Source organism: Novosphingobium profundi (assembly GCF_018491765.1).
In the GTDB taxonomy this organism is placed as follows: Bacteria; Pseudomonadota; Alphaproteobacteria; order Sphingomonadales; family Sphingomonadaceae; genus Novosphingobium; species Novosphingobium profundi.
In genome coordinates, this window is the sequence record NZ_JABWCU010000014.1 from 1 (window position 1) to 54,998 (window position 54,998).

Sequence of the window (54,998 nt, forward strand, 5' to 3'; positions counted from 1 at the left end):
GCCCCTCAAAAGGGCCCTTTTTGCGTCTCCATAAAGACGCCCATGGTGACGCGGGGTGGAGCAGCCCGGTAGCTCGTCAGGCTCATAACCTGAAGGTCGTAGGTTCAAATCCTACCCCCGCAACCAATTCCAAACGCGAAAGCCCCCCAAGCGGAACAACGCTGGGGGGCTTTGGCGTTTGGGCAAGCCAGATTTTCCGCGAGGCTTGGACGCGCTGGGGCATTGGCTGGCCGCACAGTGGCTTGCGGGCACATGCAAGGGCCAAGTTCCTTTTCAGGCGGGTCACTTTAGGCTATCCGCGATAGCTTCTCTGATCGATCAGGCGTTGATACCGAACCATCATGTCTTCTTGTGACCTATGTGTAGTCCGCAATCGGGCCATCTGCGCCTCGCTCGACGCCAACGAACTCGAGGCGCTCAACGCCATCGGCCGCACGCGCAAGATCACGCCCGGTGAATCGCTGATCTGGGAAGGCGAGGATTCGGTCCTGGTCGCCAACGTCATCGAGGGCGTGCTCAAGCTGTCCACCAACACCGAGGACGGACGCGAGCAGATCGTCGGCGTGGTCTACCCCTCCGATTTCATCGGACGCCCCTTCGGGGGCACCAGCGGGCACGGCGTGACCGCGCTGACCGAGGCCAAGGTCTGCGTCTTCTCGCGCCGCGATTTCGACGCCTTCGCCCGCGAGCACCCCTCGCTCGAGCACAAGCTGCTCGAGCGTACGCTCGGTGAACTCGACCGTACCCGCCGCTGGATGCTGCTGCTTGGCCGCAAGTCGGCCTCGGAGAAGATGGCCAGCTTCCTGCTCGAGATGACCGAGCGCCTGAGCGGCAATGGCTGCAAGGTGTCCTTCGAGAACCCGCTCCAGCGCCACCTGACGCTGCCGTTCTCGCGCCAGCAGATCGCTGACGTGCTTGGCCTGACCATCGAGACCGTCAGCCGCCAGTTCACGCGGCTCAAGAACGAGGGTATCATCGACCTGCCCTCGCGCCGCGACGTGGTCATTCTCGATATGGAGGCGTTGGCTGCCGAAGCGGGCTGACACGCCGGATCGCGCCCTCGTGGCGAGGCAATGGATAAAAAAAGGGGGAGCCGAGAGGCTCCCCCTTTTTTCGTGTTGCTGCCGCACGCGCGCCGCAGCCGAGTGCGGCGGCCTGGACGGGACCTTAGAAGCGGTAGCTGACGCCGGCGCTGAGGACCCAGGGATCGAGATTGTGCTTGGTCTCGAGCGCGAGGGTGCCGTCCTCGTAGAACTTGGCGGTCGGCTTCACGAAGTACTTCTTGGCATCGAGCGAGAGGCCCAGGCCATTGTCGCCCAGCGCGATGTCGACACCGCCCTGGATCACGCCACCGAACGAATTGGACATCTTCACCTTGTCGACGCCGAGCGCGGCGGCGGTGGCGCCGGGCTTTTCGTCGAGGACGAAGAACAGCGTGGGGCCCGCGCCGACATAGGGCTTGATCGGGGTGCCGGTATCGAGATGCGCCTTGAGCGTGAGCGTGGCGGGCAGGATCATGACGTGATCGACGAGATCGGCGCCGTCGAGTGCGCCGGTGCCGCTGACGTGGTGCTGGGTGAGGCAGCAGATCGTCTCGACCGAGAAGGTCTTGTTGAAGAAGTACTCGATCGCGACGGTCGGCACGACGTTGTTGTTCGCGTCGGTGTTGTAGCTGCCGGCATCGAGCGTGGCGAGCGTGGCGCCGAGCGTGGTGCCGGTATCGACGCTCTTGACCTTGTCAATGCTGCCGCTGGCGAGAACCGCCGTGCCGAGCACCTTGACCTGGATCTTCCCGTCGGGGCTGCCGGCCATCGCGGGCGTGCTGAGGGCAGTGGCCGCGGCCAGGGCGACGAACATCGTCATCTTGCGCATATCATTTCATCCAAGGCCGCCGGGGCCGCACCGTGCGATCCCCCCTCTTGAGCGGCTGCACGAATGCCTTTCGGCCAGTTGCGGCTAAGTTGAATTGATCATGCGCAAAATCCTGCAATTTCTCGGTTAATTCGATTGCAACGGCAATTTGATCGTTATCAATGCTATAGGAGGTGTTAGTCTCCAAGGCGTTCGTCAGGTTCAGCAAACAATCTCGAAAGAGAAAAGATATGGTAACGGTTCTCGCACGGGCTGGCCTTTGGCTCGTCGTGCTCTTCCTTGCCGTCATCGGGGTCGCGCTCGCGGCTGATGGGGGTTTCGCCATCCACATGACCATCGTCGCGCTGGCCGCGCTGCTGGCTGTGTGGTTCACCGTCCGCAGCGCCGACTACACGGCCATCGCGCGGGGCATCCTCAAGATGCCCGACCAGGGCAAGTACGACGACGACCCGATTCGCTGGGGCATCATCGCGACGGTGTTCTGGGGCGTGGTCGGCTTCGGCGCGGGGGTCTTCATCGCCGCCCAGCTCGCCTGGCCCGCTCTCAACCTCGAGCCCTACCTCAACTTCAGTCGCCTGCGCCCGCTGCACACCTCGGCGGTGATCTTCGCGTTCGGGGGGAACGCGCTGATCGCGACCAGCTTCTACGTCGTGCAGCGCACCTGCCGCGCGCGCCTGGCGCTGCCGGGCCTCGCGCGTTTCGTGTTCTGGGGCTACCAGCTGTTCATCGTGCTCGCCGCGACCGGCTATGTCCTGGGCATCAGCCAAGGCAAGGAATACGCCGAGCCCGAATGGTATGTCGACTGGTGGCTGACGATCGTGTGGGTGTGCTACCTCGCGGTCTTCGTGATGACGATCGTCAAGCGCAGCGAACCGCATATCTACGTCGCGAACTGGTTCTACCTCTCCTTCATCATCACCGTGGCCATGCTTCACGTGGTCAACAACCTCGACGTGCCCGTCAGCTTCGTGGGCTCGAAGAGCTACCCGCTGTTCGGCGGCGTGCAGGGCGCGCTGGTCCAGTGGTGGTACGGCCACAACGCGGTCGGCTTCTTCCTGACCGCCGGCTTCCTGGCGATGATGTACTACTTCGTGCCCAAGCAGGCCGAGCGTCCGGTCTATTCCTACCGGCTCTCGATCATCCACTTCTGGTCGCTGATCTTCCTCTACATCTGGGCCGGACCGCACCACCTGCACTACACCGCGCTGCCCGACTGGGCGCAGACGCTGGGCATGGTCTTCTCGATCATGCTGTGGATGCCGAGCTGGGGTGGCATGATCAACGGGCTGATGACGCTCAACGGCGCCTGGGACAAGATCCGCACCGACCCGATCATCCGCATGATGGTCATGGCGCTCGCCTTCTACGGCATGAGCACCTTCGAGGGGCCGATGATGTCGGTGAAGACCGTCAATTCGCTCTCGCACTATACCAACTGGACCATCGGGCACGTGCACTCGGGCGCGCTGGGCTGGAACGGCATGATCACCTTCGGTGCGGTCTACTACCTCGTGCCGCGCCTGTGGGGTCGTGAGCGCCTCTACTCGGTGCGGATGGTCAACTGGCACTTCTGGTGCGCCACCATCGGCATCGTGTTCTACGCGGCCAGCATGTGGGTGGCGGGTATCACGCAAGGCCTGATGTGGCGCGAATACGGCGCTGATGGCTACCTCGTGAACACCTTTGCCGACGCCGTCGCCGCGATCCACCCGATGTACATCGCCCGTACCTTCGGTGGCCTGCTCTACCTGCTCGGCGGCGCCTTCATGGTCGTCAACGTGTGGCAGACGATCGCCGGCAAGTTGCGCGCGGAAGCTCCGCTGCACAACGCCGCCTACGATCCCGAGGCCGACAAGCCGATCGTCGCTGCGGCGGCGGTGCACTGAGCGCGCTTGGGAAAGGATACAGAGCCATGACTTCCATGACCGAGCGCCACAAGAAGCTCGAAAAGAACATCACGCTGCTGGGCGTGTGCGCGTTCCTCGCGGTGATCGTCGGCGGCATCGTCGAGATCGCCCCGCTCTTCTGGATCGACAACACGATCGAGAAGGTCGAGGGTATGCGGCCCTACACCCCGCTCGAGCAGGCGGGCCGCGACATCTACGTGCGCGAGGGCTGCTACGTCTGCCACAGCCAGATGATCCGCCCCTTCCGCGACGAGGTCGAGCGCTATGGCCACTACAGCCTGGCCGCCGAATCGATGTACGACCACCCCTTCCAGTGGGGCTCGGAGCGTACCGGGCCCGACCTTGCACGCGTGGGCAACCGCTATTCGGACAGCTGGCACGTCCAGCACCTGACCAACCCGCAGTCGGTCGTGCCCGAGAGCATCATGCCCAAGTTCGGCTTCCTCGCGCAGAACGACCTCCAGGTGCACGACATCGCGGCCAACCTGACGGCGCTGCGCCATGTGGGCGTGCCCTATAGCGACAAGGACATCGAACTGGCCGCCGCCGACCTCAAGGCCCAGGCCGATCCCGATGCCGACGCGGGCGACTTCCTGAAGCGCTATCCCGAGGCTCAGATCCGCGACTTCGACGGCGATCCCAAGCGCCTGACCGAGATGGACGCGCTCGTCGCCTATCTCCAGATGCTGGGCACGCTGGTCGACGTCAACGGCGCGGCCGCGCAGGAGGAACTCGCCTCGGAGCACGGGCGATGAGCAGCCACTCCACCTATGACATGCTGCGGCACCTGGCCGACAGCTGGGGCCTCCTGGCCATGCTGGTGGTCTTCCTCGTGCTGGTTGCCTGGCCCTTCCGGCCGGGCAACCGCCACCGCAACGACGAAGCCGCCACGATGATCTTCAAGGACGAGAACGATGGCTGACACCACCAATTCGCCGGCATCCGCCGGCAGGCGATTTGACGAAGCCACGCAGACCGAGACCGTGGGCCACGAATGGGACGGGATCGAGGAACTCAACACGCCGCTGCCGCGCTGGTGGCTCTGGACCTTCTACGCCTGCATCGTCTTCGCGCTGGGCTATACGGTGGTCTATCCCGCCTGGCCCGGGATCCACTCGGCAACGCAGGGCGTGTTCGGATGGACCAGCCGCGGCCAGCTCGCGAGCGAGCTCGACGCGCAGGCCGCCACGCGGGCCAAGGCGGTCGCGGGTCTTGCCGACCTGCCGATCGAGCAACTGCCCCAGCATCCCGAACTGATGCGTGCGGCGGTGGCTGGCGGCGCGGCGGCCTTCAAGGTCAACTGCGTCCAGTGCCACGGCTCGGGCGCGGCGGGCTCGAAGGGCTATCCCAACCTCAACGACGACGACTGGCTGTGGGGCGGTGACCTCAAGACCATCGAGACCACTCTGATCCACGGCGTGCGCCAGCCGGGCGATGACATGACCCGTCAGTCGATGATGCCCAACTTCGGTACCGACGGTCTGCTCGACGCGGGCCAGATCAGCGCCGTCGCCAGCTACGTGCTCAGCCTCTCGGGCAAGGAGAAGCCGAGCGCGATGACGCAGGCCGGGGCCAAGGTCTTCGCCGAGAACTGCGCGGTCTGCCATGGCGACACCGCCAAGGGCAACCGCGAGCTGGGCGCGCCCAACCTCACCGATGCGATCTGGCTCGACGGCGGCGCCAAGGCCGACCTCGTCGCGCAGATCACCCACCCGCACCACGGCGTGATGCCGGCCTGGGGCACCCGCCTCGATCCGGTGACGATCAAGATGCTCGCCGCCTATGTCCATTCGTTGGGCGGCGGCGAGGAATTCCAGGCCCCGGCTGTGGCCACCGGCGCGGCTCCGGCCGAGGCGGCGACCCAGGCGGTTGAGTAAGACACAGGACTGACAGCGCCGGGGACGACGGAAGGTCAGCTTCCGCACCCCGGCCGACCCTCTAGGACACAGACGGCCCCCCGCGCCCCGGCGCCTCTGGCCGGACAAGACCTTCCGGGCCGCTCAGCCCCCCATTTCGATGACGGGCGGACAACGGACATGAACAGACCCGAACCGATCACACCCCAGGGCGAGCCACCGGTCTCGCTCTATGCCAGGCACGAGCCGGTCTTCAACCGGCGCATCGACGGCAAGTTCCGCCGCATCAAGTGGGCGATCATGGTCGTATGCCTTGCGATCTACTGGTTCACCCCGTGGATCCGCTGGAACCGTGGCCCCTATGCCCCCGACCAGGCGGTGCTGATCGACCTTGCGCATCGCCGCTTCTACATGTTCGGCATCGAGATCTGGCCCCAGGAGTTCTACTTCGTCGCGGGTCTCCTGATCATGGCGGGGATCGGCCTGTTCCTCGTCACCAGCGCGGTCGGGCGCGCCTGGTGCGGCTATGCCTGCCCGCAGACGGTGTGGACCGACTTGTTCCAGCACGTCGACCGCCTGATCGACGGCGACCGCAACGCGCGCTTTCGCCTCTACAAGGCGCCCTGGGGCCCGGCGAAGATCGCGCGGCGCGTGCTCAAGTGGGCGATCTACCTCGCGATCTCGTTCGCGACCGGGGGCGCCTGGATCTTCTATTTCGCCGACGCGCCCACGCTGCAGAGCCAGTTCTGGCACGGCACCGCGCCGATGGTCGCCTACGGCACCGTCTTCGTGCTCACGCTCACCACGTTCGTGCTCGGCGGTTTCATGCGCGAGCAGGTGTGCATCTACATGTGCCCCTGGCCGCGCATCCAGACCGCGATGCTCGACGAGAAGAGCCTGATCGTCACCTACAAGGACTGGCGCGGCGAAAAGCGCGGCAGCCTCAAGAAGGCGCAGAAGAACCCGGGCGAATACGGTGACTGCATCGACTGCAACCAGTGCGTCGCGGTTTGCCCGACCGGGATCGACATTCGCGAGGGACCGCAGATCGGCTGCATCACCTGTGGGCTGTGCATCGACGCCTGCGACCGCGTGATGGCCGAGACGGGCCGCCCGCGCGGCCTCATCGACTACGCGACGCTCGACGATGCCGAAAACGAGAAGAAGGGCAATCCGCCCACGCGGCACCTCAAGCTGATCTGGCGTCCGCGCACGCTCGTTTATTTCGCGGTCTGGGCGGGCATCGGCTTCGCGCTGCTGTTCATGCTCGGCACGCGCACCCATACCGGCCTCTCGGTGGCCAAGGACCGCAATCCGCCCTATATCCTGATGAGCGACGGTTCGGTGCGCAACGGCTATGCGCTGCGCCTGCACAACATGCAGAACCGCCCGCGCGCGATGGAGCTCGCGATCGAGGGCCTGCCCGGCGCGGTGATGTGGACCGAGGACATGGGCCGTGCGCAGGCCGCGCGCGTGCTCACCCGCACGGTCGCGGCCGACGCCACGCAAGGCGTGCGTGTTTACGTCGTGGCGCCTGCGGACAGCCACGGCCAGGCCTTTGCCTTTACCCTGACGGCGAGGGGCGATGCGCGGGAAAGCGACACCGCCAAGACTCAGTTCGATGCGCCCGGAGACGAATGATGGCACCTGACAAGCGAGCGGTGAAACGCTTCACCGGATGGCACATGACCTGGATCCTGCTTGCGGCCTTCGCGGTCGTGCTGGGGGTGAACGTGCTGATGGCGACGCTGGCGAACACCACTTTCGGCGGCATTGTCGTCGAGAATTCCTACGTCGCCAGCCAGAAGTTCAACACCTGGCTCGACGAGGCCCGTCGCGAGAAGGCGCTGGGCTGGCAGGTCAAGGTCTCGCGGCGCGGCGACGGGCGGCTCGACCTCGCGCTCACCGGCGCGCCCGAAGGCGCGCGCGTCGAGGCCGATGCCTGGCATCCGCTGGGCCGCCTGCCCGACGTGCCGATGACCTTCGCAAAGGCGCCGGGCGGCGACTATGTCGGCAGCGCGGTGCTGCCCGAAGGTCGCTGGACGCTGCGTATCCGGGTGAAGACTCCCGAGGGGCAGGTCTGGCGCATCGAACGGAGCGTGCTGTGAACGCGCCGGTCAGCGAACTGGCGCGGGTGACGCCGCAAGCCCCCGCGGCCGAGCCCCGCGACAGCCTCGTCGACAGCCGCTTCACCGTGCCCGGCATGCGCTGTGCCGGGTGCATCGCCAAGGTCGAGCGCGGGCTCGGCGCGGTGCCGGGTGTCTCGGCCGCGCGGGTCAATTTCTCGGCCAAGCGCGTGGCCGTCAGCCACGAAGCCGCGATCACCGACGAGGTGCTCATCGAGGAGCTGCGCAAGCTTGGCTTCGAGGCCGAGCGTGCCGCGGAAAATCCGCTCGGGCGCGACGATCGCGAACAGCGCAAGCTCGCCCGTTGCCTCGCGGTCGCGGGCTTCGGCATGATGAACATCATGCTGCTTTCGGTCTCGGTCTGGTCGGGGGCGGACGCCATCACCCGCGACATGTTCCACTGGATCAGCGCGATGATCGCGGTGCCGGTGATCGTCTATGCGGGGCGTCCGTTCTTTGCCTCGGCGGCGATGGCGCTGCGCTACCGGCGCACCAACATGGACGTGCCGATCTCGATCGGCGTCCTGCTCGCCACCGGCATGAGCCTCTACGAGACGCTGACCGGCGGGCCCCACGCCTATTTCGACGGCGCGGTCATGCTGCTGTTCTTCCTGCTTGCGGGCCGCGTGCTCGACGCGATGATGCGCAGCCGGGCGCGCTCGGGCATCGCCGCGCTGCTGGGACGCATGGGCAAGGGCGCGCAGGTCCTCAATCCCGACGGTTCGACCCGCTACGTGCCCGCCGAGGGCCTCGCGCCCAACATGGTCATGCTCGTCGCGGCGGGCGAATCGCTCGCCGCCGACGGGGTGATCGTCGAGGGGCGCACGCGCGTCGATTCCTCGATGCTGACCGGCGAGAGCGATCCGCGCCCCGCGCTCGTGGGCGACACCATCCACGCGGGCATGATCAACCTGGGCGATCCGGTCCGGGTCAAGGTCACCGCCGCCGCGCAGGACACCGCGCTGGCCGACATCGCGCGGCTGATGGACGAGGCGGGCCAGTCGCGCTCGCGCTACGTGCGCATCGCCGACCGCGCCTCGCGGCTTTACGCGCCCGCCGTGCACACGCTCGCCCTGCTCAGCTTCGCGGGCTGGATGCTGGCGGGTGCGGGGATCTACAAGGCGCTTCTGATCGCGGTCTCGGTGCTCATCATCACCTGCCCTTGCGCGCTCGGCCTTGCCGTCCCGGCGGCACAGGTCGTCGCCTCGGGCGCGCTCATGCGCCGGGGGCTGCTGATCAAGGACGGCTCCGCGCTCGAACGCCTCGCCGAAGTCGATCGCGTGCTGTTCGACAAGACCGGCACGCTGACGCTGGGCGAGCCGCGCCCCGACGATCTGGCGGCCTTGAGCGCGAACGAGCGCGCGGTGGCGCTGGCGCTGGCGCAGTCGAGCCGACATCCGCTGAGCCGTGGCCTGGCGCGTGCGCTGCGCGATGCGGGCGTCGAACCGGCTGCGCTCGAAGGGGTGAGCGAGGAAGCCGGCCAGGGCATGCAGGGGCGGCATGACGGGCGCGCGGTCGCGCTGCTGCGGCCCGAGTTCGAGGTGGGCGGGCTCGCCGTTGACCTCCTGATCGATGGCCAGCGCACCCGCATCACTTTCAGCGATCCCATGCGCGAGGATGCGCGCGCGGCGATCGTCGCGCTCGCCGACCAGGGCATCACCGCCTGCATCGTCTCGGGCGACCACGAGGCTTCGGTCGGGGCCATGGCGCGCCGGCTCGGCCTGTTCGCCACGCATTCGATGAAACCGGCCGACAAGCTCGCGCTGCTCGAGCGGCTGAAGGGCGCAGGCCACTTCCCGCTGATGGTCGGCGACGGGCTCAACGACGGCCCCGCGCTGGCCGGAGCGCACGTCTCGATCGCGCCGGGCGGGGCGAGCGATGTCAGCCAGCAGGCGGCCGATGCGGTCTTCGTGGGCGAGCGGCTGATGCCCGTCGCGCTGGCGATCCGGGTTGCGCGCCGCACCATGGCGATCGTGCGCGAGAACTTCGCGATGGCGGTGGTCTACAACATCTTCGCGGTGCCGCTCGCGATCTGCGGTTTCGTGACCCCGTTGGTGGCGGCGATCGCGATGTCGGTCAGTTCGCTGATCGTGGTGGGCAATTCGCTGCGCCTAGCGCGCGCGGCAGGGCCCAAGAGCCTGGCGAGCCCGGCGGGTGCGCGCGCGTGAACATTCTCGGTTTCCTGATCCCGCTCGCGCTGGTGCTGGGCATGGCCGGGCTCGGCGCCTTCTTCTGGGCGATGAAGAGCGGCCAGTTCGAGGATCTCGACGGCGCCGCCAATCGCATCCTGATCGAGGATGAGGGGCCTGCCGAGCCCCGGTCGGACGAAGGCGAGGGGGCCAGGCCGCGCGACTGATTGCGCGCCGTCGAAGCGTGCCTTGATCAAGCGCAATGAAGCGCGCGCGCGAATGGCCCAAAGTCTGCCCATGTGGACCTATCATCCTGATCTGCTGGCGGTTCCGGTACCGCGCTACACCAGCTTCCCGACCGCGGCCGAATTCGGCGAGACGGTGGGCGAAGCGGACTACGTGCACGCGCTCGAAACCATCGAGGGGGCGGTTTCGCTCTATGTCCACATCCCCTTCTGCGAGAAGATCTGCTGGTACTGCGGGTGCAACACCAGCGTCGCCAACCGCTCGGATCGCGTGGCGAGCTACCTCGACGCGCTTCACCACGAGATCGCGCTCGTCGCCGAACGCGTGCCCGAGGCGGCGCGGGTTGCGCGAATCGCGTTCGGCGGTGGCAGTCCCAACGGCATCTCGCCGATCGATTTCGTGCGCATCGTCGATACCCTGACGCTGCAATTCGGCGCCTCGCGGCCCGACATGTCGATCGAGCTCGACCCGCGCACGCTCGGCTCGGAATGGGCCTCGGTGATCGGGGCGATCGGCATTGGCCGGGCGAGCCTTGGCGTGCAGACCTTCGCGCCCCATCTGCAGGAAGCGATCGGGCGCGTGCAGCCGGTGCGGATGATCGAGAACTCCACCGCGATGCTGCGCACGGCGGGGGTGGGATCGCTCAACTTCGATCTCATGTACGGATTGCCCGGACAGACCATGGCCGATCTCGAGGATTCGCTCGAGCAGACGGTCGCGCTCGGCGCCGACCGCATCGCGCTTTTCGGCTATGCCCATGTTCCCCACCTCATCGCGCGCCAGCGCAAGATCGACGCGCAGGACCTGCCCGACGCCGCCTTGCGCTTCGCCATGGCCGACTACGGCTATGGTTACCTTCTTGACGCGGGCTACGTGCCGGTGGGATTCGACCACTTCGCGCGCCCCGGTGACAGTCTCGCCCAGGCCGCGCAGTCCGGCACGCTGCGCCGCAATTTCCAGGGTTTTACCGAGGACCAGGCCGATGTTCTGCTGGGCCTTGGCGCCTCGGCGATCAGTGGCTTTCCCGGGCTCCTCGCGCAGAATGAGAAGAACACCGGGCTCTACCGCAAGTCACTTGCCGAGGATCGCCTGCCCGCGAACCGGGGCATCGTGCGCAGCGCCGAGGACCAGCGCCGGGGCGCGGTGATCGAGGACCTCCTGTGCCGGGGCCGCGCGCGGATCGAGCCGGGCTTGCGCGGCGAGGCCCTGCCCTTGCTCGAGCCGTATCTCGCGATGGGCCTGTGCGAGAGAGATGGCGACGACCTCGTGATTCTGCCCGCGGGACTGCCCTATGCACGTTCGATCGCGGCGCGCTTCGATCCCTACCGCAAGGATTCGCTACGGCGCTTCAGCTCGGCGGTGTGAGGCTGCCCGGGCGGGTGTCGAATTCGACGCCGAACAGGTTGCCCCGGCTCCAGCGCACCAGCCCCCACAATTCCTGACCATCCTCGAGGCGCGCGCGCACGACGGTTTCGGCTGGTGGCGGCGTGCCGATCGCCGCAGCGCTGAGCCCGCGCGAGGAAATGTCGCGCACCATCACCTCGATCGGCTGGCCGTGGGCATCGGTGAGCGAGAAGCGCGCGCATTGGCGCAGCCGGCGCTCACGCGGAATCGGGGTCGGTCGAAAGCGTTTGTGTCCCATCCGGAACCAGAACGGCGAAGCAGGCCCCCGGTTTAAGCCCTCTTGTGTGGGATTCAGTCGAACGAACGGCTGACTTGCGACGCCGGGTGAAGATTTTGCGCAGAACGCAAGGGGGATTTGACCATGATCAAAGCGGATGGCGCGGGCATCTGCGAAACGGACTTTGCCGGTCGCGCACCGTTGCCATTCTGGCCCGGTGCGAACCGCTTCTCCCCACCTTCGGGCGGCCCTGCCTCGTGACGGGCCGCCTGTTTTTTTGTCCGCGTCACAGGGTGACCAGCGTCTCCACGCCGAGCGCACGGGAGGCGAGCGTGAGCGGGTGGGCGCGGTGCGAGACGAGCACGAGCCCCTTGCCGGTTTCGCGCAAATAGACATCCAAGCGCGCGACCAGTTCGCGTTCGGTCGCGGCGTCGAGCCCCTCGGTGGGTTCGTCGAGCAGCAGCCAGGGCCGCTCGGCAAGCAGCGCGCGGGCCAGCGCGAGGCGCTTGCGCTCACCGCCCGAAAGCGGCGCGCCGTCCTCGCCAAGCGGGGTGTCCAGCCCACGCGCGAGCCCGGCGATGCGCGTCTCGAGACAGGCCACGCGCAGCGCCGCGTGCATCGCGGGCTCCGCCACGGCGGGGCGGGCGAGTCGCAAGTTGTCGGCGATCGTGCCCGCCAGCAGCGGCGCGTCCTGCGCGGCGAGCGCGAACTGGGCCTGCAAGGTTGCCGCGGCGCAGGCGGCGAGCGGCTCGCCCGCAACGCGCATTGCCAAGGGATGGGCGCGCAGGCCGGCCAGCGTCTCGAGCACGATCGTCTTGCCCGAACCCGAGGGGCCGGTAAGCGCGAGCCTGTCGCCCGGCTGGAGCGTCAGCGTCGCCAATTCGAGCGTGGCCGGGGCGCGGGTTGCCGCGGGGGCCTCCTGCGGCGGCTCGGGCAGCGCGAGCAGGGCCTCGAGCCGGCGCAGGCCTGCATCGACGCTGGCCTGGCGAAACGCGGTGCGGGTGATCGCGGCAAGCCCCTCGATCGCGGCGGTGGCGGCGAGGATCGCCAGCGCGACGAGCGCGGGGCCGCGCGTCGCCGTTGCCAGGACGAGGATCGCGGCGAGCGCGCCATAGAGCAGTTGCACGCCCGCGACGGCGGCCTCGGCGCGAAACAGCGCGGCGCGGGCGCGGTCGAGACGCTCGACCAGGGGCGCGAGTTCGGCAAGGATCTCCTCGACGAGGCCATAGGCGGCGATCTCGGCGCGGGCCTGCGCCATGTCGACGTAGCGGCTGCGCAGATCGCCCAGCGCCTCGGCGGCCTCGCGCGCAGGGGCTTGCGTCCAGCGACGCGAGAGCGTGCCGATCAGTGGCACGAAGCCGAGGAACAGCAGCGCAAGCAGCAGCGCGGGCACGATCCCGGCAAAGGCGGCGAGCGCGACGCCCGCGAGCGCGGCGGCCACGCTGCCCGGCCGCGTTGCCTGGCGCACGATGAGGTCCTCGAGCGCGGCGATGTCGCCGATCAGCCGCGCGCTGGCCTCGCCCGCCGAGAGATTGGGGGCGGTGCGGCTGTCCTGCGCGGCAAGAACCCGGAACAGGCGCGCGCGCAGCTGCGCCATCGCGCCGAGCGCGGCCTTGTGTGAGAGCAGCCGCTCGCTGTAGCGCGCGACGGTGCGCAGGATCGCGAGCAGGCGGATCGCCGCGCTCGGGATCAGGTAGTTGAAGGCCTGCACCGCGAGGAGGCCGCCCGCGCCGGCGATCGCGGCCCCGGTCAGGAACCAGCCCGAGATACCGAGCAGCAGGAGCCCGGCCAGCGCCGCGGCCATCGCGGCGAGGCGGCCCCAGCGCAAGGCGCGCGCGGCGGCCCCGGTCGGCCGGGCGAGTTCGAGCGGGCTCGGGATCGTCGCGGAAGGCGTGAGGGGGGAGGTCTTCACAGCGCGATCTCCGCGTCGGCCACGGCGATTACCGCCGCATCGTGGGTGGCGACCACCAGCGCGTGGTCGCGGGCGAGGTCACGCAGCACTTGCGTGACCTGGCGCGCGCTTTGCGCGTCGAGGTCGGCGGTGGGCTCGTCGCAAAGCAGCAGCGGGCGCGCGGACAGGATCGCGCGGGCCAGCCCGATGCGCCGCCGTTCGCCGCCCGAGAGGCCTGACCCGCGATGGTCGATGGCAAGGTCGAGCCCGCGGCGCCGTGCGAGCAGGGGGCCCAGGCCCACGCGCTCGGCGACGGCGAGAATCGCCGCGTCGTCGGCGTCGGGTGCCGCGAGTGCGAGATTGCGGCGCAAGGTGCCGGGGAGCAGCAGCGGGCGCTGCGCGGCCCAGGCGATCGCAGCGGGATCGAGCGGGTGGCCCGAGGCGGTGGCAATGCGGCCGTCGAGCGCCTCGATCTGCCCGGCGATGGCGGCCAGCGTGCTGGTCTTGCCACTGCCGGTCGGGCCGCTCAGCGCGACCATGCCCGCCGCGCCAAGGCGCAAGGAGACCGGCCCGATCGCGCGGCCGGGCCAGGCGAGCGCGAGCGTCTCGACCACCAGCCCGTCGAACCCGGCGCGGGGGGCTTGCTGGGGGGCGGCCCCGGATTTGGGCTGGGGCACGGCCAAGGGCGCGGCGCCGGGCCCGTAGGCGGCCAGCGCGGTCTCGGCGGCCTCGCCCATCTGCTTCTCGTGGTAGGCGGCGGCAAGGCGGCGCATCGGCAGGTAGACCTCGGGCGCCATGGCCAGCGCGAAGAAGGCTCGGGCGAGTGTCAGCGACTCGGGCGCGCGAAAGGGAAGCAGCTTCAAGAGACTGAATCCGCAGTAGATTGCGACGAGAGCAACGGCAATTGCCGAGAAAAATTCCAAGACCGCGCTCGAGAGGAAGGCGGCTCTGAGCACCGCGACGGTGCGTTCGGCGACGTCGCGTGTCGCGGTCTCGACCTGCTGCGCGATGCGGCGCTCGGCCCCGAAATGCCGGATCAGCGGCAGATGCCGCACACGGTCGACGAAGAGCCCCGAAAGCGCGGCGAGGGCCTCGAGCTGGCGCTCGGAGGCACGCCGGGCCGAAGTGCCCGCGAAGATCATGCCCACCACGAAGGGGAGCAGCGTGGCAAGCAGGATCAGCGCCGAGACCCAGCTTGCGAGGGCAATGATGCCGAGCGCGATCAGCGGACCGAAAGTGGCGGAAATCCGGGCCGGCTGGAAGCGCGCGCCGTGCTCCTCGATGGCCTGGACATGGTCGATGGCGAGCGCCGCGCTGGCGCCCGCGGTAAGCGGGGCGGGCAAGCGTGCGCCAAGCAGGCGGCGCATGACCGCGCTGCGCCAAAGGTTTGCATGGTCTTGCGCGGCGGGCATGGCGAACCTGTTGACGAGCCAGATGGCACCCGCGCGGCAAGCGCCCCCGGCGGCGAGGCAGGCGATCCAGAGCCAGGTCCGGGAGCCTCCTGGGCTTGCCACGAGCGCGCTGACGCCTCCGGAAATCCCGATGCAAAACAAGGCCGCACCGGCCAGATCGAGAGCCCAGAAATGGCCCGCGCGTTTCATCTTCATAAATCTACAACTGTGTAAGTGATATTGACTCAGGAGACCGCGAGGCCTAGTTGCGGGGCTATTGAGTGCGAGCGCGTGACGCAAGTGCCACACGCCCGCAAATCGCTCTCAAAGGTGGCTTTCATGATCGACTTCGCCGTCGTCGAACTGTCGCGCCTGCAGTTCGCCCTCACCGCTCTCTACCACTTCCTGTTCGTGCCGCTCACGCTCGGCCTCTCCTTCATGCTGGTCATCATGGAGAGCGTCTACGTCCTTACCGGACGCGCGATCTGGCGCGACATCACGCGCTTCTGGTCCAAGCTCTTCGGGATCAACTTCGTGCTCGGCGTCGCGACCGGGCTCACCATGGAGTTCGAGTTCGGCACCAACTGGTCCTACTACTCGCATTACGTGGGCGACATCTTCGGCGCCCCGCTCGCGATCGAGGGCCTGATGGCCTTCTTCCTCGAGGCGACGTTCGTGGGTCTCATGTTCTTCGGCTGGGACCGCCTCTCGAAGCGCGGCCACCTGCTTACCACGATCATGGTCGCGCTCGGCTCGAACCTCTCGGCCTTGTGGATCCTCATCGCCAACGGCTGGATGCAGCACCCGGCGGGTGCCGCGTTCAACCCGGACACGATGCGCATGGAGGTGACGAGCTTCTTCGACGTGGTGTTCAACCCGGTTGCGCAAGCCAAGTTCGTCCACACCGTCAGCGCGGGCTACGTCTGCGCGAGCGTCTTCGTGATCGGCGTGTCCTCCTACTACCTGCTGCGCGGCCGCTTCGTCGAAATGGCGCGGCGCAGCTTCACCGTCGCCGCCGCCTTCGGCCTCGCCTCCTCGCTCTCGGTCGTCGTGCTGGGCGACGAGAGCGGCTACGCGCTTTCCGATAACCAGCAGATGAAACTCGCCGCGATCGAGGGCATGTGGCACACCGAGCCTGCGCCTGCGGGGCTCTCGGTCGTCGCCTTCCCCTCGATGGGCAAGCGCGAGACGCTTTATGCGATCAAGGTGCCCTATCTGATGGGCCTCATCGGCACGCGCAGCCTGACCGGGCAGATCGAGGGCATCTACCCGCTCGTCGCCAAGGCCCGCGTGCGCATCGAGCACGGCCTTGTCGCCTACGACGCGGTCGAAAAGCTGAAAGCCAATCCCAAGGACGCGGCCGCCCGCGCGCAGTGGGAAACGGCCAAGGGCGATCTCGGCTACGCGATGCTGCTCAAGCGCTACGTCGCCGATCCGCGCCAGGCCGACGCGGTCACGATCGACAAGGCGGCCTGGGACACCGTGCCGCAAGTGCCGGTGATCTTCTGGCTGTTTCGCGCCATGGCCGGCACCGGCTTCGCGCTGGTGACCTTCTTCGCCTTCGCCTTCGCGTTTTCCTCCACCCGCAGTTTCGAGAGGCGCTGGTTCCTGCGCACCGCGCTCCTCGTCATGCCGTTGCCGTGGATCGCGATCGAGATGGGCTGGATCGTCGCCGAAGTGGGGCGCCAGCCCTGGGCGGTCGACGGCGTGCTGCCGACCTTCCTCGCCAATTCGAGCCTGACCGTGCCCCAGTTGTGGACGACGATCGTCGGCTTCACGCTGCTCTACGGCGCGCTGGCGGTGATCGAGGTGCGCCTCATGCTCGCCGCGATCCGCAAGGGGCCCGAGCTCTACCGGCCGTGGCGTCCCGAGGCCGCCAACGAGGCGGCGCGCGCCGAAGAATCGCTGACGGCCTACACCGCCGTCCCGGCCGAATGATCCGGAAAGGACAGATCCCATGCCTTTCGTTCCCATCGACTACGAAACCCTGCGCGTCATCTGGTGGCTGCTCCTGGGCGTGCTGCTGATCGGCTTTGCGATCACCGACGGCTTTGACCTGGGGGTTGCCGCGCTCCTGCCCTTCGTGGGCAAGACCGACCTCGAGCGGCGCCAGGTGATCAACACCATCGGGGCGACCTGGGAGGGCAACCAGGTCTGGTTCATCCTCGCGGGCGGCGCGATCTTCGCGGCCTGGCCCTTCGTCTACGCGGTGAGCTTCTCGGGCTTCTACCTCGCGATGTTCCTCGTCCTGGCGGCCTTCATCCTGCGCCCGGTCGGCTTCAAGTACCGTTCCAAGAAGGCCGATCCCGCCTGGCGCCAGCGCTGGGACTGGGCGCTGTTCGTGGGCGGCTTCGTCCCCGCGCTGGTCTTCGGGGTGGCGGTCGGCAACGTGCTTCTGGGCGCGCCCTTCCGCCTCGATGGCGATCTTCGCACCTTCTACGAAGGCTCGCTACTTGGCCTGTTCAGTCCGTTCACGCTGCTGACCGGCCTGCTCTCGGTGACGATGCTGGTGCTCCACGGCGCGGGCTGGCTCAGCCTCAAGCTGGAAGACGGGCCGGTGCTCGACCGGGCGATGAAGGCCGGGCGAATTGCTGCGCCGCTCGCGCTCGTGCTTTTCGTCGCGGGCGGACTGGCGGTGGCTTATGGCGGCATGGGCTATCGCCTGGCCAGCGCAGCCGATCCGGCGGGTCCTTCCAACCCGCACCTGACCGGGGCCGTTGCCGCCGCCGGAGCCTGGCTCGACAACTACGCGGCGCATCCCTGGATGCTGCTCGCGCCCGCGCTCGGCCTGCTTGGCCCGGTTCTCGCCTTCCTGGGGATCAGCGCGCGCCGGCACGTTCTCGTCTTCGCCGGATCGAGCCTCGCGAACCTGGGCATCATCGCCACCGTGGGCCTGTCGATGTTCCCCTTCATCCTGCCCAGCTCGATCGATCCGGCCTCGAGCCTGACCGCGTGGAACGCCTCCTCGAGCCAGGGCACGCTGTTCATCATGCTGCTGGTGACGGTGGTCCTCCTGCCGATCGTGCTCGTCTACACCGCCTGGGCCTACAAGGTGATGTTCGGGCGCGTGGGGGAGGCGGAAGTGCGCCAGAACCCCGATTTCTACTGAGGAGCGGAAAACCATGTGGTATTTTGCCTGGATCCTGGGCGTTGGCCTGGCCGTCAGCTTCGGCGTCATCAATGGCGTGTGGCACGAGTTCCATTCCGACCCCGACGCGGGGCATACGGTTCTCGACTGAATGTGCGCGGGGCGTGAGACGACCTCGCGCCTCCACCTTCAAAAGGCCGCCGGCGTTCGCGCGACACCGGCGGCCTTTTTGCGGCTGTGTCCGGCAACTCTTTGCCAGCGCGTGATTTATAGGGCAGCATCACGAGGCTCCTGTTGAGGCCGCTGCCATGCCGACTACGCGTTTCGAAGTGACTGTCCCGGGGGGATGCTGGATCGAGCTGTGCGATCCCACGCGCGAGGAACGCGCCGAGGTCGAGCAGCGCTACGGCGTCGCCATCCCCGACCTTGACGCGCTCAGCGAAATCGAATCCTCGAGCCGCTTGCGGCGGGAGGACAAGGCGCTGGTGATGAGCGCGCCGTTGCTCGCGGGCGGCGGCGAGGAACCGTTCCGGCTGATCCCGACCGGATTCATTCTCTTGCCCGAAGCTCTCATCACGGTCCACTACGGCAAGGACCGGGCCTTGCGCGCGGTGGCCGAGACGGTGAAGCCGCACGAGGAAGCGACGCCCGCGGCGCTTTTTGCGCGGCTGCTCGAGCATGTCGTCGACCACGCGGCCGACCAGCTCGAGGCCGTCGCGGCCGAGGCGACCTCGGTTTCCCACGAGATCTTCTACACCGATCTCGAAAAGCGCGGGCTCAAGCGCGAGACCGCGCTGCTGGGGCGTTCGATCCTGCGGCTCGGCCGGGCGAGCGAGCGCGCCTCGCGGGTGCGCTACATGTTCCTCAGTATCGGGCGCATGGCCAAGTTCGTCGTCGACCACGCCGAGGAGGGGCTCGACGCCAAGGCGCGGCGCCGGCTCCAGTCGGTGGGGCACGACATCGCCTCGCTCGATGAATTCGAGATCAGCCTTTCGGGCCGCATCCAGTTCCTGCTCGACGCGGCGACGAGCCTGGTTGGGATCCGCCAGAACGACGTCGTGGGGCTTTTGACCGTGGCTTCGGTCATCGGCATCCCGCCGGTGCTGGTGGTGGGGGTCTACGGCATGAATTTCCACGTCATGCCCGAGCTGTCCTGGCCCTGGGGCTATCCTTTCGCGCTGGGGCTTTGCGTGCTTTCGGGGGCGCTGCCCTACCTCTGGTTCAAGTGGCGCAAGTGGGTATGAGGGGCCGCCTCAGAGCACGCCCCCCGACTTGAGCAGCATGTAGCCCGCCACGACGAAGATCAGAACGGCAAAGACCGTGGTGAGCTTGCCCTGGCCCGAGAGGCGCCGCGCGGTCCAGGTGCCGCCGAAGCCGCCGAGCACGCCGCCCGCGATCAGCACGCCCGCGAGAACCCAGTCGACGAGGCCCGAGACGGCGTAGTTGGCCGCCGTGGTGAGCCCGAAGGCGGTCACCGCGACGAGGCTCGTGCCCACCGCGTTGATCATCGGCATTGAGGTCGAGGCGATCAGGCCCGGTACGATGAGAAACCCCCCGCCGATTCCGAAGAAGCCCGAGAAAGCCCCGGTGCCCAGCCCGAAGCCGAGCACCTTGGGGGCGTTCTCGCGGTTGCACTGCGCGCCGGGAACGCCCAGGTTGCGCCGTCCGCGCAGCATCAGCGCGCCCACCACGATCATCACCAGCGCGAACAGGAACAGCAGGCTCTGCCCGTTGATCGCCTTGCCCAAGGTCGAGCCCAGGAAGGCCCCGAAGATGCCGGCAAAGGCGTACATCCCGCCGCAGCGCCACTTCACGTTGCCCGCGCGGGCGTGCTGGATGAGCCCGGTGGCCGCGTTGACCGCGACCGCGAAGGCGCTTGTGCCGATCGCGACGTGGGGGCTCGGCACGCCCACCAGATAGACCATCAGCGGCACCGCGAGGATCGAGCCCCCACCGCCGACGAGGCCGAGGGTGAAGCCCACCAGCACGCCCGAGAAGGCGCCGAGGACGAGGTAGGCAAAGTCGATATGGGAAGCGTCGATCATCGTGGGGGGGAAACCGGTTTCGTCAAAGGGGGGGGCTGGATCAGGAGCGGGAGGGCGGCGGCGGTTCAGAGCAGCGGGGCGGGCGGTACCAGCCATTCGCGGCCCTTGAGCATGCCCTTCCAGTAGATCGGCGGCAGTGCGTCGGCCTTGAGGTGCCAGGCGAGGCGCGAGGGCCGGGTGCCGTCGATCAGCCATGTCGGCAGGGTAGGAGCGAGTTTGCCGCCGTACGTGAATTCGGCCAGGACGATGTGCCCCCGGTCGACCGTCAGCGGGCACGAGCCATAGCCGTCGTAGCTGGCGACAGGCGCATTGCCGTCGAGCGCGGCGAGCACGTTGACCGCGACGACCGGCCCCTGCTTGCGCGCGGCGGCGGCGGTCTTGGCGTTGGGGGTGGAGCACCCGTCGCCAAGCGCGAAGACGTTGGGCCAGCGCGGCGCGCGCAGCGTGTGCGGGTCGACTTCGGCATAGCCCGCAGCGTCGGCAAGCGGGCTCGCGGCGATCACCGGGTTCGCCTCCTGCGGGGGGACGGCGTGGAGCATGTCGAAGCTGCGGGTGATGTCGCCCGCCTCGGTGCGGAAGGTCGCCTCGCGCGCCTTGCCGTCGACGGCGACGAGGCTGGAGTTGAACCTTAGGTCGATCCCGTAGCGCGCGACTGTCTCCATAAGTGCTGGCACGTATTCGGGCACGCCGAACAGCACGCCGCCGGCGTTGTGGAACTCCACTTCGATGCCGGAAAGCGCCTTGCGGTCCTCCCACTCGCTGCAGGCAAGGTACATCGCCTTTTGCGGCGCGCCCGCGCACTTGATCGGCATCGGCGGCTGGGTGAACAGCGCGCGCGTCGCGCCGGCCCCCTTGGCGAGTTGCTGGACGAGCTGCCAGGTGTAGGGGGCAAGGTCATGGCGATAGTTCGAGGTGACCCCGTTCTGGCCGAGCGCGGCCTCGAGGCCCTCGACCTTGTCCCAGGCCAGTCGGTTGCCCATCGCGACGACGAGCACCTCGTAGATCACGTCCTTGCCCGAGGCGAGGCGCACGGTGTTGCTCTCGGGCGCAAAGCCGGTCACGCGCTCGCGAATCCAGCTCGCGCCCCGGGGCAGGACCTCGCGGGTCTTGCGCAAGGTATCGGAAGGCTTGAACACGCCGCCGCCGACCATGGTGAAGCCGGGCTGGTAGAAGTGGTCCTCGCTCGGCTCGATCACCGCCACATCGAGGCCGGGCTTGCGCTTCAGGAGCGAGGCGGCGGTGGCGATCCCGGCCGAGCCGCCGCCCACGATCACCACGGCGTGGCGGATCGCGCCGTCGCTGGGGGCAGGTCCTGCCGCGGCGCGCGCGCGCGCTGCGCTCGCAACTTTCTCCGAACGGTTGCCGGTGCGGCAGAAGGCGAGCAGCGGGCGCGGCAGCGTGGCGAGGGCTTCGGCGAAGGCCGGGGCCTGGTCCTCGGCGCTCACCTCGCCGCCGATCGGCAGGTAGGCGGTGGCGATGCCCCGGGCGCGTGCGGCTTCTTCAAGCGTGGCGAAGTCCGGCTGGTCACCGGCCTCGCCGTCAGGACGGTTGCAGACGAGGGCGCGGATGCCCACCGAGGCGAGATGGTCGAGGTCCTCGGGCAGGATCTGGCCGCTCACGTAGAGGTCGGGTGCGATCGGGCGGATGTGCATGGGGGCTTCTCCTCAGGGAGGTTCTTTTTTTGGGGGGTGACGTGAAGGGGGGTGTTTCAGCCGCGCCAGGTGTCGACGACGCGCAAGGCGGCCATGCCGGTGAGCATGGCGGCTACGAAGACACCCGCCTGTGCGGGGTGGAAGGCGAGCGAGGCGATCGCCGGGCCCGGGCACAGTCCGCCCAGCCCCCAGCCTACGCCGAACAGCGCCGCGCCGCCGATCAGGCGCGCGTCGATCAGGCGCGTGCCGGGGAGGGAAAACTCTTCGCAGGCGAGCGGGCGGTGCATCGCGCGCTGGACGGTCCAGGCGAGCGCCATGACCACGACCGCGCCGCCCATCACGAAGGCGAGCGTCGGGTCCCAGTCGCCCGCCACGTCCAGGAAGCCGCGCACGCGCGCCGGGTCCATCATGCCCGAAAGGGCAAGCCCTGCGCCGAACAGGAGGCCGGAGAGAAGTCCGATCACGTTGCGCATGTCACTGTCCTCCCGCGACGGCGTTGAGAAGCGCCACGGTCAGCATGCCGGTGGCCATGAAGGTGAGCGTGGCGAGGATCGAGCGCGGCGAGAGGCGCGAGAGCCCGCAGACCCCGTGGCCGCTGGTGCAGCCGCTGCCCAGCCGCGTGCCGATCCCGGTCACCAGGCCCGCCAGCGCAAGCAGCGCGAGCGAGGAGGGAAAGCGCGCGGGAATGCCGCCAAGCGCCGCGGCGACGATCAGCGCACCCGCCGGCAGGCCGAGGATGAACAGCGCGGCCAGGCTCCAGGGCGCGCCCGCGCCGAGCCCGGTGACCCGCGCGGCCATCCCGCTGATGCCGGCAATGCGGCCCGCGCCCAGCAGCATAACCGCGCCGGCAAGGCCGATCAGCACGCCGCCGGCAAGGCCGTGGAGCGGCTGCGCCTGGGGGAAGGTCTGTAGGAACCAGTCGAACATGCTCGTCTCCTTTCGCGCACTCAGACCGCATTGACGGGGATCTTGATGTAGCTGACGCCGTTGTCCTCGGGGTCGGGCAGGCGCCCGCCGCGGATGTTCACCTGGACCGAGGGCAGGATCAGGTTGGGCATCGAAAGCGTCGCGTCGCGTGTGGTGCGCATGGCGACGAAGTCGTCCTCGCTGACGCCGTCGCGCACGTGGACATTGCCCTCGCGCTGCGCGCCCACGGTGGTCTCCCAGGCGAATTCGTTGCGGCCCGGCGCCTTGTAGTCGTGGCACAGGAACAGGCGGGTCTCGCGCGGCAGCGCGAGCAGGCGGCGGATCGAGCGGTAGAGCTGGCGCGCGTCGCCCCCCGGGAAATCGGCGCGGGCGGTGCCGAAGTCGGGCATGAAGATGGTGTCGCCTACGAAGGCGGCGTCACCGATGACATAGGCCATGTCGGCCGGGGTGTGGCCGGGGACGTGGATCGCGATGGCCTTCAGCGTGCCGATCGCGAAGCTTTCGCCATCGGTGAAGAGGTGGTCGAACTGCGAGCCGTCGCGCTCGAACTCGGTGCCTGCGTTGAAGAGCTTCCCGAAGACGTCCTGGACGCGCACGATCTCGCGGCCGATCGCCAGCTTGCCGCCGAGCTTCTGCTGGAGGAACGGCGCGGCCGAGAGGTGGTCGGCGTGGGCGTGGGTCTCAATGTGCCACATGACTTTCAAGTTCTTCGATGTGACATATTCGATGATCCGCTCGGCCGAGGCGTAGGAGGTGCGCCCCGAGGCGGCCTCGTAGTCGAGCACCGAATCGATGATCGCCGCCTCGCAGGTCGCCGGGTCGTGGACGACGTAGCTGACGGTAAACGTCGCTTCGTCGAAGAAACCGGCGATTGTCGGGCGCTGGCTGGCCTCGTCGCGTGCGGCCTGGATCTGTGCGGCGGCCCGGGTCAGGACCGCGTCGGTGGTGGGCGTGTCGGGCATGGGTGATCTCCAGATTTTGACTTAATGTAATTATGTAATTGTATTGCGTCAAGGCGCAAAGTGTCCTATCTAGGCAAGCATGATGGACGAAGTGACCCGCAGACATTGCTGCCCCTTGCGCATTGGCGACCAGGTGCCCGCGTTCACCGCGCGCAGCACGCAAGGTCCGATCGCAATGAAGGATTTCGAAGGGCGCTGGCTGGTGTTCTTTTCGCACCCAGCGGACTTCACGCCGGTGTGCACCTCCGAATTCGTCGCCTTCGCACGCGCCTCCGAACGGTTCGCCGCGCTCGGCTGCGATCTCATGGCGCTCTCGGTCGACAGTCTTTATGCGCATTTTGCCTGGGTGCGTGCGATCCGCGATCACTACGGCGTCATCGTGGACTTCCCGATCATCGAGGACCCCACGCTGGTGATCGGCCGTGCCTACGGCATGGTGGCGGACGATGCACAGGACGCAGGCGCGGTGCGTGCGGTCTTCATCATCGATCCCGAACAGACCGTGCGCGCGATCGTGACCTACCCGGTCGAGATCGGGCGTTCGGTGGAGGAGGTGCTGCGCATCGTCGCCGCGCTGCAGGTTGCCGATGGCGGCAAGGGCATGCCGCCTGAAGGCTGGCGGCCCGGCGCGCCGCTTTTCGCCCACCCCGAGCCGACGCTCGAGAGCGTGCTGGACGCCGCGGACCCGGTCGGCTGGTTCCTCAAGGAGTGCGAATGATGCCAGATGAGGCCACAAGGGCGCCTGAACTCGCGGGCGAACCCCCGATCGAACTGATCAAGGCGATCGCGCATCCCTTGCGTTACGCGATCCTCGCCTGCGTCGCGCGCGGCGAACGCAACGTGGGCGAGATCGAGGCGGCGACCGGGATCGGCCAGCCCACGCTCTCGCAGCAGCTTTCGGTCTTGCGCGGGGCGGGCCTGGTCTCGGCGCGGCGCGAGGCCAAGCTGGTGTTCTACGCGGTCGAACCCGAGGCGCTCGAACAGGTCTGCACCGCCTTTCAGGTGATCTGTCCGGCCGAGTTCCTGGGCCGTATCCGCGACAAGCTGGCGGGAGGCGCGCCATTGCCCGCGCCTGTCACCTCTGCCTCCGAAGCACCCGGCGGCAGTGGTGCGGGCCTGCCGCTCGCCCAGCGGCGGCGTGGCGGCGCGGCGGTCTTCGCCCGGCTCGACTGAGCGGCGCAGGGGCTGGCCGGGAAGGCATGAAAAAAGGCGGCTCCCGAGGGGCCGCCTTTTTTCATGCCTGTCGTGGGCAAGCGCTGTGCGAGGGGTCAACCGCCCTTGGCGTCGCCCTCGGTCGCGGCGATGCCCGACTGCATGTAGGGAACCGGGTTGACCGCGACACCGTCGACGCGGACTTCGTAGTGGAGGTGCGGGCCGGTCGAGCGGCCGGTGGTGCCCACGAAGCCGATCAGGTCGCCCTTGTGGACCATCTGCCCTTCGGCGACGTTGAGCCGCGAGAGGTGGCCGTAACGGGTTTCCAGCTCGCCGCCGTGCTCGATCGAGATGAACAGGCCGTAGGAGCTGAACATCGAGGCGCGGCTGACGAGGCCGTCGGCGGGCGCGTAGACCGGAGTTCCGGTGGGGGCAGCGAGGTCGATGCCCTTGTGGCCCATGCGGCGACCCAGGATCGGGTGTTCGCGCATGCCGAAGTCGCTGGTGGCGATCGAGTGGTTGAGCGGGTTGCGCGAGGGGATCGAAACCGGGGGGATGGCGCCGACCTGGGCCTTGGGCTTGGCGGCGGCGAGGCCGGTTTCCTCGTAGTTCTGCCAGGAGCTGAACAGGCTGCGGAACTGTTCGTCCTCGCTGCCCGAAGCCGACTGCCCCGATGACTGCGCGGCGCGCAGCGGCGCGGCGATGTCGGCCGAGGCGGCGCTGGAGTTGGCCATCGCGGGATGCGCCGCGACAAGCGTACCCGCGAAAACGGCGGCACCGGCCACTGCGCGGATGTTGGCGAAGACTTTCGTTACGACCACTCGCAATACCTTGTTATCCGCCGGAATCGTTGCCGATTCGGCGCTTGAACCTTCCGATCGCAAGTCCGTTGCCGGCCCTGCCTCGTGCGCATTTTTGGAGATGGTCGGAACCCCCCGCCGTCTCACGTGTTACTGTTATGGACGCGAATGTTAATCAAACAAGCGCGGGGTAGAATTCCCGCGACAAACCGGCAGCCGAGCGCGCCGAGTCGTTGAACGGTGGCTTAACGGCCCCTTTGAAGTGGCGGGAAACCAGCATTTTCCACAGAATCGCAGGCTCGCTTTGGCGACGTTTCGCCTCGTCGATGAAATGCGTTGCGCCGAACCGGACGTGCCGGATTTCATCGTCAAGGATTCGTTGGAGGATAACGGCCCCGCGCTCGTCCCCTAAGGATTTAACCCTAGTTAGCATGCCGGGCGTGACGTCGAGCCCGCGCGCCTCGAGGACCATCGGCACCACCGCGAGGCGCGCAGCGACGTCGTGGCGCGTGGCATTCGCGGCATCCCACAGTCCGCCGTGCGCGGGCAGAGCGCCATAGTGGCTGCCCATCGTGCGCAAGTGCCGCTCGATCAGCGCGAAATGCATTGCCTCGTCGGCCGCGACCCACAGGAAATCGCCGATGAAGTGGTCGTCCATTTCGCCGCCGAAGCGCCCGGCCATGTCGAGCGCGAGGTCGATCGCGACGAATTCGATGTGCGCGATCGAGTGCCACAGCGCGATGCGCGCGCGCTCCGAGCCTGCCTTGCGCCGCTTGGGCATCTGGCTGGGCGGCAGCAATTCGGGGTGCACGGGGCGGCCGGGCACATCGGGCATGGCGCAGTCGAAGCGCGGCGCAAGGCGCCCGAGGCGCCAGTCGCGCGCGACCTTGCGCGTCGCCATGGCCTTGGCGAAGGGGTCGCTCTCCTCGAGCGCGGCGCGGATCGCGCGCGCGAGCGAGGGGCGGGAATCCTGGGTCATGTCGGTTTGGCCGGGTTCAGAGCGCCCTGGCGGCTTCGAGCACGGCCTCGGCGTGGCCCTTGACCTTCACCTTGTCCCAGACCTGGGCGATCGTGCCGTCGGGGCCGATGAGGTAGGTCGTGCGCACCATGCCCATGTACGTGCGGCCGTAGTTCTGCTTCTCGGTCCAGATGCCGAGCGCGTCGGACAGGCCGTTCTCCTCGGCATCGGTCGCCAGCGGGGCCTTGAGGTCGTGCTTGGCGATGAAGTTCTGGTGCTTCTTGGCCGAATCCTTGCTGACGCCCAGCAGCGCGGTGCCGGCGGCCTCGAACTGGGGCATGAGCGCGGAGAAATCGATGTTCTCGGTGGTGCAGCCAGGCGTCGAGTCCTTGGGGTAGAAGAACACGACGAGCTTGCGGCCCGCGAAGTCGGACACCTTGACGCTGCCCCCTTCGGGCGTATCGAGCGCGATGTCGGGGAACGGGGTGCCGGGGCCGGGACGGTCGGTCATCTGTGTTACATCTCCAGTGTTTCGCCGAAGGCTTCGCGCCAGGCGCGTGCGACGGCGGTGCGCGCCGCGCCCAGCGCGGCTTCGAGTTCGTCCCAGTCCCCATAGCCACAAGCGCGCACGAGGGCCAGACGCGGCGCGGGGCCGGGCACGTCGCCGTCGGGGGCGAGCAGGCGCGCGGCGACGAGGAAGCGGGTGAGCGTATCGTGCGCGCCGGCGAGATCGGCGGGCAGGTGGCCGGTGCGAACCAGCGCGCCGATCGCCGCGGCGAGGTCGGGCTCGAGCCCCTCGCCGCTTGCGAGCTGGGCGTGGTGGACGAGGAATTCGAGGTCGACCAGTCCGCCGCGCGCGAGCTTGACGTCGAGCGGGCCCTTGGCTGGCTTGTGCTCGGCCATGCGGGTGCGCATCTCGCGCACGTCACTACGCAGCGTCTCGGGTTCGCGCTTGCGGGTGAGCACGCGGGCGATCTCCGCCTCGACCAGCTCGCGCGCGGGCCTGGAGCCGTAGAGCACGCGCGCGCGGCACAGCGCCATGTGCTCCCAGGTCCAGGCGTCCTCGCCCTGGTAGCGGCGGAAGCTCTCGATCGAGGCGGCGGGCGGGCCTTGTTCGCCCGAGGGGCGCAGGCGCGTGTCGACTTCGTAGAGCGCCCCCTCGGCGGTCGGCACCGAGAGCGCGGCGCTCGTGCGTTGCGACAGCCGATTGTAGTAGAGCGTCGCGCCGAGCGGGCGGGCGCCGTCGGACTCGGCGTGGAAGTCGCCGGTAAAGAGATAGATGAGGTCGAGGTCGGAGGCGTTCGTGAGCACGCCCCCGCCGAAGCGGCCGAGGCCGACCACCACCATCTCGCTGCCGGGGATCGTGCCGTGGCGCTGCGCGAATTCGGCGCTCGCCGCGCGGGTCAGCACGATCAGCGCGGCTTCGGCGATGCGCGCGAGGCCCTGGCCGATGGCAATCGGGTCGTTGGCCCCCTTGATCAGCTGCACGCCGAGGCGGAAGCGCGCCTCGCTCACCTTGCGGCGCACCGCGTCGAGCACGCGTTCGTAGTCGCTGCCCGGCTCGAAGCGCGAGAAGGCGGCGACGAGGGTGTCGACCTCGCCCGGCAGGTCGAAGGCGCTGGCGTCGATCAGCGGGTCGAGCAGGTCCGCCCGGCGCGCCAGCGCGTCGGCGAGCGGGGGCGCGAGGCTGAGGATGTCGACCAGCAGCGCGAGCAGCGCGGGGCGCGCCTCGAGCAGGCGGAACAGGTTGATGGCGCTGGGCAGGTTGTCGAGCATGCGCTCCCAGCGCGCGAGGGTGCGTTCGGGGTCCGAAGCCTTGGCGAAGGCGACGAGGAGGTCGGGGCGTACCGCCTCGAAGGCGGCGCGCGCGGCGTCCGAGCGCAGCGCGCGCACGCGGCCCGAAAGCCAGCCCTCGATCCGCTCGGCGAGCGCGGCGGGATCGGCAAAGCCCAGGTCCTCCAGCTCGTCGCGCAAGGTTTCCTGCGCGGGCATGGCCACCGCCTTGTCGGGGACGAGCGGGGTATTGGCCATGACCAGCGCGTCGTAGCGCGCGCCGACCGCCTCGGTGATCGCGGCCACTTCGGCGATGAGAGCCCCGCCATCGGGAAGCCCGTCGAGCCGGGCGACTTCGTCGAGCGCTTGCGCGTCGGTGGGCAGCGAATGGGTCTGATGGTCGCGCAGCATCTGCAGGCGGTGCTCGATCGTGCGCAGCCGGTCGTAGCTTTCGCCGAGCAGCTGCGCCTCTTCGGCGGGCATCAGGCCGGCATGGGCGAGGGCATCGAGCGTCTCGCGCGTGCCGCGCAGGCGCAGCGCCGGGTTGCGCCCGCCGTGGATGAGCTGGTGGGTCTGGGCTGCGAATTCGATCTCGCGGATGCCGCCGCGTCCCTTCTTGAGATCGAAGCCGGGGCCGACTTCGCTCGCCCCGCGCGCGCTGGCGCGGATCTGGCGGGTGAGCCGGCCGATCTCGGCGATCGCCCCGAAGTCGAGGCTCTTGCGCCACACGAAGGGGCGGATTGCGGCGAGGAACTGCTCGCCCGCCGCGATCTCGCCCGCGCAGGCGCGGGCGCGGATGAAGGCGGCGCGCTCCCAGGCGAGCGCCGAGCTTTCGTAATGGGTGAGCGCGGCGTCGATCGAGATCGCGAGAGGGCTGACCTCGGAAGCCGGGCGCAGGCGCAAGTCGACGCGAAAGACATAGCCCTCGGCATCGACCTTGGAGAGCGTTTCGACGACGTGGCGCGCCACGCGCTGCGCGGCCTCGCCCGGATCATCGCGTGTCCGCCGGGGCAGGCGTTCGGGGTCGAACAGCAGGATCGGGTCGATGTCCGAGCTGTAGTTCAACTCGCCCGCGCCGTGCTTGCCGAGTGCGAGCGCGAGGAAACCGGCAGGCTCGGCCTCGGGCGCGCGGCGGCGGATGCCGTCGGCGATGGCGGCGTCGAGCGCGCGGTCGGCGAAGGCGGAGAGCTCTCCGGTGACCCGGAGCAGGGGAAAGGCACCGGCCAGATCGCCGATGGCGAGAGTGAGCGCGAGCGCCTGGCGTTCACGGCGCAGCGCCGAGCCGACGCTCGGGGCGCCTTCGCCCGCCTGGCGCGCCAGCGCGAGTGCGGCCTCGCCTTCCCCGTCCGACAGCAGGGCGGCAAGGTCGGCCCGGCGCGTGAGCAGATTGGCGAGAAACGGGGCGTGGGCGCGGGCGCGGGCAAGCGCGCCGCGCCAGTCCCCTGCGGTGGTCCTGGTCATGCCCCTGTCCTGCCGCCTTGCGCGGGCCCGGGCAAGCGCCTTGTCGACGGGGTGCCAATCGGTCGTGCGCTGGTCGTGCGCCGGTCGTCGGCAGGGTTGTTCCGGAGGGCCGGCTCTGGCACCTGTGCGCCATTGGCGCTCGCAACCGCGTCGTCCCTTCCGAACATGGGGTCCTTCGTCTTGAAAAGCCGTCTCCTTCTCCTCGCCGCGCTCGCCCTGTCGACGAGCGTGCACGCCCACGCCGACACGAAGCTCCCCAAGGGCACCGCGCTGCCACCGCCCGAGATGCGCGACGAGGCGAAGCCGGCGATCTCGGTCCCGCTGATGAAAGAGGTGACCCGAACGCTCGCCTCCGACGCCTTCGAGGGCCGCGCGCCGAGCACCTCGGTCGAGCCCAAAGTGCTCGACTACATCGTTGCGCAGTTCAAGGCGGCCGGGCTCCAGCCGGGCAACAAGGGCCAGTGGCTCCAGCCGGTGCCCACGGTCGAGATCACCGCCGCGAACGAGACGCCGCTGACCATCGCGGGCAAGGGCGCGGCGCAGACATTCGCCTTCGGTAGCGACTACGTGGCGGCGAGCTACCGCGTGACGCCGCAAACGCGGATCAAGGACAGCGAGCTGGTCTTCGTGGGCTACGGTATCAACGCGCCCGAACTGGGCTGGAACGACTATGCAGGCGTCGACATGAAGGGCAAGACGGCGGTCATTCTCGTCAACGACCCCGACTACGCCGCCGAGACCGAGGAAGGCCCCTTCAAGGGCCGGCGCATGACGTATTACGGGCGCTGGACCTACAAGTTCGAGGAAGCCGCGCGCCAGGGCGCCACGGCCGCGCTGATCGTCCACGACACTTTCCCCGCCGCCTATGGCTGGAACGTCGTCAACTCGAGCTGGACCGGCGCGCAGTACTACGTGCAGACCCCCGATGACGGCGCGAGCCAGACCGCGGCCAACGGCTGGGTTCAGAAGCCGGTCGCCGAAGCGATCCTGAAGGCGGCCGGGCAGGATCTCGCCGCCCTGAGCGTGGCGGCGAAGCGCAAGGGCTTCAAGGCGGTCCCGCTCGGCCTTACCGCGAGCTTCGGCTTCGACAACCAGGTGCGCAAGTCGGTCTCGAACAACGTCGTCGGCATCCTGCCGGGCAAGGTCCACCCCGACCAGTACGTGCTCTATTCCGGGCACTGGGATCACCTGGGCCATTGCACGCCCGATGCGAGCGGCGATGGCATCTGCAACGGCGCGGTCGACAACGCGACGGGTATCGCTGCGCTGACCGCGCTCGCCAAGGCCAATTCGGAGGCTGGCCCCGCCGCGCGCAGCCAGGTGTTCCTGGCGGTCACGCTCGAGGAATCGGGCCTGCTGGGTTCGGAATATTATGCCGCCAACCCGGTCTACCCGCTCGACCACACCGTGGGCGGGGTGAACATGGACGCGCTGCTGCCCGCGCCGCGTTCGCGCAGCTACGCGATGGTGGGCGGCGACAAGTCGGACCTCACCTCGCTGTTCCGCGACGCGCTTGCCGACGAAGGCCTTCGCGAAGTGCCCGAGGACCATTCCGAGCGCGGCGGCTACTACCGTTCGGACCACTTCTCCTTCGCCAAGCGGGGCGTGCCGATGTTCAACATCGAGCGCAGCACCGATCTGTTCGAGGGCGGCACGGCGGCGGGCGATGCGCTTTCGGAAGAGTACACCGCCAAGCACTACCATGCCCCGTCCGACGAATATTCGGACAGCTGGAACTGGGACGGCATTGTCGAGGACGTGTCGCTCTTCTATCGGCTCGGCCGCGATCTGGCCGATTCGGACTTCTGGCCGAACTGGCACAAGGACGATGAATTCCGGGCGGTGCGCGACAAGGCCTGCGCCGCATCCCAAGGAGGCTGTTGAGTTGCATTTCGCCCTTCCCCCCGAATGGCACCCGCAGGACTGGATCTGGATCGGCTTTCCGCACGATCCGGTCGAGTGGCCGGGCTTCCTCGAGGCCGCGCAAGTCCAGATGGCGCAGTTCGCCAGCGTCGTCGCCGAAAGCGGGCAGGAGGTGCGCCTGATTGTGCGCGACGAGGCCAACCGTGCCCGCGCGGCCTCGCTCGTCTCGGACAAGGTGACCCTCGAGGTGCGCCGCTACGGCGACGTCTGGCTGCGCGACACGGGGCCGCTCGTCACCATGGACGATGAGGGCGCGCGCCGTGCGATGCGCTTCGGCTTCAACGGCTGGGGTGGCAAGTACCTGATGGAGGGCGACCAGGAGATCGGCGCCGAGCTCGCGCGCGATGCGGGCCTGTCGGTCGAAGTGGCCGACTGGGTCCTGGAGGGCGGCGCGCTCGACGGCGATGGCACCGGCCTCGTCGCCACCACCGAGCAGTGCCTCCTGAACCCCAACCGCAACCCGCACCTCGCGCGTTCCGATCTCGAGATGCGCCTGCGGCGTGACCTCGGTTATGACCGGGTGCTGTGGCTGGGCGATGGCCTGATCAACGACCACACCGACGGCCACGTCGACAACCTCGCGCGCTTCGTGGCGCCCAATGTCCTCGCCCTGCCGCGCGCGACGGGCAAGGACGATCCCAACGCGGCGATCTATGCCGATGCCAAGGCGCGCGCCGAGGCGATGGGGGTGACGGTGGCCGAAGTGCCCTCGCCGGGACGCGTGGAGAGCGAGGGGCGGATCGAGCCTGCGAGCTACATGAACTTCGCGATCACCTCGAACCTGGTGGTGGTGCCGATCTACGGCACCGCGCACGACGAGGACGGCATCTGCGCGATCGCCGAACTGTTTCCCGATCGCGACACCGTGGGCGTCATGGCCGACGCGGTGCTGGCGGGCGGCGGTTCGTTCCACTGTTCGAGCCAGCAGATGCCCTCGCTGCCTTCGGCGGGCTGATCGGGCCGGGCGCGGTTAACATTTTGGCAAGGGCTCGGGCGCATATCTCCGGGCATGGCCCGCGCCCTTGCTCCCATCCTCAAACTCGTCTCGGTGACCGACCCCGTACACCTTCGCGTGCGCGCCGTCACGGGCCCCGCGCTTGCCCCCGGACTCGACGCGCTGCGCTCGCTCAGCGTGGTCGCCTGCGCACTCGTCCTCGCGCTCGCCGGGATGCGCTTGGGGTTTTAAACGGGCGGTGCCCTCGTGCACACAAGTTCCCTCTTTCCGATAGCTTGAGACCCGGCCGACGCGCACATGCCTGCGGTTCGTCGCGCGCGATGCACCGCGGATCGGCAATATTGCGGTGCAGCAAAACTTCGTTGCAAAGCGATCATGCAGCGCTAACCAAGCCTCCCCAAACTGGGTGTTGTACCACCGTCCATGGCCTGTCTGAGGCCCCTTGAGGAGTGTGACCATGCGCCAGTTCAGCGAAGCCGAAAGCGCCACCGTGCGCGAGAATCTGCTTGGCAATCTCCTGCTGTTCCTGTTCGGATGCGGCGTGCTTGCCTTCTTCGTCACGGTCGACCGGGTCGACTGGCTCAAGATTCGTCCCGCCAGCGCGAGTTCGGCCGCGATGGCGCAGGCCGCAAGCGCGTCCGCAGCGGCCGACCCCCGCCTGGTGCCCAAGGAGCGACCCGAAGCCCGATGATCGTCACGTCCGCCCCCCGTCCCGCCCGCATCGTCCGCGAGGTCTGGAAACCGCTTGCGGTGCTCTTCGTGTGGGACGTCATCGTCACCATCACGTATTACGTGCTGCCTTTCGACGCGCCCGAGCTGCCGGTCACGCTGTTCGGTTCGGCGCTCGCGCTGTTCCTGGGTTTCCGCAGCAATTCGGCCTACAACCGCTGGTGGGAGGGGCGCCAGTTGTGGGGGCTGATGATCAACGCCAGCCGCAACATCGCGCGCGCCGCGCGCAACTTCCTGCCCGACCCCGAAGGTACGGATTACAAGCGCCGGATCGTCCTGCGCCAGATTGCCTACGTCAACGCGCTGCGCTGCCAGTTGCGCCGCCAGAAGCCCGACGAGGAAGTGATCCGCCTGCTTCCGCGCCACGAGGCCGACCTTGCGCTCCAGCGCACCAACGTTGCCAACGGCATTCTCGACGGTACCGGCCGGCGTATCGACGAAGCGCGCCGCAAGGGCTGGATCGACACCATCCAGCAGGCGCAGATGGAGGCCGTGCTGGTCGACATCGCCAACGCGCAAGGCGGCATGGAGCGGCTCAAGAACACCCCGCTGCCGCACCAGTACCGCTGGCTGCCGACCGTTTTCACCCACATGTTCTGCCTGCTGCTGCCGATCGGCCTTGTCGAGACGCTCCAGTTCGCGACCCCGCTCGGCTCGACCATTGCGGGGGTCATGTTCCTGGCCGTGCTCACCATCGGCGACGAATTGGTCGACCCGTTTGCCAACACCGTCCACGACCTGCCGCTCAACCAGATGTGCCGCACGATCGAGATCGACCTCCTGCAGTGCATCGGCGAGGACGCGCCCGAGCCGATGAAGCCCGACAAGGACGGCGTGCTCTGGTAAGCCTCGCGGCTTGACGCGCGCGCGGCCCGCTCTAAGGCGAAGGCCATGGCAAGAGCAGATCGTCTCGAACGCATGGACCGGCGCCGCGAGGAGGCCGAGGGTGAGTACCGTGAGGCGCTCATCGCCGCGCTCAAGGTGACCGCCGCGGGGCAATGGGGCCTCTTCGGTCACACCCGCGACAAGACCCATCTCGCCAGGGCCAAGCCGCTGCTGGCCGGGCTCGACGAGCTGGCCGAGGAGATCGACGACTTGCGCGACAAGCTCGACCTGACGCCGTTCGAACTCCACGCCGAGTTCCTTGCCGCGCGCGGCCCGACCCATTCGCATGCGGTGGGAGAACCCAAGCAGGCGCAGGCCTGGCTCGACCGGCTGGCCGGATAGCCCTTTCACGCCGGCTCGGGGGGGACTGTCGGCAGGCGGATAGGGGCGCGGCACAGGCGTGATCTTCGCGCGGCCGGGACCAAGGATCGCACGATGACACGCGAACGCATTCTCGTGGCCGGAGCCACAGGCCGGGTGGGATCGGATCTCGTCGCGCGGCTCTGCGCGCGCGGCCTTGGGGTGCGCGCGCTCGTGCGCGGGGACGCCGGCGCGCTTGATCCGCGCGCCGAACGCGTGGTCGGCGACTTGCGCTGCCAAGTGGACATCCAGCGGGCCGTAGAGGGCTGCACGCACGTGGCCTTCGTCGCCGGAGTCAATGCCATCGACGGACGCGGAACCTCGCGCGAGGTCGAATGCGAGGCGGTCGCCGCGATGGCGAAGGCGTGCCGTCAGCCCGATTTTGCGCGCTTCGTGCTGCTCTCTTCGGCGGGGGTGACCCAGCGCGAGCATCCGCACAACTGCACCTTCGGCAGCGTCCTGGCGTGGAAGCGGCTCGGCGAGGAGACCCTGCGCGCCTCGGGTGTGCCTTACGTCATCGTGCGCGCACTGGGCTTGCGCGATCGACCCGCGGGCGAGGCGGGCGTGCGGCTGGTACAGGGCGACCGGATCGCCTTTGGCGAGGACATCGCGCGCGGCGATGTCGCGGCTTTCCTCGCCGATGTACTGGTCCCCCGCTCGGCCGATGGCTTTCCCTGCTCGGTGACGCGCGGCAGCGTGGCGAACACGAGCTTCGAAATATTCAACGACGCAAGCCTCGCCGGCGGCACCTGGGAGTACGCCCCTTGCGTCCTCGCGCCCGATCCGCAAGGCCAGCCATGAGCGCGCTGGCCCCTTTGCGCGTGGTGCTGTTGCGCGAAGCCGACATGTGGCTGGCGCAAGGGCTCGAGCACGACGTGGGCGCGCAGGGCGAGCACCTCAAGGACGTGCTGGCACGCCTTGCGCTGGCGCTGGAAGCGCAGGATTGGCGTGCGCTTGGTCCCGCGCCAGCCTATTTTCACGTCCTGTGGGCGTGCCGCGCGGGCGACTACCAGCCACTCGAGCCTCTGACCTTGCCGTCGGGCGATGGCATCGCGCTGGGGATCGTGGCGTGAGCGCGCGCGCGTTCCCGCGCCTTCGCGACTATGTCGCGGTCGCCGCCGCGCAAGGTATCGTCGTTTCGACCTGCGAACAGGACCGTGCGGGCGAGCGCTTCCTCGTCGTCATGCTGCGCGCGCCGTCCGGCGCGCACGTCGTACAGGTCGCGCGCGAACTCGGCGAGGAGCTGGCCTCGACCAGCGTTGCGCGGCTCGATCGCGGGCTCGGCATCAAGACCGGGCTGTTCCGCTAATCAGCCCAGCTCGAATGTGGTGATGCCCCAGATGCGCTTCTCGGCAAGCTTGGGCGGAGGGCCGAGGTACATGCGCGCGCAGCCGAAGACTTCGCGCAATCCATGGCGCTTGACCAGCGCCATCGCGCCCAGGTGCGTCTCGGGAACGTCGAGCGTGACCACTTCGTCGCGGCCCCGGGCGGCGAGTGCGGCGAACAGCGTTTCGGCCACCGCTTCGTCGTCGGCGAAGAGCGGGCCGATCTTGAAGCCCTTGCGGCACCTGCGGATCACGCCGTAGCCCGCCAGTTCGCCCGCGCGCAGGCAGCCGAACGCGCTGGCGCCGTCCTGCGCGATCCAGTCGGCAAGGAAGCGCGGACGCGGGGCCGCGAAGCAGGTGCGATCGTAGGCGAGAACCGCCTCGAGGGGCAGCTCGGAAAGGGGGACGAGCGCGATCCCGTCGGCGGCTGGGGCCCGGTCGGGCCAGTCGCCCGGGACCAGGAACTCGTAGCGCAAGTTGCGGTGCGAGAAAACGAAGCCGCCCTTGGCGTAGTAGTCCTGCATGGTGAAGACGCCGTCCATGCCGATCGCGCTGCCGGGCTTCAGGCGCGCGAGCAGGCGCTCGCGCCGGTTCTGCCACAGGATGTCGCCCAGGCCCTGTCCACGCCAGTCGGGGCGCACGATGAAGAACCCCATGAAGCCGAAGTGCCCGCCGTAGGAGGCGATCGTGCCACCGCCGATCAGTTCGCCGTCGATCTCGGCGGCGATGAAGGCGTCGGGCTCGGCTTCCCAGAACAGCGCGGCGTCCGACAGGCCCGGGTTCCAGCCTTCGTTGGCGGCCCAGTCGACGAGGCGGTTGGCCTCCTGGCGGGTCATGGCCCGGATGGTGAGGTCTGGCAACATCATGGCGGGCAACCTAGTACCCTTGCCATGATTTGCCAGTGAACTTGCATTCGGCCCCGCCAAGCGGAGCTATCGCAATCGCCCGCGGCCTGCCCTGCGCCTACTCGCGGATCGTGGCGAACCAGATCACGTGCTTGGGGCCCTTGCCGTTCGAGCGCGCGGCGACCTTGCGCTCCTCCACCGCGAAGCCCGCGCGTTCGAGGCGGCGGGTGAAGTTCGGGTCGGGCGCGGCCGACCAGATCGCGAGCACGCCTTCCGGGGTCAGCGCACGGTAGGCGGCGCGCAGGCCGGCCTTGGAGTAGAGGACGTTGTTGTCCTCGCGCACGAGGCCGTCGGGGCCATTGTCGACGTCGAGCAGGATCGCGTCGTAGTCGCCATCGGCGGCCTCGATCTGCATCGCGACATCGCTCATCACCAGGTTGACGCGCGGATCGTCGAGGCACCCGGCCTCGAGTTCCTTCATCGGACCCCTGGCCCACTCGATGATCTCGGGGACGAGTTCGACGACGGTCGCCTGGCCGTTCTCGGGCAGGACCTTGAGCGCGGCGCGCAAGGTGAAGCCCATGCCGTAGCCGCCGATCAGCATGTGGGGGCGCTTGGCACCCTTGATGCGCTCGAAGCTCATCGTCGCGAGCGCCTCTTCCGAGCCCCACTTGCGGCTCGACATGAGCTCGTTGTGGCCCAGCACGATCATGAAGTCCTTGTCGTGCCGGAACAGCTCGAGCTTTTCGCCGCCCGGGACCCAGGCGGCGTCGAGGAGCTCGCGCGCGATCATGCCGCTGCGTCCACGGTCTTGAGGTCGGGCGGGGTGGACGCGTCCTTGAGCATCGCGATGGCCTCCTCGAGGCTCATCACCTTCTGGTGCTGCTCGCCCAGCGTGCGGATCGCGACGGTGCCTTCCTCCGCCTCGCGCGCGCCCACCACCAGGAGGTAGGGCACCTTGGCCAGGCTGTGCTCGCGCACCTTGTAGTTGATCTTTTCGTTGCGCAGGTCGCTCTCGACGCGGATGCCCGCGGCCTTGAGCTTGGCGACGGCCTCCTTGGCGTAGCCGTCGGCATCCGAGATGATCGTCGCGACGACCGCCTGGACGGGCGCCAGCCAGGCCGGAAGACGGCCCGCGAAGTGCTCGATCAGGATGCCGATGAAGCGCTCGTACGAGCCGAAGATCGCGCGGTGGAGCATGACCGGGCGGTGCTTGGCGCCGTCCTCGCCGATGTAGGTGGCATCAAGACGCTCGGGCAGAACGCGGTCCGACTGGATCGTGCCGACCTGCCAGGTACGCCCGATCGCGTCGGTGAGGTGCCATTCGAGCTTGGGTGCGTAGAAGGCGCCTTCGCCGGGAAGTTCCTCCCAGCCGTATTCCTCGGTGGCAAGGCCCGCCTCGATCACCGCGTTGCGCAGTTCCTCTTCGGCCTTGTCCCACATCTCCTCGGTGCCGAAGCGCTTTTCGGGGCGCAGCGCGAGCTTGATCGCGTAGGTAAAGCCGAAGTGCTTGTAGACGCGGTCGGCCAGCTCGCAGAAGGCGCGGGTCTCGGCGACGATCTGATCCTCGCGGCAGAAGATATGGCCGTCGTCCTGCGTGAACTGGCGCACGCGCATCAGGCCATGGAGCGCGCCGTGCGGCTCGTTGCGGTGGCAGCAGCCGTTCTCGACGATGCGCAGCGGCAAGTCGCGGTAGGACTTGATGCCCTGCTTGAAGATGAGAACGTGCGCGGGGCAGTTCATCGGCTTCAAGGCCATCCACTCGGCCTCGTCCGAGACGATCGGGCCTTCGTCCTCGGTGTTGGGCGTCTCGTCGGGGATGACGAACATGTTCTCGCGGTACTTGCCCCAATGGCCCGACTGCTCCCACTGGCGCGCGTCCATCACCTGCGGGGTCTTGACCTCCTTGCACTCGGCGCCCTCGACGGCGCGGCGCATGTAGTCCTCGAGCGCGCGGTAGATGGTGTAGCCGTTGGGGTGCCAGAACACCGATCCGTGGGCTTCCTGCTGGAGGTGGAACAGGTCCATCTCGGCGCCCAGCTTGCGGTGGTCGCGCTTGGCGGCCTCTTCCAGACGCGTCAGGTGAGCGTTGAGCTGCTTCTTGTTGAGCCAGCCGGTGCCGTAGATGCGGGTCAGCTGCGCGTTCTTCTGGTCGCCGCGCCAGTAGGCGCCCGCGACGCGCATCAGCTTGAAGGCCTGCGGATCGAGCTTGCCGGTGGAGGGCAGGTGGGGGCCGCGGCACATGTCGAGCCAGGCGCCCTGGCTGCCCGGCTGGCCCGACCAGTAGACGGTCAGTTCCTCGCCCTCGGGCAGTTCGCCGGCCCACTCGGCCTTGAAGGTTTCGCCTTCGGCGGTCCACTTGTCGATCAGCTGCTGGCGGCTCCAGACCTCGCGCACCAGCGGCTTGTCGGCTTCGATGATCTCGCGCATCTTGGCCTCGATCGCGGGCAGGTCGTCCATCGAGAAGGGCGCGCGGCTGGCCGGGGCCATCACGTCATAGTAGAACCCGTCGTCGGTCGAGGGGCCGAAGGTGATCTGCGTGCCGGGCCAGAGCGCCTGCACCGCCTCGGCCAGCACGTGGGCATAGTCGTGACGGGCAAGGTCGAGCGCTTCGGCCTCGTCCCTCGCGGTGACGAGCGCGAGCTGCGCGTCGCCCTTGAACGGGCGGGTCAGGTCGACCAGTTCGCCGTCGATCTTCGCGGCCAGTGCGGCCTTGGCGAGGCCCGGGCCGATGGCGGCGGCGACGTCGGCCGGAGTCGCGCCTTCGGGCATCTCGCGTACGGAACCGTCGGGAAGGCTGATCTTGAACATCTCGGACATCGAACTCGTCTTTCGCTCCTGGGCCGCAGCGCGAAGGGGGGCATCGCGCCTCGGGCACAAGGCCCTTTGGCACAAGCCCTTCCGCGGCGGAAGGTCCGGCGTCGGCAAATTGGGCCTGAATTCGGGAGAATGACGCCATTTCGCCCGAAGCCCGGGCAGCGGCGGCGCGTGGTTTCAGCCCACGACCGACCGTGCCCGGGCGCGCCGGGTGGTCGTGATCAGGGTGGTAGTCACACGCTTGGTCATCGTGGAACGGCGCTTAGCAGGAATGCGCGGGCAAGTCACCCGGCAGGTTAACCGCTGGGGCGTGAGGCAAGCTCGCTTACCATTATGACAACCTTCCTTGACAAGCATTCCGTAGGATGACAAATATCCTTTACACAAAAGCAAGGGAGCTTGTCTCATGAATCGCAATGTCAGCCTCGCCTGGGGTGCCGCCGTGATCGGTGTCGCGCTTCTCAACATTGCCGACATCCTGCCCGATGGGGCGACGATCCTCGCAATTCTGACACTGCCGGCCCTGGCAGTGCTGCGTTCGCGCAAGGGGCTGTGCTGATGTGGGGGCGCCTTGCGAAGGCCGGGCCTGTGCAGCGCCGCTACCTGCGGCGCATGGCGCTGTCCTCGGTGTTCTACGTTGCCGCGATTTTCGCCGCGAGTCGGTTGCTCGACCGTGAGGCGCCGGTCAGCGCCCTTGGCGTCGTCATCGCGCTTATGCCCGGAGTGGCGGTGCTCGGCATGATCGGCGCTCTCGCGCGGCTCTACCTCGAACTCGGGGATGAATATCTGCGCATGCTCGAAGTGCGCAAGGCGATGGTGGCGACCGGACTGACGCTGGCGGTGTGCAGCGTGTGGGGCATTCTCGAGCTGTTCACGCCGGTGCCGCGCCTGCCGCTGTTCTGGGTCTTCCCGATGTGGGCGATGGGGCTAGGTCTTGGCGCGCTGGTCAACAAGCTGACGCTTGGCGACGCGGGGTGTGCGTGAAGAACCGCCTCAGGGTCCTGCGCGCCGAACGGGGCTGGAGCCAGCAGGAACTCGCCACGCGTCTCGACGTCTCGCGCCAGAGCGTCAACGCCATCGAGACGGGGCGCTACGACCCGTCGCTCCCGCTTGCCTTTCGTATTGCCGACGTGTTCGAACTTGCGATAGAAGAGATATTTCAGAGAGAGGAGTGACCCGAACAGGGGTGCGACAATGTCCGGTTCGAAGAATCTCGGTAACACGGCTCGCCGCCGCGCGATCGCGCTGGCGCTGGGCGGGCTGTGTCTGACGCTGGGTGTGGCGTGCGCCGTCGCGCTCGAGCGCGACACGTCGGCGTTTGAGGTGTCCCTCTCGCCGGTCTACACCATCACCCAGGCTGGCAACCGCATCTTCGTCGAGATCTCCAGCCCCAGCCTCTACTGAGCGGAGTGCCCTCGGGTGTTCAGTGCAGCGTCGGGCGGTGCAGGCCGCGCCGTTCGGCCAGGGCCTGCCAGGCGACGCTGATCAGCCAGCCGGCACCGAGCCCGGCGACGGGCATCGTCGCGGCAAGGGGTGAGGCGATGCCGGCGAAGAGCAGCGCCCAGATCGGCGGGCACAGCGCGAGCCCGTAGGGAACGAGCCACCAGCCCGCCCAGCGCTGTCCGTCGCGCAGCCGCCGCACCACCATGACGACCAGCGCGAGCGCCAGCAGCGCAAGCAGCCCTGCGTTCCAGCCTTGTGCGACGCGCTCGAGCAGCGAGACCGGCGCGCGAGGGCTGCCGGTTTCCAGCCACAGCAGGCGCAGGCGCGACAGTGCACCCGGCAGCGAGCCGGCCGGATCGAGCGCGAACGGGGTGGGCGACGCGCGCAGCAGGTTCCACGCGCCCAGCGGCAGTGCGGCAAGCGTGAACACCAGCGCCAGCTCGCCCGGCAGGCGGAGCCGGTCCTTTCCGCGCAAGGGGCGGCGCAGGGCATCGATCGCGAAGAGCAGGGGCACCAGCAGCAATGTCATCGGCGCCATGAACGCCGCGAGGCCGAGCAGCAGTCCGGCGGTCGCGGTGTGGTAGAGCGTGGTGCGGGTGATGAGCGTCCAGCACGCGGCCTGGACCAACAGCGTCGCGAAGGTGTCGGGTAGCGCGAGCGGGACGGCGAGCAGCGCGCCGGGCAACAACGCGTGGAGCAGGAGGGCAAGTCGGGCACCGGCTTCGTTGCCGTAGATGCGACGGCCGAGCGCCAGCGTCATCGCGCCGCCGAGCAGCGCGCAGGCGAGATTGAACAGCCCGAGGGTGACCGTCCCACTTCCGAAACGGCCGTAGACGAGCGCGAGGACGAGCTGCCAGCCAGGCGCCGCGACGTGGCGCAGATCGACCTGGCCGCTGGCGACGAGCTGCGCCTCGAGGTCGAACCCGAGCGCGGAATTGACCCACCCGGGCGGGCTGTCGAGCAGCAGCATCGCGACGCGCAAGGCCAGGAACAGGGCCCAGATCGCCAGCAGCACCGAGCGGCTCTGCGCGAAGGCCTCGAGCCGCAGCGCCAGGCGCGAGGGGGGCACGGGAAATCGCAGGATGTCGGCGCTCACGTCGCCTCCTTTTCGGATCGCGCAGGAGAAGATAAAGTCGCGCGCAGCGGTGCGCAGGCGCGCCGCGATTGTCAAATGCGATTTGCACGCATCGCGATGCGATCAGCCGGTTGGTGCCTCCCCTCCTGCGCGCGTTCGGGAGGGAAGCCGCACGGGCCGCCTTGCCCTTCGCGCCTCCAGCCCCCACCTTGCGCGCCATGACCGAACTTCGCTTCCACGAAATGGCCGATGGCCGCCGCATCGCCCACCGCTTCGCGCCCGGACAGGGCCCCACGCTGGTCTTCCTGCCCGGCTACATGTCCGACATGTCGGGCAGCAAGGCGCAGGCGCTGTTCGAGATGGCCGTCCATACCGGGCGCGCCTGCCTGCTGCTCGACTATTCGGGTTGCGGGCAGAGTTCGGGCGATTTCGCGGATGGCACGCTTTCGCGCTGGCGCGACGAGGTGGTGGCGCTGATCGAGGCCGCCGCACTCGACAAGGTGCTGCTGATCGGCTCGTCGATGGGCGGCTGGCTGATGCTGATGGTGGCCGATGCGTTGCCCGACAAGGTCCACTCGATGATCGGCATCGCCGCCGCGCCCGACTTCACCGACTGGGGCATTGCCCAGATGGACAAGGGCCTGCTCGCCGACGGCGAGACGATCTACGAAGACAATCCCTACGGTCCCGAGCCCACGCCCACCCATCCCGGGTTCTGGGCCGATGGCCAGGCCAACCTCCAGCTCGAGGCGCCGATCGAATTCCACGGTCCGGTGCGCCTGCTCCAGGGCCAGCGCGACGAAGAGGTGCCTTACGACACCGCGCTGCGTCTGTGCGAGATGCTGCGTTCAGACGACGTGCAGGTGACCTTCATCAAGGACGGCGACCATCGCCTCTCGCGCGAGACCGACCTTGCCGTGCTGATGCGCACCGTGGCCGACCTGCTGCTCGCGCGCGACGGCGAAGGCTGACCGGCCCAGCGGCCCTTCCGGAGACTGTCCCAGATGCCTTTCCCGCTCGTGTTCCTGCCGCTCGTCGCCCAGCTCGACGGCACCATCGGTTCCGCCAATCCCTCCTCGCTGCCGATCGAGATCATCGAGAAGAAAGAGAACGAGGCGCGCAAGCGGGCGCAGGAGGAAGGGCAGGGCTATGCCCAGCCCATGGCGCCCATCAACCGCAAGGGCTGCATGGACCTCGTCCAGGACGATCCGCAAGGTTCGGCCGATGCCGCGCGCGACGCGCTGCAGCAGGCGATGGGGCGTGAGCGCGTGCGCGCGGGGCTGTGCCTGGGCGCCGCGTTGACCCAGCTCGAGCAGTTCGACGAGGCGCGCGAGGCCTTCGTCGGCGCGCGCGACGCGGCCGATCCCGAGGACCACGTCAGCCGCGCCCGGCTGGGCGATATGGCGGCCAACGCCGAATTGGCGCAGGGCAACGGTGCCAAGGCGCTGCTCCTGCTCGCCCCCGCGCTGACCGATGCCGGTGCGAGCGGCGACAAGAGCCTCGTCGCCGAAGTCCAGATCGACCGCGCACGGGGCCTGGTGGCGGTCGACCAGCCCGAGGAAGCCGCCACCGCACTCGTCGCCGCGCGCGAGGCCGACCCCGCGAACGCGCAGGCCTGGCTGCTCTCGGCCACGCTCTCGCGCCGCCAGAACCAGCTCGTTGCGGCCTCCTCGCAGATCCAGCAGGCCGCCAGGCTGGCGCCGCAGGACCCCGCGATCGGGCTCGAGGCGGGCGTGATCGCGATGCTTTCGAAGGACGAGGCCTCCGCACGGCGCAGCTGGCAGTCGGTGGTCGACGTCGCTCCTTCCAGCCCCGAGGCGGCGACCGCCAAGGACTATCTTGCCGAGACCGCGCCCGCGACGCCGGCCACGAGCGCTTCGGCGACCAAGCCGCAGGGCTGATTTCACCACCCCACCTCCTGACGACAGGGACATTCCCATGGTACCGCTTTCCGTTCTCGACCTCGTCACCGTCCGCGAAGGCGACACCATCGCCCGCTCGCTGGAGATCAGCGTGGAGACGGCGCAAGTGGCCGAACGCTGCGGTTTCAAGCGCTACTGGGTGGCCGAGCACCACGGCATGGCGGGGATCGCGGGGGGCGCGACCTCGGTCGTGCTCGCGCATATCGGCAACGCCACCTCGACCATTCGCATCGGCGCGGGCGGGATCATGCTGCCCAACCACACGCCTTACGTGATTGCCGAGCAGTTCGGCACGCTGGCCGCGCTGTTCCCCGGCCGCGTCGACCTTGGCCTGGGCCGGGCGGCGGGCGCTGACGGGCGGCTCGCCAACGCGCTGCGCAAGGACATCGTAGGCGCCTCGGAGCGCTTCCCGCAGGATGTCGTCGAACTGCGCGCGCGCTTTGCGGGCCAGGCCGTCGGCGGGGTCGAATCGCCGCAGGCGAGCGGCGCCGATCTCGAGATGTGGATCCTGGGCTCGAGCCTGTTCGGCGCGCAGCTCGCCGCGATGCTCGGGCTGCCCTATGCCTTCGCCTCGCACTTCGCACCCGGCCAGCTCGACGAGGCCGCGCGCATCTACCGCGAGCGTTTCGAGCCCTCCGAATTCCTCGCCGCGCCCCATTTCATGGCCGGCATCAACGTGCTCGCCGCCGAGACCGAGGAAGAAGCCTGGTTCCAGGCATCCTCGGCCGACCAGAGCTTCGTCGCGCTGCGCACCGGCAATCCCGGCCGCCTGCTGCCCCCGGTGCGTGACTACCGCGCGCAGATCCCGGCCCCGGCGCGCGCGATGCTCGAGCAGGTGCGCGCGGTGAATGCGATCGGTACGCCCGAACAGGTGCGCGAGGGGATCGAGGCGCTCGCCCTGCGTACCGGCGCCGATGAACTCATCATCAGCTGCTCGACGTACGATCCGGCCGCGCAGATGCGTTCGCTCGAACTCGTGGCAGAGGCCCTGGCACGCTGATCGGGCCCGCCGGGCGCTCGCAAATCGCCGGGGCGGGACAATCCGCATTGCGACGAGCCGAGCTAGCCTGCATAGAGGCGCTCGCTGACAGGGAGAGTGCATGAACCAGTCTGATGTCGTCATAGTCGGTGCCGGCCATGGTGGTGCGCAGTGCGCCATCGCGCTGCGCCAGAACGGTTTCGAAGGCACGATCACGGTGATCGGCCGCGAACCGGAATACCCCTACGAGCGCCCGCCGCTCTCAAAGGAATATTTCGCGCGCGAGAAGACTTTCGACCGTCTCTACATCCGCCCGCCCACGTTCTGGGCCGAGAAGGGCGTGACCTTCCGGCTCGGCTGCGAGGTGACCAAGGTCGATCCCGCGGCCCGTGAACTGACCCTTTCGGACGGCGAGACCTTCGCCTACGGCACGCTCGTCTGGGCCACCGGCGGCGATCCGCGCCGGCTCTCGTGCCAGGGCGCGGACCTTGCCGGGGTCCATGCCGTACGCACCCGTCAGGACTGCGATACGCTGATGGCCGAAGTCGATGCGGGTGTGCGCAAGGTGGTCGTCATCGGCGGGGGCTACATCGGGCTCGAGGCGGCGGCGGTGCTGTCCAAGCTCGGTCTCGAGGTGACCCTGCTTGAAGCGCTGCCCCGCGTGCTCGCGCGTGTGGCTGGCGAGGAGCTATCCGAGTTCTACCAGGCCGAGCACCGCGCCCATGGGGTGGACTTGCGCACCGGCGTCGCGGTCGATTGCCTCGAGGGCGACGGCGCCAAGGTGACCGGCGTCCGGCTCGCCGACGGCACGGTGCTGGCGGCCGAGGCGGTGATCGTGGGGATCGGCATCGTGCCCGCGATCGGACCGCTCATCGCAGCGGGTGCGGCGGGGGCCAACGGGGTCGACGTCGACGAGTTCTGCCGCACCTCGCTGCCCGACATCTACGCCATCGGCGACTGCGCGGCCTTCGCCTGCGGCTATGCCGGGGGCGATGTAATGCGCGTGGAATCGGTGCAGAACGCCAACGACATGGCGACGTGCGTCGCGAAGGCGATCTGCGGCGATGCCCAGCCCTACAAGGCCTTCCCGTGGTTCTGGTCGAACCAGTACGACCTGAAGTTGCAGACGGCCGGGATCAGCAAGGATTTCGACGCCACGGTGGTGCGCGGCGATCTGGCAAGCCGCAAGTTCTCGGTGGTCTACCTGCGTTCGGGCAAGGTCGTCGCGCTCGACTGCGTCAACATGATCAAGGACTACGTGCAGGGCCGCAAGCTGGTCGAGGCGGGAGCCAAAGTCGATCCCATCGCGCTCGCCGATGCGGCAACGCCGCTCAAGGAGCTCGCCTGACGGTCGACACCGTGGGGTGGACCTGCGCGAAAATGTCGCTAAAGCCCGGCCTTTCGTAATTTTCGAAGGGCCGGGCGCGGCGTGTCGCCCACGGCCCGTCAGAGGCGGTGAGCGGACATGGAAACGGTGCAGGGCCTAGCGGCCTATCGGCGCAACGCACGGGTGCTGGTGGCCAGCCTCGTGGGCACGGCCGTCGAGTTCTACGATTTCTACATCTACGCAACCGCCACCGCGCTGGTCTTCGGCCCGCTGTTCTTTCCCGCCGAATCCGCCTCGGCGCAGCAGCTCGCGGCCTATGCCAGCTTTGCCATCGCCTTCCTCGCGCGGCCGATCGGGGCCACATTCTTCGGCCATTTCGGCGACAGGGTGGGGCGCAAGTCGACGCTGGTCGCCTCGCTCATGCTGATGGGCGGGGCGACCGTCGCGATCGGCTTCCTGCCGACCTACCAGAGCGTGGGCTGGCTCGCTCCGCTGCTGCTGTGCGTGCTGCGCTTCGGGCAGGGCCTTGGCCTTGGCGGCGAATGGGGCGGTGCGGCGCTGCTCGCGGTGGAGAGCGCGCCGCCCGGCTGGCGCGCGCGCTTCGGGATGTTCCCGCAGCTCGGCGCCCCGCTCGGGTTCCTTGCCGCCAACGGCCTGTTCCTGATCCTGACCACGTGCCTCAGCGAGGCGCAGTTTGCGGCCTGGGGTTGGCGCCTGCCGTTCCTCTTGAGCTCGGTGCTGGTGGGCCTTGGCCTGTGGATCCGCTTCCGCCTTGCCGATAGCCACGCGCTCGATGCCAGCGCGCACGCCGCCGTTCCCAAGGCGATCCCGGTCCTCGAACTGTTCAAGGGCCATTTGCGCCAGACCGTCGCGGGGACCTTCGCGGTCGTCGCCTGCTTTGCGATCTACTACCTCACCACCGCCTTCGCGCTCGGGTATGGCACCAGCCAGCTCGGCTATGATCGCCAGGCGTTCCTTGGCGTCCAGCTCTTCGCGATCCTGTTCATGGCGGCGGGCATCGTCGTTGCGGGTTACGCTGCCGACCGCTGGTCGAGCCGGGCGGTGCTGGTCCTGGGCAGCGTGCTGGCGATCGGCGTCGGTTTCGTGATGGGGCCGATGCTGGGCGCGGGCTCGCTTGGCGTGATCGCGCTGTTTCTCGTGCTCGGCCTGTTCACGATGGGGCTCGTCTATGGGCCGCTTGCCGCGCTGCTGCCCCAGCTTTTCCCGGCGCGCGTGCGCTACACCGGCTCCTCGATCGCGTTCAACGTGGGCGGCATCCTGGGCGGCGGCTTCGCGCCCGCGCTGGCGCAGGGACTGGTCGACAAGGGGGGGCTGATCTACGTCGGCTTCTATATCTCGGGCGCGGCGGTGCTGACGCTTCTGGGTCTTCTCACCGTTCCGCGCAACACCGAGCGCGATTTCGTGGTCTAGAGCGGCTTTCGATCAGACTGCATCGGATCGGCCGCTCTGGACTCTTGTTTGGACGCATTTTCCGAACCGTCAGGTCATTCCGCCTGACTGGGAAATGCTCTGGTTTTGCATTGATTATTGTTTGATATAATTACTTCAAAACTCTTGATCGGGAGTTATTTTCTGACATCAATTTAAATAACGGTGGCGTAATATTGTATTTTGACGCTGCCGGAGCATGTCGGGAGAGAACTATGCGCAAGGTATTGCTGTCAAAACTGGCTTCCGCAGCAAATCTACTGAGCGGGAACGAATCGTTTCAGAAGATGATATTCAATGCGATCCGTCTCGACCGCTCGGAGGCCAAGCCCTTCGTGCGTGATCGCGACATGCAGTTCCTCGCCTACTGTCTCGCGCGGCGGGCCCGTTCGAAAGCCCAGATTCTCCAGGACCTGTGGGTCTGCTTCGAACTGGGCGAGAAGCGCGGTGGCTACTTCGTCGAGTTCGGCGCGACCAACGGGCTCAAGAACAGCAACACCTGGCTGCTCGAGAACGAGCTGGGCTGGTCGGGCATCCTCGCCGAGCCCAACCCCTTCTGGCACGCGGACCTGGCCGCCAACCGGGGCGCGGCGATCGAGCACCGCTGCGTCTCGGCGAAGTCGGGCGAGCGGGTCAGCTTCATCACCACCGACGACACCGATCCCGAACTGAGCGCGATCGCGGATTTTTCCGATGGCGACCACTTCGCCGAGCGACGCGCCCGCGCGGCGCGGATCGAGGTGGAGACGATCTCGCTCGACGACCTGCTCGACCACTACGGTGCGCCCACCGAGATCGACTACATCTCGATCGACACCGAAGGCAGCGAAATGGCGATCCTCTCCGCCTACAGCTTCCGCCACCGCTTCCAGCTGATCTCGGTCGAGAGCAATGCGAAGAACGAGGCGCCGCTCGACGCGCTGCTTACCGCCAAGGGCTATGTCCGCGTGTTCCGGCAGTTCTCGCAGTGGGACGGCTGGTACGTCGCGGCCGAGCGGCTGGAGGGCGCTGCCCGCGAGGTCGCCGCGCCCGAGGCCTAGGCGCCCAGGCGCTGCGCGGCCCACTGCGCGGCTTCGGCGACGGCGGGGTCGGGATCGCCGCGCAGCGCCTCGACCGGGGCGAGGAGCGCGGCCGAACCGCTGTTGCCCGCCGCATAGAGGCAGTTGCGGACGAACCGGTCGCGCCCGATGCGCTTGATCGGCGAGCCCGAGAACAGCGCGCGAAAGCCCGCATCGTCGAGCGCGAGCAGGTCGGCGAGCTCGGGCGCGGTGAGCTCGGCGCGCGGCAGGAAGGCCTTCATCGTGTGCGCGGCATCGGCGAACTTGTTCCACGGGCAGACCGCGAGGCAATCGTCGCAGCCGTAGATGCGGTTGCCCAGACCTTCGCGGAATTCCTCAGGGATCGGCCCCTTGTGCTCGATCGTGAGGTAGCTGATGCAGCGCCGCGCATCGAGTGTGTAGGGCGCGGGAAAGGCGCGGGTCGGGCAGGCGTCCTGGCAGGCGCTGCACGAGCCGCAGCGGTCGCGCGCGGGGGTGGAGAGCGGGAGGGGAAGCGTGGTGTAGATCTCGCCCAGGAACAGCCACGAGCCGTGCTCGCGGCTGACGAGATTGGTGTGCTTGCCCTGCCAGCCAAGGCCCGCCGCGGCGCCGAGCGGCTTTTCCATGACCGGGGCGGTGTCGGTGAAGACCTTGACCCCCGCTTCGCCAAGCCCGCGCCGGGGCGCCTCGGCGACCAGCCAGCGCGCCAGGTGCTTGAGCGCCTTCTTGACCGTGTCGTGGTAATCGGCGCCTTGCGCATAGACCGAGATGCGCGCGTTTTCGCCAGCATTGGCCAGCGCCAGCGGGTCGTGCGCCGGGGCATAGCTCATGCCCAGCGCAATCACCCGCTCGGCGTCGCTCCAGAGGCCTTGCGGCGAGCGGCGATGGTGCGCGCGTTCGGCCATCCAGCCCATATCGCCGTGCATCCCGTCTGCGAGCCAGGCCTCCAGACGCGCCGCGCGGGTTTCATCTTCGCGCGCGTCAGCCACGCCGAAGGCGCAGAAGCCAAGCGAACGCGCTTCCTTTTCAAGGTCTTCCAGAAGCTGGTTTAGGACGGCCTTAACCAAGGGGGCTCCATGAATGGCCGCAGGGTCACGGCAGATGCACAAGAAGGATGGGGTCGCGATGGATTGTGCAGTAGGAGATTGGCCCGGTGCGGGCAATGCCGCAGCGCCGCAAGCCTCCGGGGAGCGTCCGATGCCCGATCCTGCCGTCCACGTCTCCCGCCCGCTCGCCATCGAGGCGCGCGGCCTCGTCAAGCGCTTCGAGGGCACGCTCGCGGTCGACGGGGTCGACCTCTCGGTGCCCGAAGGCTCCGTCTACGGGATTCTGGGCCCCAATGGCGCGGGCAAGACGACGACCTTGCGCATGCTGCTGGGCATCATCGATCCCGACGCGGGGCTGCGCCGGGTCCTGGGCTGCGAGCGGCCGCAGGAACTGGCCCACGCGATCGGCTACCTGCCCGAGGAGCGCGGCCTCTACCCCGCGATGAAGGCTACCGAGGCGATCGCGTTTCTGGGCGCGCTGCGCGGGCTTCCCTTGCGCGAGGGGCGCCGGCGCGGGCGCGAGCTGCTCGAGCGGCATGGCCTGGGCCATGCCGCCGACCGGCAGATCCGCCAGCTTTCCAAGGGCATGGCGCAGCAGGTGCAGATCCTGGGCACGCTCGTCCACGCGCCGCGCCTGGTCGTGTTCGACGAACCCTTCTCGGGGCTCGACGCGCTCAACCAGGGGCGGCTCGAGGCGATGATGCGCGATCTTGCCGCTGCCGGGACCACCGTGATCTTCTCCACCCACGTCATCGCCCACGCCGAGCGCCTGTGCGACGAAGTGGCGATCATCGCCGGAGGCAAAGTGCCCTTCGCCGGCCCGGTCGACCTCGCGCGCGACCGCATCCCCGCGCAAGTCCGCCTCGAGACCCGCGCCGAGACCGGACCCTGGCGCGCGGCGCTTCCCGCCGACGTGCGGCGCGAGGGGCGATTCTGGAATTTCCCGCTGCCCGAAAGCGGCGTCGAACCCTTGCTGCGCGCGCTGATCGAAGGTGAGGCGGGCATCCTCTCGCTCTCGATCGAGCGGGCCGGGCTGCACGACGCCTTCGTCGCGATCGCCGGCGAGGCGGCCGCGCGCGCGATGGGCGCGACCACACCCGTGGAGGACGGCGCATGAGCGCATCGACGAACCCGCCCGGCCTGCATCACGGGCGCCTCTCCACGCTGGCGGCGGCCTGGGTCATCGCCCGCCGCGACTTCGTGGCGATCCTGTTCAGCCGCGCCTTCTTCTTCTTCCTGCTGGGCCCGCTGTTCCCGGTCCTGGTCGGCATTCTCGCCGGATCGGTCGGGCAGCGGGTGCAGCAGACCGCCGACAGCCCCGAGATCGGGCTCGTCATGCCCGCCGACGAGGCGAAGTCCATGCTCGCTGCGCGCGACGCGCTGGCCGCGCGGCTGGGCGAGAGCGTGCCGCGCATGGTGCTCGTGCGCGAGCTGGCGCCGGATGAACGCAGCGATCCACGCAAGGCACTCGAGGGGCGGGCCGCCAACATCGCCGCGATCCTTTCCGGACCGATCGACGCGCCCCAGCTCACCGGGCCACGCGCCCGGATCGAGGACTGGCGGGGCATGGTCGCGATGGTGGCGGCTCAGGCGCGTGCGGGCGAACCCGCGGCCTGGCCCGAGGTTCGCCTTGCCACGACGACCTCGAGCAGCGCGAGCGAGCGTCGCGGGCGCCTGACCACGGCGCAGGGCGCGCAAACGCTGCTGTTCCTCCTCACGATGATGCTGGCGGGCATGGTCCTCTCCAACCTCGTCGAGGAAAAAGGCAACAAGATCATCGAGGTGCTGGCCGCCGCGATTCCCATGGAGGCGGTGTTCCTGGGCAAGCTCTTCGCCATGCTCGGTGTCTCGCTGGTGGGCATCGCGACCTGGGGCGCGGTCGTCGGCGGGGTGCTCCTCGCGGGCGGCTCGGCGCTGCCCGAGCTGACCACGCCCGCGGTCGGCTGGCCGATGCTCTTCGTGCTCGGCGTCATCTATTTCGCGAGCGCCTATCTCCTGCTGGGCTCGGTGTTCCTCGCGGTGGGCTCGCTGGCGACGACCGTGCGCGAGGTGCAGACGCTCTCGATGCCGGTGACCATGGTGCAGCTCCTGGTGTTCTTCCTCGCCAGCTACGCGATGACCCAGCCGGGCAGCGTGGTCGAGATCTTCGCATTGATCTTCCCCTTCAGCGCGCCATTCGCGATGCTGGCGCGCGCGGCGCAGGATCCCGCGCTGCTCCCCCACCTCGCCGCGATTCTCGCGCAGGGCGCCTGGGTGCTGCTGCTGGTGCGGCTGGGCTCGGGGCTGTTTCGCAAGCGGGTGATGCAGTCGGGCCCGGCGCGGGTGAAGACGGGGCGGCGCTCCTTGTTCAGGCGCAAGGCAGCCGCACAAGTGTAGACTGCCCCCCGTGATTCGCGCGTCGATGGCGGACGCGCGGCGCGGGAGACAGGCGATGAACACCAACGAGACGACAATGCTCCCCCTTGATCCGGGGCCCCACGCGCGAGGCGGGCGCGGGATGGACCGGCGCGCGGTGCTGGTGCTGCTGGGCTCGGGCGTCGCGGCGGGGGCGCTGGCGGCCTGCGGCGGGGCGCAGCAAGCCGAGGCGAAGAGCTATCCGGTCCAGTACAGCGAGGCCGAATGGAAGCGCCGCCTGACGCCCGAGCAGTTCCGAATCCTGCGCAAGGCCGGCACCGAGCGGGCGGGCAGCTCGCCGCTCGACAAGGAGAAGCGCAAGGGCACCTTCGTCTGCGCGGCCGACGACCACCCGCTGTTTTCCTCGACCACCAAGTTCGACAGCCATACCGGCTGGCCGAGCTTCTGGAAGCCGCTTGCGGGCGCGGTCGGGACCTCCACCGACTACGCGATCGGCGTCCCGCGCACCGAAGTGCACTGCGCGCGCTGCGGTGGCCATCTGGGCCACGTCTTCGACGACGGACCACGCCCGACCGGCAAGCGCTATTGCATGAACGGGGCGGCGATGAAGTTCGTGCCCGCCTGAGCTTTCCCCGTCAGGGCTTCGCGGCGGTCACCTCGACGGGCAGCGGCTGGACGAAATAGAGGCGCAGCGCGGCGAGCAGCGCGAGCGCGATGAGCGCGCAGGCGAACAGCACGACCCCGTTCCAGCCCGCGTGAGTCCAGGCAAAGCCACCCGCCGAACCGAGCACGCTCGAGCCCATGTAGTAGGCGAAGAGGTAGCACGCGGTCCCTTGCGCGCGGTCGGTGCGGGCGCGCCGGCCGACCCAGGACGAAGCGATCGCGTGGGCGGCGAAGAAGGCGACCGTCACCACCGCGATCCCTGCGATGATCAGCACCAGCGAGTGCGCGCCGGTCAGCACGATCCCGGCGACGAAGAGTACGAGCGGCCACCATAGCGCCTTGCGGGGTCCGAAGGTGCCCGAGAGATTGCCCGCCACCGCCGAACTTACCGAGCCGAGCAGGTAGAGCAGGAAGATCAGGCCCACTTCGCCTTCCGAGAGCGCATAAGGGGCCGCCAGCAGGCGATAGCCCGCGTAGTTGTAGATGCTGATGAAGGCGCCCATGATCAGGAAGGCCTCGAGAAACAGCCAGGGCAGCGCCTTGTCGCCGAACAGGCGCCAGAACCCCGCGCCGTAGCTCGCCAGCGAATGGCGCTGGGCGACGAACTGGCGCGAATGCGGCAGGATGCGCCAGAACACCACCGCGATGACGAGCCCGGCGATGCCCACCGCGGTCAGCGCGTCGCGCCAGCCCAGCCACTCGGTGAGGAAGCTGACCAGCAGGCGCCCGCTCATGCCCCCCACGGCAGAGCCGCCGATGTAGAGCCCCATCGCGCGCCCGACCGCCTTGTCCTCCACTTCCTCGCTGATGTAGGCCATCGCCACGGCGGGCACTCCGGCAAGGGCAAGCCCGCACAAAAAGCGTGCGGCCAGCAGGCTCGGCCAGTCGGGCAGGAACCCCAGCAGCACGGTCAGCGCGGCGGCGAGCAGCAGCGAGGCGATCATCAGCGGGCGGCGCCCCAGGCGGTCCGAAACCATGCCCGCCACCAGGAGCACGAAGGCCATCGGCCCGGTCGCCAGCGAAACCGCGAGGCTCGCCTGTTCGGCGCTCAGGCCATAGGCCTCGCTGAAATGCGGCAACAGCGGCTGGGTGCAGTAGAGCAGCGCGAAGGTGGACAGGCCGGCGAACAGCATGGCCAGGCACAGGGCGCGGTAGGCCGGCGTGCCCGGAGTAATCTTCTCGTGAGTCATCGCGGCGGGTTATGGGGGCGCCGACGCGCTCCTGCAAACCTTTTGCTGCGATGCGGAAGGATCAGCTCCCGCTCGTGGAGGTTCCCGGCCGCGCCATGCCCGCGCGCTCGAGGATCTGCGCGACGCTGCGCTGGCGCGCGGCCAGTGGTGCACCCGCGACGAGGTTGGCGAAGCGCTGGCGCTCGGCGGCGATCGCCTCGGCCAGCTCGCCGGTGGGCACGAAGTCGTCGAGTTCGGCGCGGGTGACCGAGCCTTTCGTCTCGAGCAGGTATTCGGTCACGATCTGGCGGTCGCGCGCGATCCACACTTCGCTCATCAGCGCCATGACCATGCGCGCGACGTCGGTCGTGCTCTCGGGGGGCAGGTAGTCGGTCGCGGGGGTGCTCATCGGGTGGCTTCCTGGTGCGAAGGGGTGTCGGGTTTGCGGGCGCGGGTGATCCAGGGGTACTGGTCTTGCCCGAGCGGATAGGACTCGATCTGGGTGAAGCCCGCCTCGGCGAGCATCGCCTCGAGGCTCTCGTGCAGCACGGCCGAGAAGAAGGGCTCCTCGCGGTGGTGGGTGTCCCAGTCGAGGATCACCGCATGGAACATCGAGACCGCGCGGAAAGGCGGGGGATCGGCCAGGACGATGTCCGCGCCCGGCTTCAGGATGCGGAACATTTCGGCGAGGAGCGCACGGTTGGCCTTGGGCGGCAGCTCGTGATGAAGCGCGTAGGTAATCACGCCGTCGTAGCTTGCGTCGGCCTCGCCGCTGGCCTTGGCGCAGTCGGCCTGCTTGAGGTGCACGGGAAAGCCGAAGCGTCGGGCCATGCGCGC

The 54,998-nt window shown here is 68.6% G+C and carries 59 protein-coding genes and 1 tRNA gene (1 of these 60 running past the window's edge); 39 read left to right on the plus strand and 21 right to left on the minus strand.

The features are described from left to right. The first annotated feature begins 49 nt into the window (after nt 1–49). Nucleotides 50–126: transfer RNA gene (locus HT136_RS16525), tRNA-Met, on the plus strand. 215 nt (nt 127–341) lie between these two features. Further along, complete coding sequence (locus HT136_RS16530) at nt 342–1,043, plus strand: Crp/Fnr family transcriptional regulator (protein ID WP_214200923.1); 702 nt, start codon at nt 342–344, stop codon at nt 1,041–1,043. Between the two features lie 124 nt (nt 1,044–1,167). On the opposite strand, the gene HT136_RS16535 is transcribed toward HT136_RS16530, so the two are convergent. Continuing rightward, nucleotides 1,168–1,872, minus strand: coding sequence for an OmpW/AlkL family protein (locus HT136_RS16535; RefSeq protein ID WP_214200924.1), 705 nt, complete (start codon nt 1,870–1,872; stop codon nt 1,168–1,170). Nucleotides 1,873–2,102: 230 nt separating this feature from the next. Between HT136_RS16535 and ccoN the strand changes: the two genes are divergently transcribed. The 9 genes from ccoN to hemN all read left to right on the plus strand — a co-directional run bounded on the left by ccoN (nt 2,103) and on the right by hemN (nt 11,501). After that, entirely contained in the window at nt 2,103–3,758 is a 1,656-nt protein-coding gene (gene ccoN / locus HT136_RS16540; protein ID WP_214200925.1) for a cytochrome-c oxidase, cbb3-type subunit I, read from the plus strand. A gap of 26 nt (nt 3,759–3,784) precedes the next feature. Further along, complete coding sequence (gene ccoO / locus HT136_RS16545) at nt 3,785–4,534, plus strand: cytochrome-c oxidase, cbb3-type subunit II (protein WP_214200926.1); 750 nt, start codon at nt 3,785–3,787, stop codon at nt 4,532–4,534. Next, entirely contained in the window at nt 4,531–4,701 is a 171-nt protein-coding gene (locus HT136_RS16550) for a cbb3-type cytochrome c oxidase subunit 3 (protein WP_214200927.1), read from the plus strand. Before ccoO ends, HT136_RS16550 begins: the two co-directional genes overlap by 4 nt. Further along, nucleotides 4,694–5,656, plus strand: coding sequence for a cytochrome-c oxidase, cbb3-type subunit III (gene ccoP, locus HT136_RS16555; protein ID WP_214200928.1), 963 nt, complete (start codon nt 4,694–4,696; stop codon nt 5,654–5,656). Before HT136_RS16550 ends, ccoP begins: the two co-directional genes overlap by 8 nt. Before the next feature lie 159 nt (nt 5,657–5,815). Continuing rightward, on the plus strand, nt 5,816–7,276 hold the full coding sequence (ccoG, locus tag HT136_RS16560; protein WP_214200929.1) for a cytochrome c oxidase accessory protein CcoG: 1,461 nt from the start codon (nt 5,816–5,818) through the stop codon (nt 7,274–7,276). Further along, on the plus strand, nt 7,273–7,743 hold the full coding sequence (locus HT136_RS16565) for a FixH family protein (protein ID WP_214200930.1): 471 nt from the start codon (nt 7,273–7,275) through the stop codon (nt 7,741–7,743). Before ccoG ends, HT136_RS16565 begins: the two co-directional genes overlap by 4 nt. Next, the gene (locus HT136_RS16570; protein ID WP_214200931.1) at nt 7,740–9,929 is read left to right on the plus strand and encodes a heavy metal translocating P-type ATPase; all 2,190 of its coding nucleotides are present in this window, start codon (nt 7,740–7,742) and stop codon (nt 9,927–9,929) included. Before HT136_RS16565 ends, HT136_RS16570 begins: the two co-directional genes overlap by 4 nt. After that, a complete protein-coding gene (ccoS, locus tag HT136_RS16575) occupies nt 9,926–10,117 on the plus strand; it encodes a cbb3-type cytochrome oxidase assembly protein CcoS (protein WP_214200932.1) in 192 nt (63 codons plus the stop codon). Before HT136_RS16570 ends, ccoS begins: the two co-directional genes overlap by 4 nt. A 70-nt stretch (nt 10,118–10,187) precedes the next feature. Then, a complete protein-coding gene (gene hemN / locus HT136_RS16580; RefSeq protein WP_214201049.1) occupies nt 10,188–11,501 on the plus strand; it encodes an oxygen-independent coproporphyrinogen III oxidase in 1,314 nt (437 codons plus the stop codon). Here the strand turns inward: hemN and HT136_RS16585 are convergent. The 3 genes from HT136_RS16585 to HT136_RS16595 all read right to left on the minus strand — a co-directional run bounded on the left by HT136_RS16585 (nt 11,485) and on the right by HT136_RS16595 (nt 15,249). Further along, nucleotides 11,485–11,778: a histidine kinase gene (locus HT136_RS16585; RefSeq protein ID WP_214200933.1), complete on the minus strand. Its 294-nt coding sequence runs from the start codon at nt 11,776–11,778 to the stop codon at nt 11,485–11,487. The two genes, hemN and HT136_RS16585, sit on opposite strands and share 17 nt — an antisense overlap. A gap of 265 nt (nt 11,779–12,043) precedes the next feature. Continuing rightward, complete coding sequence (locus HT136_RS16590; RefSeq protein WP_343222220.1) at nt 12,044–13,669, minus strand: ATP-binding cassette domain-containing protein; 1,626 nt, start codon at nt 13,667–13,669, stop codon at nt 12,044–12,046. Beyond that, the gene (locus HT136_RS16595; RefSeq protein ID WP_214200934.1) at nt 13,666–15,249 is read right to left on the minus strand and encodes an ATP-binding cassette domain-containing protein; all 1,584 of its coding nucleotides are present in this window, start codon (nt 15,247–15,249) and stop codon (nt 13,666–13,668) included. The genes HT136_RS16590 and HT136_RS16595 overlap by 4 nt, the downstream gene beginning before the upstream one ends. Nucleotides 15,250–15,381: 132 nt before the next feature. On the opposite strand from HT136_RS16595, the gene HT136_RS16600 reads away from it, so the two are divergent. The 4 genes from HT136_RS16600 (at nt 15,382) to HT136_RS16615 (ending at nt 19,371) form a co-directional block, all read left to right on the plus strand. Beyond that, on the plus strand, nt 15,382–16,977 hold the full coding sequence (locus HT136_RS16600; RefSeq protein WP_214201051.1) for a cytochrome ubiquinol oxidase subunit I: 1,596 nt from the start codon (nt 15,382–15,384) through the stop codon (nt 16,975–16,977). A gap of 19 nt (nt 16,978–16,996) precedes the next feature. Next, nucleotides 16,997–18,148, plus strand: coding sequence for a cytochrome d ubiquinol oxidase subunit II (cydB, locus tag HT136_RS16605; RefSeq protein ID WP_214200935.1), 1,152 nt, complete (start codon nt 16,997–16,999; stop codon nt 18,146–18,148). 13 nt (nt 18,149–18,161) lie between these two features. Continuing rightward, entirely contained in the window at nt 18,162–18,278 is a 117-nt protein-coding gene (gene cydX / locus HT136_RS16610) for a cytochrome bd-I oxidase subunit CydX (RefSeq protein ID WP_214200936.1), read from the plus strand. Nucleotides 18,279–18,435: 157 nt separating this feature from the next. Further along, a complete protein-coding gene (locus tag HT136_RS16615; RefSeq protein ID WP_214200937.1) occupies nt 18,436–19,371 on the plus strand; it encodes a magnesium transporter CorA family protein in 936 nt (311 codons plus the stop codon). 9 nt (nt 19,372–19,380) lie between these two features. Here HT136_RS16615 and HT136_RS16620 read toward each other — a convergent pair whose 3' ends face one another. The 5 genes from HT136_RS16620 to HT136_RS16640 all read right to left on the minus strand — a co-directional run bounded on the left by HT136_RS16620 (nt 19,381) and on the right by HT136_RS16640 (nt 23,713). Continuing rightward, nucleotides 19,381–20,172, minus strand: a complete 792-nt coding sequence (locus HT136_RS16620; RefSeq protein WP_214200938.1) for a sulfite exporter TauE/SafE family protein — start codon at nt 20,170–20,172, stop codon at nt 19,381–19,383. Nucleotides 20,173–20,237: 65 nt separating this feature from the next. Further along, nucleotides 20,238–21,824, minus strand: coding sequence for a bifunctional protein tyrosine phosphatase family protein/NAD(P)/FAD-dependent oxidoreductase (locus tag HT136_RS16625; RefSeq protein ID WP_214200939.1), 1,587 nt, complete (start codon nt 21,822–21,824; stop codon nt 20,238–20,240). A 56-nt stretch (nt 21,825–21,880) separates the two neighbouring features. After that, a complete protein-coding gene (locus HT136_RS16630; RefSeq protein ID WP_214200940.1) occupies nt 21,881–22,297 on the minus strand; it encodes a DUF6691 family protein in 417 nt (138 codons plus the stop codon). 1 nt (nt 22,298) lies between these two features. Continuing rightward, entirely contained in the window at nt 22,299–22,751 is a 453-nt protein-coding gene (locus tag HT136_RS16635; RefSeq protein ID WP_214200941.1) for a YeeE/YedE family protein, read from the minus strand. 20 nt (nt 22,752–22,771) lie between these two features. Then, nucleotides 22,772–23,713: an MBL fold metallo-hydrolase gene (locus tag HT136_RS16640; RefSeq protein WP_214200942.1), complete on the minus strand. Its 942-nt coding sequence runs from the start codon at nt 23,711–23,713 to the stop codon at nt 22,772–22,774. A gap of 82 nt (nt 23,714–23,795) precedes the next feature. On the opposite strand from HT136_RS16640, the gene HT136_RS16645 reads away from it, so the two are divergent. Both HT136_RS16645 and HT136_RS16650 read left to right on the plus strand, forming a co-directional pair. Next, entirely contained in the window at nt 23,796–24,431 is a 636-nt protein-coding gene (locus HT136_RS16645) for a peroxiredoxin (protein ID WP_214201052.1), read from the plus strand. Next, a complete protein-coding gene (locus tag HT136_RS16650) occupies nt 24,428–24,886 on the plus strand; it encodes an ArsR/SmtB family transcription factor (RefSeq protein WP_246543803.1) in 459 nt (152 codons plus the stop codon). The genes HT136_RS16645 and HT136_RS16650 overlap by 4 nt, the downstream gene beginning before the upstream one ends. Nucleotides 24,887–24,981: 95 nt before the next feature. Here HT136_RS16650 and HT136_RS16655 read toward each other — a convergent pair whose 3' ends face one another. The 4 genes from HT136_RS16655 to HT136_RS16670 form a co-directional block, all read right to left on the minus strand. Then, nucleotides 24,982–25,686, minus strand: a complete 705-nt coding sequence (locus HT136_RS16655; RefSeq protein ID WP_343222221.1) for a M23 family metallopeptidase — start codon at nt 25,684–25,686, stop codon at nt 24,982–24,984. A gap of 154 nt (nt 25,687–25,840) precedes the next feature. Further along, nucleotides 25,841–26,644 carry a ferritin-like domain-containing protein gene (locus HT136_RS16660; RefSeq protein WP_214200943.1) on the minus strand — a complete coding sequence of 268 codons (804 nt, stop codon included), beginning with the start codon at nt 26,642–26,644 and terminating at the stop codon, nt 25,841–25,843. Between the two features lie 16 nt (nt 26,645–26,660). After that, a complete protein-coding gene (locus tag HT136_RS16665) occupies nt 26,661–27,134 on the minus strand; it encodes a peroxiredoxin (protein ID WP_214200944.1) in 474 nt (157 codons plus the stop codon). A gap of 5 nt (nt 27,135–27,139) precedes the next feature. Further along, complete coding sequence (locus HT136_RS16670; protein WP_214200945.1) at nt 27,140–29,857, minus strand: bifunctional [glutamine synthetase] adenylyltransferase/[glutamine synthetase]-adenylyl-L-tyrosine phosphorylase; 2,718 nt, start codon at nt 29,855–29,857, stop codon at nt 27,140–27,142. A gap of 180 nt (nt 29,858–30,037) precedes the next feature. Between HT136_RS16670 and HT136_RS16675 the strand changes: the two genes are divergently transcribed. The 9 genes from HT136_RS16675 to HT136_RS16715 all read left to right on the plus strand — a co-directional run bounded on the left by HT136_RS16675 (nt 30,038) and on the right by HT136_RS16715 (nt 36,018). Further along, nucleotides 30,038–31,741, plus strand: coding sequence for a M28 family metallopeptidase (locus HT136_RS16675; RefSeq protein ID WP_246543805.1), 1,704 nt, complete (start codon nt 30,038–30,040; stop codon nt 31,739–31,741). 1 nt (nt 31,742) lies between these two features. Further along, the gene (locus tag HT136_RS16680; protein WP_246543806.1) at nt 31,743–32,735 is read left to right on the plus strand and encodes an agmatine deiminase family protein; all 993 of its coding nucleotides are present in this window, start codon (nt 31,743–31,745) and stop codon (nt 32,733–32,735) included. A gap of 54 nt (nt 32,736–32,789) precedes the next feature. Then, a complete protein-coding gene (locus HT136_RS16685; protein WP_214200948.1) occupies nt 32,790–32,966 on the plus strand; it encodes a hypothetical protein in 177 nt (58 codons plus the stop codon). Between the two features lie 226 nt (nt 32,967–33,192). Next, nucleotides 33,193–33,426 (plus strand): hypothetical protein, encoded by a 234-nt coding sequence (locus tag HT136_RS16690; protein WP_214200949.1) that lies wholly within the window; start codon nt 33,193–33,195, stop codon nt 33,424–33,426. After that, nucleotides 33,423–34,310 (plus strand): bestrophin family protein, encoded by an 888-nt coding sequence (locus HT136_RS16695; RefSeq protein ID WP_214200950.1) that lies wholly within the window; start codon nt 33,423–33,425, stop codon nt 34,308–34,310. Before HT136_RS16690 ends, HT136_RS16695 begins: the two co-directional genes overlap by 4 nt. Nucleotides 34,311–34,355: 45 nt before the next feature. Then, on the plus strand, nt 34,356–34,691 hold the full coding sequence (locus HT136_RS16700) for a hypothetical protein (protein WP_214200951.1): 336 nt from the start codon (nt 34,356–34,358) through the stop codon (nt 34,689–34,691). A 93-nt stretch (nt 34,692–34,784) separates the two neighbouring features. Next, complete coding sequence (locus HT136_RS16705; RefSeq protein WP_214200952.1) at nt 34,785–35,510, plus strand: NAD(P)H-binding protein; 726 nt, start codon at nt 34,785–34,787, stop codon at nt 35,508–35,510. After that, the gene (locus tag HT136_RS16710) at nt 35,507–35,782 is read left to right on the plus strand and encodes a hypothetical protein (RefSeq protein ID WP_214200953.1); all 276 of its coding nucleotides are present in this window, start codon (nt 35,507–35,509) and stop codon (nt 35,780–35,782) included. The genes HT136_RS16705 and HT136_RS16710 overlap by 4 nt, the downstream gene beginning before the upstream one ends. Next, a complete protein-coding gene (locus tag HT136_RS16715) occupies nt 35,779–36,018 on the plus strand; it encodes a hypothetical protein (protein ID WP_214200954.1) in 240 nt (79 codons plus the stop codon). The genes HT136_RS16710 and HT136_RS16715 overlap by 4 nt, the downstream gene beginning before the upstream one ends. Here HT136_RS16715 and HT136_RS16720 read toward each other — a convergent pair whose 3' ends face one another. From HT136_RS16720 to thrS, 3 genes are all read right to left on the minus strand, one after another. Next, a complete protein-coding gene (locus tag HT136_RS16720) occupies nt 36,019–36,900 on the minus strand; it encodes a GNAT family N-acetyltransferase (RefSeq protein WP_214200955.1) in 882 nt (293 codons plus the stop codon). A 97-nt stretch (nt 36,901–36,997) separates the two neighbouring features. Further along, a complete protein-coding gene (locus HT136_RS16725; protein ID WP_214200956.1) occupies nt 36,998–37,672 on the minus strand; it encodes a spermidine synthase in 675 nt (224 codons plus the stop codon). Beyond that, the gene (gene thrS, locus HT136_RS16730; protein WP_214200957.1) at nt 37,669–39,699 is read right to left on the minus strand and encodes a threonine--tRNA ligase; all 2,031 of its coding nucleotides are present in this window, start codon (nt 39,697–39,699) and stop codon (nt 37,669–37,671) included. Before thrS ends, HT136_RS16725 begins: the two co-directional genes overlap by 4 nt. Nucleotides 39,700–40,102: 403 nt before the next feature. Between thrS and HT136_RS16735 the strand changes: the two genes are divergently transcribed. From HT136_RS16735 to HT136_RS16750, 4 genes are read left to right on the plus strand one after another with little or no spacing between them, the layout of a single operon-like run. Continuing rightward, complete coding sequence (locus tag HT136_RS16735) at nt 40,103–40,255, plus strand: hypothetical protein (RefSeq protein WP_214200958.1); 153 nt, start codon at nt 40,103–40,105, stop codon at nt 40,253–40,255. Then, complete coding sequence (locus HT136_RS16740; protein WP_214200959.1) at nt 40,255–40,680, plus strand: hypothetical protein; 426 nt, start codon at nt 40,255–40,257, stop codon at nt 40,678–40,680. The genes HT136_RS16735 and HT136_RS16740 overlap by 1 nt, the downstream gene beginning before the upstream one ends. Then, nucleotides 40,677–40,871, plus strand: coding sequence for a helix-turn-helix transcriptional regulator (locus tag HT136_RS16745; RefSeq protein WP_214200960.1), 195 nt, complete (start codon nt 40,677–40,679; stop codon nt 40,869–40,871). Before HT136_RS16740 ends, HT136_RS16745 begins: the two co-directional genes overlap by 4 nt. Before the next feature lie 19 nt (nt 40,872–40,890). Beyond that, nucleotides 40,891–41,100, plus strand: a complete 210-nt coding sequence (locus HT136_RS16750) for a hypothetical protein (RefSeq protein ID WP_214200961.1) — start codon at nt 40,891–40,893, stop codon at nt 41,098–41,100. Nucleotides 41,101–41,119: 19 nt separating this feature from the next. On the opposite strand, the gene HT136_RS16755 is transcribed toward HT136_RS16750, so the two are convergent. After that, entirely contained in the window at nt 41,120–42,235 is a 1,116-nt protein-coding gene (locus tag HT136_RS16755; protein WP_214200962.1) for a hypothetical protein, read from the minus strand. 197 nt (nt 42,236–42,432) lie between these two features. Between HT136_RS16755 and HT136_RS16760 the strand changes: the two genes are divergently transcribed. From HT136_RS16760 to HT136_RS16785, 6 genes are all read left to right on the plus strand, one after another. Beyond that, nucleotides 42,433–43,185, plus strand: a complete 753-nt coding sequence (locus HT136_RS16760; RefSeq protein ID WP_214200963.1) for an alpha/beta fold hydrolase — start codon at nt 42,433–42,435, stop codon at nt 43,183–43,185. Nucleotides 43,186–43,218: 33 nt separating this feature from the next. Beyond that, nucleotides 43,219–44,115, plus strand: a complete 897-nt coding sequence (locus HT136_RS16765) for a tetratricopeptide repeat protein (protein ID WP_214200964.1) — start codon at nt 43,219–43,221, stop codon at nt 44,113–44,115. 37 nt (nt 44,116–44,152) lie between these two features. Continuing rightward, complete coding sequence (locus HT136_RS16770; protein WP_214200965.1) at nt 44,153–45,136, plus strand: LLM class flavin-dependent oxidoreductase; 984 nt, start codon at nt 44,153–44,155, stop codon at nt 45,134–45,136. A gap of 100 nt (nt 45,137–45,236) precedes the next feature. Further along, nucleotides 45,237–46,463, plus strand: a complete 1,227-nt coding sequence (locus HT136_RS16775) for an NAD(P)/FAD-dependent oxidoreductase (protein WP_214200966.1) — start codon at nt 45,237–45,239, stop codon at nt 46,461–46,463. 117 nt (nt 46,464–46,580) lie between these two features. Continuing rightward, the gene (locus HT136_RS16780) at nt 46,581–47,873 is read left to right on the plus strand and encodes an MFS transporter (protein ID WP_214200967.1); all 1,293 of its coding nucleotides are present in this window, start codon (nt 46,581–46,583) and stop codon (nt 47,871–47,873) included. Between the two features lie 305 nt (nt 47,874–48,178). Next, a complete protein-coding gene (locus tag HT136_RS16785; protein WP_214200968.1) occupies nt 48,179–48,931 on the plus strand; it encodes an FkbM family methyltransferase in 753 nt (250 codons plus the stop codon). Here HT136_RS16785 and queG read toward each other — a convergent pair. After that, nucleotides 48,928–49,995, minus strand: coding sequence for a tRNA epoxyqueuosine(34) reductase QueG (queG, locus tag HT136_RS16790; RefSeq protein WP_214200969.1), 1,068 nt, complete (start codon nt 49,993–49,995; stop codon nt 48,928–48,930). The genes HT136_RS16785 and queG overlap by 4 nt on opposite strands. Nucleotides 49,996–50,125: 130 nt before the next feature. On the opposite strand from queG, the gene HT136_RS16795 reads away from it, so the two are divergent. From HT136_RS16795 to msrB, 3 genes are all read left to right on the plus strand, one after another. Then, the gene (locus tag HT136_RS16795) at nt 50,126–51,091 is read left to right on the plus strand and encodes an ABC transporter ATP-binding protein (RefSeq protein WP_246543807.1); all 966 of its coding nucleotides are present in this window, start codon (nt 50,126–50,128) and stop codon (nt 51,089–51,091) included. Further along, nucleotides 51,088–52,350 (plus strand): ABC transporter permease, encoded by a 1,263-nt coding sequence (locus tag HT136_RS16800; protein ID WP_214200971.1) that lies wholly within the window; start codon nt 51,088–51,090, stop codon nt 52,348–52,350. The genes HT136_RS16795 and HT136_RS16800 overlap by 4 nt, the downstream gene beginning before the upstream one ends. Before the next feature lie 121 nt (nt 52,351–52,471). Beyond that, nucleotides 52,472–52,954, plus strand: a complete 483-nt coding sequence (gene msrB / locus HT136_RS16805; RefSeq protein WP_214201055.1) for a peptide-methionine (R)-S-oxide reductase MsrB — start codon at nt 52,472–52,474, stop codon at nt 52,952–52,954. 10 nt (nt 52,955–52,964) lie between these two features. Here the strand turns inward: msrB and HT136_RS16810 are convergent, their stop codons facing one another. From HT136_RS16810 to HT136_RS16820, 3 genes are all read right to left on the minus strand, one after another. Beyond that, nucleotides 52,965–54,182: an MFS transporter gene (locus HT136_RS16810; protein ID WP_214200972.1), complete on the minus strand. Its 1,218-nt coding sequence runs from the start codon at nt 54,180–54,182 to the stop codon at nt 52,965–52,967. 61 nt (nt 54,183–54,243) lie between these two features. Beyond that, nucleotides 54,244–54,570, minus strand: coding sequence for a hypothetical protein (locus HT136_RS16815; protein ID WP_214200973.1), 327 nt, complete (start codon nt 54,568–54,570; stop codon nt 54,244–54,246). Next, nucleotides 54,567–54,998: the final stretch of a methyltransferase domain-containing protein gene (locus HT136_RS16820; RefSeq protein WP_214200974.1), read on the minus strand. 768 nt of this gene lie beyond the right edge of the window; only the last 432 of its 1,200 coding nucleotides appear in the window; its start codon lies beyond the right edge, outside the window — the gene reads right to left on this strand; its stop codon occupies nt 54,567–54,569. Before HT136_RS16820 ends, HT136_RS16815 begins: the two co-directional genes overlap by 4 nt.

Coding starts and splice junctions, on each gene's coding strand:
- HT136_RS16565 (WP_214200930.1), top strand. CDS start 7,273: ATGATGGCACCTGACAAGCGAGCGGTGAAACGCTTCACCGGATGGCAC.
- HT136_RS16705 (WP_214200952.1), top strand. CDS start 34,785: ATGACACGCGAACGCATTCTCGTGGCCGGAGCCACAGGCCGGGTGGGA.
- thrS (WP_214200957.1), bottom strand. CDS start 39,699: ATGTCCGAGATGTTCAAGATCAGCCTTCCCGACGGTTCCGTACGCGAG.
- hemN (WP_214201049.1), top strand. CDS start 10,188: ATGTGGACCTATCATCCTGATCTGCTGGCGGTTCCGGTACCGCGCTAC.
- HT136_RS16670 (WP_214200945.1), bottom strand. CDS start 29,857: ATGACCAGGACCACCGCAGGGGACTGGCGCGGCGCGCTTGCCCGCGCC.
- HT136_RS16585 (WP_214200933.1), bottom strand. CDS start 11,778: ATGGGACACAAACGCTTTCGACCGACCCCGATTCCGCGTGAGCGCCGG.
- HT136_RS16700 (WP_214200951.1), top strand. CDS start 34,356: ATGGCAAGAGCAGATCGTCTCGAACGCATGGACCGGCGCCGCGAGGAG.
- HT136_RS16660 (WP_214200943.1), bottom strand. CDS start 26,644: ATGACCCAGGATTCCCGCCCCTCGCTCGCGCGCGCGATCCGCGCCGCG.
- HT136_RS16725 (WP_214200956.1), bottom strand. CDS start 37,672: ATGATCGCGCGCGAGCTCCTCGACGCCGCCTGGGTCCCGGGCGGCGAA.
- HT136_RS16640 (WP_214200942.1), bottom strand. CDS start 23,713: ATGCCCGACACGCCCACCACCGACGCGGTCCTGACCCGGGCCGCCGCA.
- HT136_RS16665 (WP_214200944.1), bottom strand. CDS start 27,134: ATGACCGACCGTCCCGGCCCCGGCACCCCGTTCCCCGACATCGCGCTC.
- HT136_RS16795 (WP_246543807.1), top strand. CDS start 50,126: ATGCCCGATCCTGCCGTCCACGTCTCCCGCCCGCTCGCCATCGAGGCG.
- HT136_RS16630 (WP_214200940.1), bottom strand. CDS start 22,297: ATGCGCAACGTGATCGGACTTCTCTCCGGCCTCCTGTTCGGCGCAGGG.
- ccoO (WP_214200926.1), top strand. CDS start 3,785: ATGACTTCCATGACCGAGCGCCACAAGAAGCTCGAAAAGAACATCACG.
- msrB (WP_214201055.1), top strand. CDS start 52,472: ATGGACCGGCGCGCGGTGCTGGTGCTGCTGGGCTCGGGCGTCGCGGCG.
- cydB (WP_214200935.1), top strand. CDS start 16,997: ATGCCTTTCGTTCCCATCGACTACGAAACCCTGCGCGTCATCTGGTGG.
- HT136_RS16765 (WP_214200964.1), top strand. CDS start 43,219: ATGCCTTTCCCGCTCGTGTTCCTGCCGCTCGTCGCCCAGCTCGACGGC.
- HT136_RS16760 (WP_214200963.1), top strand. CDS start 42,433: ATGACCGAACTTCGCTTCCACGAAATGGCCGATGGCCGCCGCATCGCC.
- HT136_RS16815 (WP_214200973.1), bottom strand. CDS start 54,570: ATGAGCACCCCCGCGACCGACTACCTGCCCCCCGAGAGCACGACCGAC.
- HT136_RS16635 (WP_214200941.1), bottom strand. CDS start 22,751: ATGTTCGACTGGTTCCTACAGACCTTCCCCCAGGCGCAGCCGCTCCAC.
- ccoP (WP_214200928.1), top strand. CDS start 4,694: ATGGCTGACACCACCAATTCGCCGGCATCCGCCGGCAGGCGATTTGAC.
- HT136_RS16530 (WP_214200923.1), top strand. CDS start 342: ATGTCTTCTTGTGACCTATGTGTAGTCCGCAATCGGGCCATCTGCGCC.
- HT136_RS16810 (WP_214200972.1), bottom strand. CDS start 54,182: ATGACTCACGAGAAGATTACTCCGGGCACGCCGGCCTACCGCGCCCTG.
- HT136_RS16645 (WP_214201052.1), top strand. CDS start 23,796: ATGGACGAAGTGACCCGCAGACATTGCTGCCCCTTGCGCATTGGCGAC.
- HT136_RS16620 (WP_214200938.1), bottom strand. CDS start 20,172: ATGATCGACGCTTCCCATATCGACTTTGCCTACCTCGTCCTCGGCGCC.
- HT136_RS16750 (WP_214200961.1), top strand. CDS start 40,891: ATGTCCGGTTCGAAGAATCTCGGTAACACGGCTCGCCGCCGCGCGATC.
- ccoN (WP_214200925.1), top strand. CDS start 2,103: ATGGTAACGGTTCTCGCACGGGCTGGCCTTTGGCTCGTCGTGCTCTTC.
- HT136_RS16550 (WP_214200927.1), top strand. CDS start 4,531: ATGAGCAGCCACTCCACCTATGACATGCTGCGGCACCTGGCCGACAGC.
- ccoG (WP_214200929.1), top strand. CDS start 5,816: ATGAACAGACCCGAACCGATCACACCCCAGGGCGAGCCACCGGTCTCG.
- HT136_RS16775 (WP_214200966.1), top strand. CDS start 45,237: ATGAACCAGTCTGATGTCGTCATAGTCGGTGCCGGCCATGGTGGTGCG.
- HT136_RS16785 (WP_214200968.1), top strand. CDS start 48,179: ATGATATTCAATGCGATCCGTCTCGACCGCTCGGAGGCCAAGCCCTTC.
- cydX (WP_214200936.1), top strand. CDS start 18,162: ATGTGGTATTTTGCCTGGATCCTGGGCGTTGGCCTGGCCGTCAGCTTC.
- HT136_RS16595 (WP_214200934.1), bottom strand. CDS start 15,249: ATGAAACGCGCGGGCCATTTCTGGGCTCTCGATCTGGCCGGTGCGGCC.
- HT136_RS16695 (WP_214200950.1), top strand. CDS start 33,423: ATGATCGTCACGTCCGCCCCCCGTCCCGCCCGCATCGTCCGCGAGGTC.
- HT136_RS16740 (WP_214200959.1), top strand. CDS start 40,255: ATGTGGGGGCGCCTTGCGAAGGCCGGGCCTGTGCAGCGCCGCTACCTG.
- HT136_RS16650 (WP_246543803.1), top strand. CDS start 24,428: ATGATGCCAGATGAGGCCACAAGGGCGCCTGAACTCGCGGGCGAACCC.
- HT136_RS16770 (WP_214200965.1), top strand. CDS start 44,153: ATGGTACCGCTTTCCGTTCTCGACCTCGTCACCGTCCGCGAAGGCGAC.
- HT136_RS16800 (WP_214200971.1), top strand. CDS start 51,088: ATGAGCGCATCGACGAACCCGCCCGGCCTGCATCACGGGCGCCTCTCC.
- HT136_RS16690 (WP_214200949.1), top strand. CDS start 33,193: ATGCGCCAGTTCAGCGAAGCCGAAAGCGCCACCGTGCGCGAGAATCTG.
- HT136_RS16615 (WP_214200937.1), top strand. CDS start 18,436: ATGCCGACTACGCGTTTCGAAGTGACTGTCCCGGGGGGATGCTGGATC.
- HT136_RS16735 (WP_214200958.1), top strand. CDS start 40,103: ATGAATCGCAATGTCAGCCTCGCCTGGGGTGCCGCCGTGATCGGTGTC.
- HT136_RS16625 (WP_214200939.1), bottom strand. CDS start 21,824: ATGCACATCCGCCCGATCGCACCCGACCTCTACGTGAGCGGCCAGATC.
- HT136_RS16780 (WP_214200967.1), top strand. CDS start 46,581: ATGGAAACGGTGCAGGGCCTAGCGGCCTATCGGCGCAACGCACGGGTG.
- HT136_RS16535 (WP_214200924.1), bottom strand. CDS start 1,872: ATGCGCAAGATGACGATGTTCGTCGCCCTGGCCGCGGCCACTGCCCTC.
- HT136_RS16720 (WP_214200955.1), bottom strand. CDS start 36,900: ATGATGTTGCCAGACCTCACCATCCGGGCCATGACCCGCCAGGAGGCC.
- HT136_RS16710 (WP_214200953.1), top strand. CDS start 35,507: ATGAGCGCGCTGGCCCCTTTGCGCGTGGTGCTGTTGCGCGAAGCCGAC.
- HT136_RS16685 (WP_214200948.1), top strand. CDS start 32,790: ATGGCCCGCGCCCTTGCTCCCATCCTCAAACTCGTCTCGGTGACCGAC.